This is a genomic window from Bordetella tumbae, from assembly GCF_965139195.1.
Taxonomy (GTDB): domain Bacteria; phylum Pseudomonadota; class Gammaproteobacteria; order Burkholderiales; family Burkholderiaceae_B; genus Bordetella_A; species Bordetella_A tumbae.
In genome coordinates, this window is record NZ_CBCSJH010000018.1 from 13715 (window position 1) to 61581 (window position 47867).

General features: G+C 60.0%; 38 protein-coding genes. 24 read left to right on the forward strand and 14 right to left on the reverse strand.

What is annotated here, in order from left to right; all coding sequences use genetic code 11:
- The first annotated feature begins 52 nt into the window (after positions 1–52).
- The 4 genes from ACNA0J_RS17935 (at position 53) to ACNA0J_RS17950 (ending at position 3660) form a co-directional block, all read left to right on the forward strand.
- Complete coding sequence (locus ACNA0J_RS17935; protein WP_415820291.1) at positions 53–595, forward strand: GspL/Epsl periplasmic domain-containing protein; 543 nt, start codon at positions 53–55, stop codon at positions 593–595.
- Positions 592–1239 (forward strand): type II secretion system protein GspM, encoded by a 648-nt coding sequence (gene gspM, locus ACNA0J_RS17940; protein WP_415820211.1) that lies wholly within the window; start codon positions 592–594, stop codon positions 1237–1239. Before ACNA0J_RS17935 ends, gspM begins: the two co-directional genes overlap by 4 nt.
- Positions 1240–1392: 153 nt before the next feature.
- Positions 1393–2142: a type II secretion system protein N gene (gene gspN, locus ACNA0J_RS17945; protein WP_415820212.1), complete on the forward strand. Its 750-nt coding sequence runs from the start codon at positions 1393–1395 to the stop codon at positions 2140–2142.
- Between the two features lie 363 nt (positions 2143–2505).
- Positions 2506–3660, forward strand: coding sequence for a glycosyltransferase (locus tag ACNA0J_RS17950; RefSeq protein WP_415820213.1), 1155 nt, complete (start codon positions 2506–2508; stop codon positions 3658–3660).
- Between the two features lie 81 nt (positions 3661–3741).
- Here the strand turns inward: ACNA0J_RS17950 and gspE are convergent, their stop codons facing one another.
- Complete coding sequence (gene gspE / locus ACNA0J_RS17955) at positions 3742–5172, reverse strand: type II secretion system ATPase GspE (protein WP_415820214.1); 1431 nt, start codon at positions 5170–5172, stop codon at positions 3742–3744.
- Entirely contained in the window at positions 5169–7769 is a 2601-nt protein-coding gene (gene gspD, locus ACNA0J_RS17960) for a type II secretion system secretin GspD (RefSeq protein WP_415820215.1), read from the reverse strand. The genes gspE and gspD overlap by 4 nt, the downstream gene beginning before the upstream one ends.
- A 336-nt stretch (positions 7770–8105) precedes the next feature.
- On the opposite strand from gspD, the gene gspF reads away from it, so the two are divergent.
- Positions 8106–9314, forward strand: a complete 1209-nt coding sequence (gene gspF, locus ACNA0J_RS17965) for a type II secretion system inner membrane protein GspF (protein ID WP_415820216.1) — start codon at positions 8106–8108, stop codon at positions 9312–9314.
- A gap of 64 nt (positions 9315–9378) precedes the next feature.
- Here the strand turns inward: gspF and ACNA0J_RS17970 are convergent, their stop codons facing one another.
- From ACNA0J_RS17970 to ACNA0J_RS17980, 3 genes are read right to left on the reverse strand one after another with little or no spacing between them, the layout of a single operon-like run.
- Positions 9379–9717, reverse strand: a complete 339-nt coding sequence (locus ACNA0J_RS17970) for a P-II family nitrogen regulator (protein ID WP_094838362.1) — start codon at positions 9715–9717, stop codon at positions 9379–9381.
- 25 nt (positions 9718–9742) lie between these two features.
- Positions 9743–11392, reverse strand: coding sequence for an NAD+ synthase (locus ACNA0J_RS17975; RefSeq protein WP_415820217.1), 1650 nt, complete (start codon positions 11390–11392; stop codon positions 9743–9745).
- A gap of 39 nt (positions 11393–11431) precedes the next feature.
- Positions 11432–12781, reverse strand: a complete 1350-nt coding sequence (locus ACNA0J_RS17980; protein WP_415820218.1) for a mechanosensitive ion channel family protein — start codon at positions 12779–12781, stop codon at positions 11432–11434.
- Positions 12782–12892: 111 nt separating this feature from the next.
- Here ACNA0J_RS17980 and argH point away from each other — a divergent pair, with 111 nt between their 5' ends.
- Positions 12893–14317 carry an argininosuccinate lyase gene (argH, locus tag ACNA0J_RS17985; RefSeq protein ID WP_415820219.1) on the forward strand — a complete coding sequence of 475 codons (1425 nt, stop codon included), beginning with the start codon at positions 12893–12895 and terminating at the stop codon, positions 14315–14317.
- 206 nt (positions 14318–14523) lie between these two features.
- Positions 14524–16524 carry a PEP/pyruvate-binding domain-containing protein gene (locus ACNA0J_RS17990; RefSeq protein WP_415820220.1) on the forward strand — a complete coding sequence of 667 codons (2001 nt, stop codon included), beginning with the start codon at positions 14524–14526 and terminating at the stop codon, positions 16522–16524.
- A 107-nt stretch (positions 16525–16631) separates the two neighbouring features.
- On the opposite strand, the gene ACNA0J_RS17995 is transcribed toward ACNA0J_RS17990, so the two are convergent.
- Both ACNA0J_RS17995 and cadR read right to left on the reverse strand, forming a co-directional pair.
- Positions 16632–17216: a nitroreductase family protein gene (locus tag ACNA0J_RS17995; protein WP_415820221.1), complete on the reverse strand. Its 585-nt coding sequence runs from the start codon at positions 17214–17216 to the stop codon at positions 16632–16634.
- A 193-nt stretch (positions 17217–17409) separates the two neighbouring features.
- Positions 17410–17844 (reverse strand): Cd(II)/Pb(II)-responsive transcriptional regulator, encoded by a 435-nt coding sequence (gene cadR / locus ACNA0J_RS18000; RefSeq protein ID WP_094820941.1) that lies wholly within the window; start codon positions 17842–17844, stop codon positions 17410–17412.
- Between the two features lie 137 nt (positions 17845–17981).
- Here cadR and ACNA0J_RS18005 point away from each other — a divergent pair, with 137 nt between their 5' ends.
- From ACNA0J_RS18005 to ACNA0J_RS18020, 4 genes are all read left to right on the forward strand, one after another.
- Positions 17982–20399 (forward strand): heavy metal translocating P-type ATPase, encoded by a 2418-nt coding sequence (locus ACNA0J_RS18005; RefSeq protein ID WP_415820222.1) that lies wholly within the window; start codon positions 17982–17984, stop codon positions 20397–20399.
- Between the two features lie 179 nt (positions 20400–20578).
- Positions 20579–21361 carry an amino acid ABC transporter substrate-binding protein gene (locus tag ACNA0J_RS18010; RefSeq protein ID WP_415820223.1) on the forward strand — a complete coding sequence of 261 codons (783 nt, stop codon included), beginning with the start codon at positions 20579–20581 and terminating at the stop codon, positions 21359–21361.
- 92 nt (positions 21362–21453) lie between these two features.
- On the forward strand, positions 21454–22134 hold the full coding sequence (locus ACNA0J_RS18015; RefSeq protein WP_415820224.1) for an amino acid ABC transporter permease: 681 nt from the start codon (positions 21454–21456) through the stop codon (positions 22132–22134).
- On the forward strand, positions 22131–22874 hold the full coding sequence (locus tag ACNA0J_RS18020; RefSeq protein ID WP_415820225.1) for an amino acid ABC transporter ATP-binding protein: 744 nt from the start codon (positions 22131–22133) through the stop codon (positions 22872–22874). Before ACNA0J_RS18015 ends, ACNA0J_RS18020 begins: the two co-directional genes overlap by 4 nt.
- Before the next feature lie 86 nt (positions 22875–22960).
- Here the strand turns inward: ACNA0J_RS18020 and ACNA0J_RS18025 are convergent, their stop codons facing one another.
- Complete coding sequence (locus ACNA0J_RS18025; protein WP_415820226.1) at positions 22961–23923, reverse strand: Bug family tripartite tricarboxylate transporter substrate binding protein; 963 nt, start codon at positions 23921–23923, stop codon at positions 22961–22963.
- Positions 23924–23985: 62 nt separating this feature from the next.
- Entirely contained in the window at positions 23986–24780 is a 795-nt protein-coding gene (locus tag ACNA0J_RS18030) for a GntR family transcriptional regulator (protein ID WP_415820227.1), read from the reverse strand.
- Between the two features lie 129 nt (positions 24781–24909).
- Here ACNA0J_RS18030 and ACNA0J_RS18035 point away from each other — a divergent pair, with 129 nt between their 5' ends.
- The 6 genes from ACNA0J_RS18035 to ACNA0J_RS18060 are packed head-to-tail and all read left to right on the forward strand — an operon-like array spanning position 24910 to position 32014.
- Positions 24910–26112 carry a CaiB/BaiF CoA transferase family protein gene (locus ACNA0J_RS18035; protein WP_415820228.1) on the forward strand — a complete coding sequence of 401 codons (1203 nt, stop codon included), beginning with the start codon at positions 24910–24912 and terminating at the stop codon, positions 26110–26112.
- On the forward strand, positions 26109–26912 hold the full coding sequence (locus ACNA0J_RS18040) for an enoyl-CoA hydratase/isomerase family protein (protein WP_415820229.1): 804 nt from the start codon (positions 26109–26111) through the stop codon (positions 26910–26912). The genes ACNA0J_RS18035 and ACNA0J_RS18040 overlap by 4 nt, the downstream gene beginning before the upstream one ends.
- Positions 26913–26935: 23 nt before the next feature.
- Positions 26936–27877, forward strand: a complete 942-nt coding sequence (locus ACNA0J_RS18045; RefSeq protein ID WP_415820230.1) for a hydroxymethylglutaryl-CoA lyase — start codon at positions 26936–26938, stop codon at positions 27875–27877.
- A gap of 33 nt (positions 27878–27910) precedes the next feature.
- On the forward strand, positions 27911–29104 hold the full coding sequence (locus tag ACNA0J_RS18050) for an acyl-CoA dehydrogenase family protein (RefSeq protein WP_415820231.1): 1194 nt from the start codon (positions 27911–27913) through the stop codon (positions 29102–29104).
- A 27-nt stretch (positions 29105–29131) separates the two neighbouring features.
- On the forward strand, positions 29132–30511 hold the full coding sequence (locus tag ACNA0J_RS18055) for an MmgE/PrpD family protein (protein WP_415820232.1): 1380 nt from the start codon (positions 29132–29134) through the stop codon (positions 30509–30511).
- Positions 30512–30514: 3 nt separating this feature from the next.
- Positions 30515–32014 carry a class I adenylate-forming enzyme family protein gene (locus ACNA0J_RS18060; protein WP_415820233.1) on the forward strand — a complete coding sequence of 500 codons (1500 nt, stop codon included), beginning with the start codon at positions 30515–30517 and terminating at the stop codon, positions 32012–32014.
- A gap of 7 nt (positions 32015–32021) precedes the next feature.
- Here the strand turns inward: ACNA0J_RS18060 and ACNA0J_RS18065 are convergent, their stop codons facing one another.
- Both ACNA0J_RS18065 and ACNA0J_RS18070 read right to left on the reverse strand, forming a co-directional pair.
- On the reverse strand, positions 32022–32990 hold the full coding sequence (locus ACNA0J_RS18065; protein ID WP_415820234.1) for a Bug family tripartite tricarboxylate transporter substrate binding protein: 969 nt from the start codon (positions 32988–32990) through the stop codon (positions 32022–32024).
- 208 nt (positions 32991–33198) lie between these two features.
- Entirely contained in the window at positions 33199–34164 is a 966-nt protein-coding gene (locus ACNA0J_RS18070; protein ID WP_415820235.1) for a Bug family tripartite tricarboxylate transporter substrate binding protein, read from the reverse strand.
- Positions 34165–34427: 263 nt separating this feature from the next.
- Between ACNA0J_RS18070 and ACNA0J_RS18075 the strand changes: the two genes are divergently transcribed.
- Positions 34428–35414, forward strand: a complete 987-nt coding sequence (locus ACNA0J_RS18075) for a Bug family tripartite tricarboxylate transporter substrate binding protein (protein ID WP_415820236.1) — start codon at positions 34428–34430, stop codon at positions 35412–35414.
- On the opposite strand, the gene ACNA0J_RS18080 is transcribed toward ACNA0J_RS18075, so the two are convergent.
- Complete coding sequence (locus ACNA0J_RS18080; protein WP_415820237.1) at positions 35401–36360, reverse strand: LysR family transcriptional regulator; 960 nt, start codon at positions 36358–36360, stop codon at positions 35401–35403. The genes ACNA0J_RS18075 and ACNA0J_RS18080 overlap by 14 nt on opposite strands.
- A 196-nt stretch (positions 36361–36556) precedes the next feature.
- Between ACNA0J_RS18080 and ACNA0J_RS18085 the strand changes: the two genes are divergently transcribed.
- The gene (locus ACNA0J_RS18085; protein WP_415820238.1) at positions 36557–37549 is read left to right on the forward strand and encodes a Bug family tripartite tricarboxylate transporter substrate binding protein; all 993 of its coding nucleotides are present in this window, start codon (positions 36557–36559) and stop codon (positions 37547–37549) included.
- Positions 37550–37626: 77 nt separating this feature from the next.
- Positions 37627–38286, forward strand: coding sequence for an isochorismatase family protein (locus ACNA0J_RS18090; RefSeq protein WP_415820239.1), 660 nt, complete (start codon positions 37627–37629; stop codon positions 38284–38286).
- An 84-nt stretch (positions 38287–38370) separates the two neighbouring features.
- Here ACNA0J_RS18090 and ACNA0J_RS18095 read toward each other — a convergent pair whose 3' ends face one another.
- Together ACNA0J_RS18095 and ACNA0J_RS18100 are read right to left on the reverse strand one after the other, a co-directional pair.
- A complete protein-coding gene (locus ACNA0J_RS18095) occupies positions 38371–39648 on the reverse strand; it encodes an amidase (RefSeq protein ID WP_415820240.1) in 1278 nt (425 codons plus the stop codon).
- A 147-nt stretch (positions 39649–39795) separates the two neighbouring features.
- A complete protein-coding gene (locus ACNA0J_RS18100; protein ID WP_415820241.1) occupies positions 39796–40791 on the reverse strand; it encodes a LysR substrate-binding domain-containing protein in 996 nt (331 codons plus the stop codon).
- Between the two features lie 165 nt (positions 40792–40956).
- On the opposite strand from ACNA0J_RS18100, the gene ACNA0J_RS18105 reads away from it, so the two are divergent.
- Genes ACNA0J_RS18105 through ACNA0J_RS18120 form a run of 4 tightly spaced genes read left to right on the forward strand, consistent with a single transcriptional unit; the run spans position 40957 to position 47587 of the window.
- Positions 40957–41967 carry a Bug family tripartite tricarboxylate transporter substrate binding protein gene (locus ACNA0J_RS18105; RefSeq protein ID WP_415820242.1) on the forward strand — a complete coding sequence of 337 codons (1011 nt, stop codon included), beginning with the start codon at positions 40957–40959 and terminating at the stop codon, positions 41965–41967.
- 40 nt (positions 41968–42007) lie between these two features.
- Positions 42008–42478 carry a (2Fe-2S)-binding protein gene (locus ACNA0J_RS18110; protein ID WP_415820243.1) on the forward strand — a complete coding sequence of 157 codons (471 nt, stop codon included), beginning with the start codon at positions 42008–42010 and terminating at the stop codon, positions 42476–42478.
- Position 42479: 1 nt separating this feature from the next.
- Positions 42480–45359, forward strand: coding sequence for a c-type cytochrome (locus ACNA0J_RS18115; RefSeq protein ID WP_415820244.1), 2880 nt, complete (start codon positions 42480–42482; stop codon positions 45357–45359).
- Complete coding sequence (locus ACNA0J_RS18120) at positions 45356–47587, forward strand: xanthine dehydrogenase family protein molybdopterin-binding subunit (RefSeq protein WP_415820245.1); 2232 nt, start codon at positions 45356–45358, stop codon at positions 47585–47587. The genes ACNA0J_RS18115 and ACNA0J_RS18120 overlap by 4 nt, the downstream gene beginning before the upstream one ends.
- Positions 47588–47867: the final 280 nt, after the last annotated feature.

A 47867-nucleotide genomic window follows, 5' to 3' on the forward strand; every position in this document is an offset into this window, starting at 1 on the left:
GATCNCCCCCGCGGCATGGATCGCAGGCGCGGCGCTGATCTGGATCGTCGGCTTGAACATTTACGCCGCTCAACTGGAGCACGAGACGCAGCAACTGCGGCAACACATGGAGCGCGACGTGCGCGACGCATTCCCCGACATCCCTGTTGTGCTCGACCCCGTTCGTCAAGCACAACAGGGCCGCGATGCCCTGCGTACAGGACAGGGAGACACCTCGGGCAAAGACCTGTTGTCGCTGGCCCGCATTGCCGCCCAGGTCTTGCCATTTGCCGCGGATGCGGTGGACCTGCTCGCCTACCAGAATGACGCACTGACCTTGACGTTGGACGACGGGTCGCAAGACAGCAGTCAGAGCGAGTCTGGATCGCCACCCGCGAACGAACTCGGCAATGCTCCGCCACCCGGCATCAAAGCAGCCGCGCGGGAATCCGGACGCCCGGCTTCGGCCTCGAATTCCCGGCCCGGCGACGTAAAAACCACTGCGGCAGACCGCGTGGCCGACACCGCTGCCATTTTGCAGCGCGCCTCTGCCTTGGGCGCGCGCGTCGAGCGCGACGACAAAGGCGCCTGGCGTATCACCCGAGCCGAACAATGAGTGTTTCCGATTCCCTCCGTAATTCCCTGGCCCCCTGGGTCCGTCGCGGTTCGACCTGGTATGGCCGAGCCGAATCCTGGTACCGCCAACGGCCGCGTCGAGAGCAACGTTTATTGGCCATAGCCGGTGGCGTGATAGGCGTTGCGCTGATTTTTCTGGTCCTGATCGAGCCGGCATGGACGACCATGACACGTGCCCAACAGCAACTGCCAGAGCTGCGCACACAAGCCGCCACCGTATCCGACCTGACGGCTCAAGTCCGTGCCCTGAGACGCCAAGGCAACCACGGCGCTAGCGAAGGCGCGCCTTCGATCGAGGAGCTCGGCACCAGCCTCAAACGCGAAGGGTTAAACGAGGAGAGCTGGTCCTTGTCCGAGGCACCTGCCGCTTCGGTGTTGAGCAGCAGCAATGGCCAGACCTCGCAAACCTACAGCAGCCAGGATCTGGCCACTCGCCAGGCCATCACACTGACGCTGAACGAAGCGTCCTCATCCGCCTTGTTCCGGTGGTTGGATACCTCCGCCCGCGATTGGCGCCTGTCCGTGGCCAAAGCCGAGCTCAGGCGTGCCCTGCACGTCACGGGCCGCCGCCTGCCAGGCCGCCTGAGCGGCACATTGATATTGCTGCCGGCCTCGCCATCGTGAGGCCTTCGGCCCCTGATCACCTCACCACGATGCGTCGAGCTGCATGCTTGACGTCATCGCTGTTGACTCTCGCAAACGTGTGCGAACCGCGCACGTGATTTGAACCCGCCTCCGTTGCCAGACCACGGACATTCCACGCCCAAGCCTTTCCTGATGCGCCTGTCACTTCCTTCATTCATCTCGGTGCCGCTGACCATCCTGGCGCTCTGCAGCGCCATCGTTGCCGCGCTATTCGTCCTGCCCGCACGCTGGCTGATGCTGGCCCTGCCTGACAACGCCATGGCTGCCATTGCTGACGCCAGCGGCACCGTCTGGCGCGGCAGCGCGCAAATCGCGCTCGGGCCCGATGGCGCACGATATCTGCTGCCCCAACCCGCGAACTGGCAATGGAATAACGGTGCGCTTGAGATTTCCCATCCCTGGCTGCGAGGCCCCGTCCGCGTCCAGCCCAGCTGGTCGGGCATGAAGGTGTCCGCTCAGAACCTACGCGCACCCGCCAGCGTCCTGACCGCGTTTGGCGCACCGCTGAACACGATTGCCCCCGCGGGCCAGATCAGTCTCGAATGGCAGAGCTTTATCATGGGTCACGTGCCGCAAAGCGGCAATCTCGCTACCGGTCGCTGGACACAAGCTGGGTCCGCGCTATCTCACGTACGCCCCCTGGGCGACTATCGCCTGCAAATCAATGCCAAAGACGGCAATGCCCAATTCACGCTAAGCACGGACTCTGGCGCTCTGCTCATCAACGGCCAAGGCCAGTGGCAAAAAGGCCGTATACGCCTGCAAGGCACAGCAGAGCCCGCCGACAGTGCTACCGACGCCCAACGCGCAGCGCTGACTGGTCTGCTCAGCGCGCTAGGCCCCGTTACCAAAGGCCAAAGCCGGTTTGGCACGCCGCGCTAGATCGCAGGCCGCTCAGGTGAACAGGAATCGCCTTGTTTACTTTTGATAACGATTCACCCCATTACCCGGTGATAAGAAGCACTTTTTCTGTCTAAAAAAAACGTGTGTTAGGACCTGTAAAACTCCGCATATGCCGCAACGCACAATGCTAGCCTGAGGTTTCTCGAATACGGTCAAGGAAAGCCCAATATCGTCCGGCGGGATGGCATCTCTGTCCGAACAATAAGTCACTGCTCGAATACGAGCATTCATACGTGACGATATGGCAAGCAGCTTGCCAACAGACGTCTTTATCGACGCAACCGTCGTCTCTACGATGCAGCTTCAAGATACCTCGCCGCCGGCGGCGTTTTGGCAATTTCCATGAATATCCTGTACACGAATTTCCACGCAGCGGCGACCATCGGTGGCCATTCGATCTATATCCTGTCGCTGCTGCGCGCCCTGGCCTCACACCACAATCTCGTCGTGGCTGTTCCTGATGGATGTGGCCTGGCGCGCATGGCGAGCGATATATCCAATGTGCGAGTCGTCGCACAAGAATATCCCAGCCGTTTTTTCAAGCGCCTGCGGGCCGCCTCTCAACTGCGACGCATTATTCGGGAACAGCAGATCGACGTTATTCACGTCAACGGCTCGGCTGATCATCGCACGGTGGTGCACGCTTGCGCGGGCCTGGGCCGCAAACGGCCTCGCATCGTTTTTACCAAACATAACGATCTGCCCATCTCGACGATCGGTGCCGCGCTGCGTGCCCGCCTCGGCACCGACCATGTGATCGGAGTGTGCCGCTACATCGAGCCCATGCTGCGCCAATCACCTTACACTCGCCTGCCTATCAGCATCATTGCCAATGGCGTATGTGGGCAGCGCTTCCAGCCCTACTCTACGAACCAGGCGCAGGCGGCCAGGCAGGCCTTGCTAGGGTCGCGCGCGGCCGATTGCCGGCTGCTGGTAGGCAGCAATGCCGGCACCAATGACTACAAAGGCTGGATGGATATGGTGCAAGGTCTCGCCGTGCTGGGAGAACAGGCCAAAGGCGTATACGTGGCACTGGCTGGCGCCTATCCAAACGCTGAGCAAATGCAGGCCTTGGACGCTACAGGATTGGCGGATCGCGTCATTTTCACTGGACCGTTGGATGATGTCAGGCCTTTCCTGGCGGCGCTGGATCTCGGCTTTGTCTTGTCGTACCGTGTCGAGACCATTTCGTTTGCGTGCCGCGAGATGATGGCGATGGGCTTGCCCGTCATCGTGTCCGATCAAGCTGGCCTGCCGGAAAACATTACGTCCGGCAGCGATGGTTGGATTGTTCCTCGCCGCGATCCACAGGCCGTGGCTGCAGTGATGAGAGACGTATTGCAAGGCCCTATCGACCTTAAAGCCATGGGCCACGCTGCACGGCGCAAAAGCATTGAGGAATTCAGTGTCGAAGCATTTTCCCGGCAGACCGAACAGGTTTATCTGAGCCTGGCGCGTGTGCGCGAGACGCCCAAACTTCAACCTCGCCTGAGCTGACAGCCCTGCCTCGGCGCCTGCCAGGAAAATCGGCACGCTGCATACGCATCAGTCGCAACGCGCACGCGTCATGACTCCCGGCTACGACTCGCGCGTCACGCGCAAGATTTCCTCAGGCGAGGTGGCGCCCGCATCCACCCAACGCTGCCCATCATCGCGCAGCGTCCGCATCCCATTGCATAAAGCCTGCTTGCGTATGGCCTGCTCATCACGCCCTTCGTGAATCAAATGGCGTACGTCGTCGTCCACGGTAAAGAGTTCGTGGATCCCCGACCGCCCACTGTACCCGGTGTGATTGCACGCCTCGCAACCGACCGGCCGATACACGACCTTTCCATCAGGTAGCGTTTCCGGTGCGCGGCACTCCGGGCACAGCTTGCGCACCAAACGCTGAGCCAGCACCCCTAGCAACGACGATGCCAGCAAGAACGGCTCGACACCCATATCGACCAGACGCGTCACCGCCGAGGTCGCATCGTTCGTATGCAGCGTCGCCAGCACCAAGTGCCCCGTCAATGACGCCTGCACTGCAATCTGCGCCGTTTCCAGATCCCGGATTTCACCGATCATGATCACATCCGGGTCTTGGCGCAAAATCGCACGCAGCGCCAGTGCAAATGTCATATCGATCTTGGCGTTGACTTGCGTCTGACTTATGCCGGGCAAGTCATATTCGATGGGATCCTCCACCGTCAGAATATTGCTCGTCGACGCATCCAAACGCGCCAGGGCCGCATACAAGGTCGTCGTTTTACCGCTACCCGTAGGCCCTGTCACCAACACAATACCGTGCGGCTGGCGGATCAGTTGATCCAACTGCGCCAGCACCGATGGGCTCATCCCCAGTTTTTCCAACTGCAGACGCCCGGCCTCTTTATCCAGCAGACGCAGCACCGCACGTTCGCCGTGACCAGTTGGCAAGGTCGATACCCGTACATCAATCGGGCGCCCGCCTACGCGCAACGCAATACGGCCATCCTGCGGCAAACGCTTTTCCGCGATATCGAGATGCGCCATGATCTTGATGCGCGAGATCAGCGCCGAATGCAGCGCCTTGCGCGGACTGACGACATCGCGCAAAACGCCATCTACGCGATAGCGCACCACCGAATGGGTCTCATAAGGCTCGATGTGCATATCGCTTGCACCATCGCGGGCCGCCTGCGCGAACAAGGCATTAATCATACGGATGACGGGCGCATCGTCCTGGGTTTCCAGCAGATCGGCGACCTCCGGAATATCCTGCATCAGACGATCCAGATCGATCTCGTTTTCAGCCACCCCCATCACAGAGGCGGCATCGGCCGTATCGCTGTAAGCCGCATTCAGCAACGTTTCCAGAGCATCGTCTGACACCTCGGTCACGGGCACGTCACCGTGACAACGCAGGATCTCGCGTATGGCCCACGATGGGGTACGCGCGCTCGTTGTCAATTTCGACGCTCCTGGACGCAATAGCAGCACCGCGCGTTGCGCGCGGGCCCAACTGTAAGGCAAGGGATATGCGTTCACAGATGCGTCACCAGCTCGGGCCGGAAACCCAGCTCCTTTAGCAGCGCAACAGCGGTATCGACCGTCGTCGCGTCGCGCGCCAATTCCGTGCGTACCACGTATCCCTGTCCGCCAGGGCCGACCTGGCTATAGGCATTCAAACCGCTCGTGCGTACACGCTGCACGATACGATTCGCTTCAGCCTCGTCCTGGACAGAGGCGAATTGCAGAACGGTGGTTTTCGACTCTTTTTCTGCATACAACGCCGAAGGATCCGTCGCAATACTGACGCCCAGCGGCAGACTCGCCCGAATAGGCAAGCTCGGATCCGAGCCGCCAAACGGCTGCGGCAGCTGACGCACCGCAAACGTCTGCACGGTTGTCGGCGGCTCACGGCGCATCGTAGTAGCCAACGCCTCTGGCCGCATGTCGTAATCGGCACCACCCACTGCCTGCACATTCGCCGGCGGCAGCAACGGCGCCTGCATATCGGGCAAAAGCCAATGTTTGCCGGGCTGCGCCTGACTTTGCAAACGGCGCATATAGTCATAGCGGTTGACCGTGACATTGGCACTGTCGCGCTTGTCACGCACCACATAGGGCCGCAAGAACACCATCAGATTCTTCTTCGTCCGCGAACGCGAGTCATAGCGGAACAATGCACCCAAGATGGGAATCTCGCTCAAGCCCGGCACGGCGCTGGTCGTCGTCGTGACGCTATCCTCCAGCAAGCCCCCCAGCACAATGATCTGGCCATCGTCGACAAGCACGCTGGTATCGATGGCACGCTTGTTCGTGACGATACCCGTGGTCTCGCTGGAGCTCGCTTGGTCAATGCTGCTGACCTCTTGATAAATGTCCAGCTTCACCGTGCCGCCTTCGGAAATCTGCGGACGGATATTGAGTTTCAGGCCGACATCTTCGCGCTCGATCGTTTGAAACGGATTGCTGCTGCCGTCGCTGCCAGAGGTCACGTATTGTCCCGTCACGAACGGCACAGTCTGCCCGACCAGAATGCTGGCAGACTCGTTGTCCAAGGTCAGCAGATTTGGCGTGGAGAGGATGTTGGCTTTACCCGTATCGTTCAACGCCCGCGCCAATACGCCCAGATTGATGAGTTCATTGCCCAACACATCCACAGTGCCCTTGACCACCCCCAGCGTGAGACCGCCTGCCAACTGGTCGATCGTAGTCGCGCCCGAGGACGATGTGCCGATACCGCTGCCGCCGAGATTGGTACCGCCGACAAAGCCGCTGCCGTCACTCAGATTGCCGCTGCCCGTCATCCACTGGATACCGAACTCTGCTGCCGCTTCGTCGTTGACTTCGACAATCAAGCTTTCCACCAACACCTGCGCGCGACGCTGATCCAGCTGATCGATCACTTCGCGCAGGCTGCGATACAGCGGCTCGGGCGCCGAAATAATGAGGGTATTGGTTGACGGGTCTGCCTGAATCGTAGCGCCTCCGCCAGAATATGATACGGCCTGAGATGAGCTCGTATCGCGTTCAATCTGATCCATGCTCAGCGAGTTGCCCGACGAGCTGCTGGAGCCGCTGCTTGTCGAAGTGCGGCTGGCCGTATTGCGCGATGAGCTATTGCGATTGCTATTGGCGCTCGTGTTGCTGCCCGCCGCCGCAGTCGTTTGCCCGGTCATCGCATTAGCGGCATTCGCCGCATTCAAAGACTGACTGTTAAGCAACCCGCCCAGGACTTCAGCCAGACGCGCTGCTTGCGCGTTGCGCAGATACACCACATGCAGATTGCCGGGCCGGGACTGCTCGGAATCCAGCTTATTGATCAAATCGCGTGCCAATTTAGTACGCGCCGGACTGCCAGAGCGAATCAACACGCTATTCGTACGCGGATCTGCCACCATGGATATACGCTGCGTCTGATCGCTGTTCTGCGCGTCCAGCAACTGTGTCGCCAGCGATGCCAGATCGCTCGCCACGCCATATCGCACGGCCACGACGTCGGTATCGATCGCACTGGGTACATCCACCCGCGCGATCACCTGGGCGATGCGGTCCAGATTGTCCGCGTAATCCGTCACGACCAGCGTATTGTTGCCGGGATAAGCATTGATGGGGTTGTTGGGCGGCACCAAGGGACGCAGCACCGGCAATAGATTCGCAGCGTTCTCGTACTTCAACGAAAACACGCGTGTCACGATCTCACTGCGTTGCGCCCCGCGCGCAAACTCCGCCACGGACACGGGCGCAAGCGAACCCGTGCGACGCAGTGCATCGGTGACGACCGGGCTGCCCTGCAGTTTGGCATCGGACTCCGGCACCACACGCGTCACGCCGTCGACCTCCACGATGGCATAGCCCTGCATACGCAAGGAACCCGCCAACATATTCAGCGCGGTCGTACGATCAACGGGACGGTCCGACACCAGCGTCAACTTGCCCTTGACGCGCGGATCCACCAGATAGTTGCGCTGCGTGAACAACGACAAGGCACGCAATACGGCAGGGATATCCGTATCGACAAAATTCAAACTCACCTTGTCACTGGTGGCCTGCGCCTGAGCGTAGACGACCGGCAAAGGCATCGCGAGTTGAGCGATGGCAAGCAGACAGGCCAGAGTAGTTTTTCGAACGCGACGCATGAACTCTCGGTGACTAAAAACGTAAAAGACAACGATCAGCAGCAACAAACATGCAACAAATCAACGGGTGAAACCCACCTGAAAACAATGAACGAACCACCTGTCCACTGCTATCCGACCGCGAGACAAAACGCCCGACATTGCGCCTTCGACATGACATTTTCATGACAGGCAATGTGATTACTTCGATTACGGCAACGCTTCCTGAAGGCAAAAAACTGACTCGCAACAATGAATTTCGCGGCCGAGTATACGGGGTACCTCTGCAACACCATTGTCATAATTCGGCGTCAATCTGGCGGCCTATAAATTCAAGAAATTCCAGGCTCTTTTTGCATGCCCTCATTTCGCTATGAAGCCACCGATCTGGTGGGAAAGATTGTCCACGGCACCCTCGATGCTGAAACCGAACGCGGTGCACGCAACCAGCTGCGTGCTCGCGGATTACTGCCCTTGTCCACGACCCTGGCGGCCTCGAGCCATGCTGCGGGAGCCAGTGTCCTGCAACGCCGCCTGTCCGATGGCGAACTGGCCTGGTTGACTCGACAGTTGTCCAGTCTGCTGGCAGCCCGCCTGCCGCTGGACGCTGCACTCAGCGCGACATTGGAACAAGCCGAAAGCCGGCACGTTGCCGGCGCGCTGACCGGCGTGCGCGACGAGGTTCGCGCGGGATTCCGCTTGGCCGATGCGCTGGCCACTCGTCCACGCGACTTTCCCGAAATTTATCGGGCGCTGGTTGCCGCCGGCGAAGAGTCCGGTGATCTGGCGCAGGTCATGGAAAAACTCGCCGACTACATCGAAGAACGCAATGCCCTGCGCAGCAAGGTGATGACGGCTTTCATCTACCCCGTCGTCGTGGCCTGTGTATCTGTCGTGATCGTGGCATTCCTATTGGGCTATGTCGTACCACAAGTGATCACCGCGTTTGATCATGCACACCAGCAACTTCCGTTGTTGACACGGGTCATGCTCACGCTCAGTGATTTTGTGCGCGATTGGGGCTTGGTCACCGGCGTGGCATGTGCCGCCCTGTTTGCGTTATGGCGCCTGACATTGCGCTCGCCCGCGCGCCGCATAGCGTGGCACGCCCGCTTGCTGCGCATGCCCTTGGCTGGCAAATTCGTGTTGGGCGTGGATGTCGCACGTTTCGCCTCGACGCTGGCGATCTTGAGCGGCAGCGGCGTCAGCCTGCTGGGTGCGTTAAATGCCGCGCGCCGTACATTGGGCAATGATCGCCTGCGCAGCGCCGTAGACGAGGCCACAGAACGCGTACGCGAAGGCGCGCCGCTGGCTGCCGCGCTGGCCGCGCAAAAAGTCTTTCCGTCTTTGTTGATTCACCTGATTGCCAGCGGCGAGAAAACCGGCCGTCTGCCGGAACTGCTGGAACGTGGTGCGCAGAACTTGTCGCGCGACCTGGAACGCCGCGCCATGGCCATGACCGCCCTGTTGGAACCCATGTTGATTCTGATCATGGGCGGCTTTGTGCTGCTGATCGTGCTGGCTGTGATGATGCCGATCCTGGATATGAATCAGCTCGTGCGTTGAAAGAGAGACCTCATCCCCCGCATCGACACTGCACCGGACTCACTCAAGCCCCGGCGCCTATCATTTACAGGGCTTGTTCACCGTTTTCACCCGTACGGATACGAATAGCCTGTTCGACCGGCGAGACGAAAATCTTGCCGTCGCCGATCTTGCCGGTGCGGGCGGCCTTGATGATGGCCTCGATCGCGGGCTCGACCATCTCGTCGCCCAACACCACCTCGACACGGATCTTGGGCAGGAAGTCGACCACATATTCGGCACCCCGGTACAACTCGGTATGTCCTTTCTGGCGGCCAAACCCCTTGACCTCGGTAACCGTCAGGCCGCTGACGCCGACCTCGGCGAGGGCCTCGCGCACCTCGTCGAGCTTAAAGGGCTTGATGATGGCAGTGACTTGTTTCACGTTATTCTGATCCTGAAGAAAAAACTTAAACGGTTTCCCGAAACCCATTAGTGACAGGATAGCGCCAATCCCGGCCAAACGCCCGCGGCGTAATACGCGGCCCCGGAGGTGCCTGGCGGCGCTTGTATTCGTTGATGCGAATCAAACGCACGATCTGCTCGACAGCCGGCTGCGGAAAACCCGCCGCGGCAATCTCGGCTGCGGACTCATTGCGCTCCATATAGCGCTCCATGATGCCGTCCAGGATGTCATACGGCGGCAAACTGTCCTGGTCGGTCTGATCCGGCCGCAGTTCGGCCGAAGGCGGACGCGTGATGATGCGCCGCGGGATGACCTCGGTTTCACGGTTGCGCCACTCAGCCAGTCGATAGACCAGGGTTTTCGGCACGTCCTTGATCACCGCGAAACCGCCAGCCATGTCGCCGTACAACGTGCAATAGCCCGTCGTCAGCTCAGACTTGTTGCCGGTAGTCAGCACCAGACGGCCAGTCTTGTTCGACAGGGCCATCAACAGGGTTCCCCGCACACGGGCCTGGATGTTTTCCTCAGTCGCATCGATGGGCAAGCCGGCAAACTGCGGCGCCAGCATGCTCTCGAATGCCTCAAAGGCCGGGGCAATGGCAATATCGTCGTGTTGCACACCCAGCCGCTGCGCCATATCGGTCGCATCCGTCTGGGAAATATCTGCGGTATAGCGCGACGGCATCATCACTGTACGCACGTTTTCGGCGCCCAGCGCATCCACCGCCACGGCCAGCACCACGGCCGAGTCGATCCCGCCCGAAAGCCCGATGATGGCGCCCGGAAAACCATTTTTGCCCAGATAATCCCGCACGCCCAGCACCAGCGCGTTCCAGACTTGTTCTTCGAGGCAATAGGGCTTGACGTCGGCATGGGCGGACACCGGCCGCACCGCGCCCGCTGCGTCCACCTCGACCACGTTCACGCCTTCGGTGTAGTCCGGCAGGCGGGCGGCCGATTGTCCCTGGGCATCCAGGGCGAACGAGGCGCCGTCAAATACCAGCTCGTCCTGCCCGCCCACCATATTCGCGTAGATCACCGCACAACCCGTGTCCTGCACACAACGGCGCGCGACCTGCAGACGCTCGTCCTGCTTGCCCGTGTTGTAAGGCGAGGCATTAGGCACCAGCAGCACCTGCGCCCCCGCCTGCGCTGCGGCCCGGGGAGCCCCCTCGAACCAGATGTCTTCGCAGATATTGACGCCAAAACGCACGCCTTTGACCTCAAAGACCAGCGCGTCATCGGCGGCGGTGAAATAGCGTTGCTCGTCGAAAACCGAGTAATTCGGCAATTCGCGCTTGCGATATACCCCAACCACTCGCCCCTCGCACAGCACCGTGGCCGCGTTATAGAGGTTTTCACCCTCAGCCAGCACATGGCCGACCACCAGATGCAGTCCGGTCAGACCGGCAGCATCCTGGCGCAACTGATCCAGCGCTGCCTCCTGGCTATCGACAAAATGCGGCCGCAGCAGCAAATCCTCGGGCGGATAGCCCGTCAGTACCAACTCGGGCGTGACCAGAATATCGGCGCCCTGCTCATGCGCCGAGCGGGCGGCCTTGAGCACACGGGCGGCATTACCGGCAACATCACCCACATAAGCGTTGATTTGCGCGATTCCTACGCGGGCAACGCGGTTTGACGACGGTTCCAAAATGGGGATTCCCAATCGGTTGAAGACAAAAGGAAAAAATTATCGCATGCCTGCGCCGCCGCCTGGCTCCCAACCCGCCTCGGCCGACCCCGGATGCCCCTGCAAGGCACGCTCTCGCATCAATTCGTGCTGGATTGCCCGTCCCAGTCCGTCGCCCATGGCACCCACGTCGGCCCCCGAGGGCTGCTGGTACAGGCGCAGGCCCAGTTCAGGCAGAATCGCCAGCATATGATCAAAGATATCGCCCTGAATCCGCTCAAACTCGACCCAGGCCGTCAGCGCCGTAAAGCAATACACCTCAACCGGAATCCCATCTGACTGGGGCTCCATCATGCGCACCATCTGGGCCATATCGTGGCGAATTTCGGCATGCTGCTTGATAAACGCCAGCGCGTACGCCCGAAAGGTGCCGATATTCGTCAATCGGCGGCGATTGGCGGGGACCAGGGCCAGTTCGCCGCCCAGTTGGCTATTGGCTTGCTGCAGATCCGTTTGTTTGGCCGTCAGGTAATCCCGCAACAGGCGGAATCGCATCAGCCCCTGGGCTTCGTCATCGGTCAGAAAGCGCACCGAGGTCGCATCGACGCGCAGCGTACGCTTGATCCGCCGCCCGCCCGACTCGAACATCTGCCGGTAATTGCGGTAGCTTTCCGAAAACAGCTTATACGTGGGGACGGTCGTCACGGTGTTGTCCCAGTTTTGCACCTTGACCGTATGCAAAGCGATATCACGCACAAACCCGTCGGCATTGGCCTGCGGCATCTCGATCCAGTCACCGATGCGCAGCATATCGTTAGAGGTCAGCTGGGTACTGGCGACAAAAGACAGCAAGGTGTCCTTGAACACCAACAGCAACACCGCAGAAAGCGCTCCCAGGCCGGAAATCATCCACAGGGGGGAACGATCCAGCCCAATCGACAGCACCAATACGGTGCAAATGGCCACCAGCATCAGCTTGCCGATCTGGATATAACCCTTGATAGAGCGAGTTTGCGCCTTCGTCGTCGCCGAATAGGTATCCTGCAACGCGCTGAGCACGCCGCCGATGGCCATAAAGACACAGATCCATGCCGCCGCATGCGCCAGCCGGCCGACCACACTGACAGCCCGTTCCATGTGCGGCACGAGGCCCACACCCAATGACACCACCGCAAATGGGACGGCATACCAGGCATTGTGATACGCCCGCCGCCGATGCAGCGCCTTGTCCCAGTTGTCGCGCCCGGTCAGAATCAGCAACCGGTGAGCGCAGAACAGCACGATCCGCGCCACGACCCACTGCGCGATCAACGCCGTCACGACCAATGCGCCGATGCCTACCAGCGTCTGTGCCCAAGCCTCGTGGGGTACGTACTCTCCCAGTCTGACCACCAAGCGATCCCAATCCAAAGCCTAGACTCCCTCGTCATTGCAGATGGCGAAATTATCCAACAAGTCCCCCTCATTCGGGGCATTCCCGCCAGCCGCTGTCCCCGGCCTGGCTCTATAATCCCGCCCATCATGGCAAAAACACCCAACTCCGACCAAAACCAGTTCGCCAACAAGGCGCAAGCCTGGTCCGCCCGGTTCTCTGAGCCGGTTTCCGATCTCGTCAAACGCTACACCGCGTCCGTGGATTTCGACAAGCGCCTGGCGCGCTTTGACATCCAGGGTTCGCTGGCGCACGCCGACATGCTGGCCGCCCAGGGCATCATCAACGCCCAGGACCTGGCCGATATCCAGCGCGGCATGACCCAGATCCTGTCCGAAATCGACGCCGGCAGCTTCCAATGGCTGCTCGATCTCGAAGACGTCCACCTGAACATCGAAAAACGCCTGGTCGAGTTGGTGGGCGATGCCGGCAAGCGCCTGCATACCGGCCGTTCGCGTAACGACCAGGTCGCGACCGACATCCGCCTGTGGTTGCGCGCCGAAATCGACACCCTGATCGACTTGCTGCGCCAACTGCGCCATGCGCTGGCCACCGTCGCCCTGGAACACGCCGGCACCATCATGCCCGGCTTTACCCATCTGCAAGTCGCCCAGCCCGTCACATTCGGCCACCATCTGCTCGCCTACGCCGAGATGTTCGGCCGCGACACCGAGCGCCTGGCCGACTGCCGCCGCCGCGTCAATCGCCTGCCGCTGGGCGCAGCGGCCCTCGCCGGCACCTCGTTCCCGATCGATCGCGAGCGCGTGGCCAAGACGCTCGGCTTTGACGGCGTCTGCCGCAACTCGCTGGACGCCGTATCCGACCGCGACTTTGCCATCGAATTCTGCGCCGCGGGCGCGCTGATCATGACGCACGTCTCGCGCCTGTCCGAGGAACTGGTCCTCTGGATGAGCCCGCGCGTGGGCTTCATCGACCTGGCCGACCGTTTCTGCACCGGCAGCTCGATCATGCCGCAAAAGAAAAACCCCGACGTCCCCGAGCTGGCACGTGGCAAGACCGGACGCGTCAACGGCCATCTGGTCGCCCTGCTGACCCTGATGAAAGGCCAGCCCCTGGCCTACAACAAAGACAACCAGGAAGACAAAGAAGGCCTGTTCGACACCGCAGACACCCTGCGCGACACGCTGACCATCTTTGCCGACATGGCTGGCGGCATCAAGGTCAAATCGGACAACATGCGCGCTGCCGCATTGCAGGGCTTTGCCACGGCGACCGATCTGGCCGACTACCTGGTCAAGCGCGGCGTGCCTTTCCGCGATGCGCACGAAGTCGTGGCCCATGCCGTGCGTGATTGCGAACAACGCGGCTGTGACCTGGCCGACCTGTCCACCGCCGACCTCAAGGCCTACCATGCCAGCATCGACGAGGACGTCCACCAGGTGCTGACCCTGGAAGGCTCGGTAGCGGCACGCAAACACGTCGGCGGCACCGCCCCCGAACGCGTCGCCGAAGAAGCCCAACGCGTCCTGACGGAAACGGCACAGCAAGGCTGATTTCCTGCAAACCTGCCTTATCCCGAGGCCCCTTTATATCGCTCTTTACCGGGGCGGCATTCAGGGGCTTCGTCGTATTCGACACTCGTCTTTTTTTCTCAATAAACCGTCCCCAATCACGGTAATATCTCGTCCCGCGGCCCAAGCACCGTCCATCGCTCGGCCCATCGCTAGCCGGCCTTCTCCGCTCAATTCGCACCACGACCATGATTCGCTACGTTCAAGCCGCCGCGGCTGGCCTGGCCCTGCTGGCGGTGATCGCCAGCCCCGTTACCCTCGCGCAGACCGCACGCAAACCCTCTTCATATGAAGAAAGCAAGCGGCAGTTCCTGCCACCCGAGTCTGACGCAGCTTCAGCCGAGTCAAATAAGGGCGGAGCCGCGGCAGCAACACCTAACCACGCCCCGGCCTTTCTCAATCAGATCCGTACCGAGGCCGATTTTCAACGGCTCGCCCGCGTCTACAACGCCGGCACGCCATTGGAAATCCCTCATGTGATCTTCGTCATCGACCGCAAACGCGACAATCGGCTTTATTACATCAATACCCCGCGATTCGATCTGCATGAAAACTTCGTGCGCCAGCATGGCCTGCAACGCAACCTCGACAAGGCCACGCTGAACGCCCAATACCGCTCTCCCAACCGCCGGTTCCTGTTCGGCACAGTCAGTTGGCAACGCGATCTGCCGGGCTATACGTACGAATTCTGGGAAGGCGATCGCCTCACGCTCGACCTTCTGCAGTTGACCGACACCACGTTGCGCGCGGCCTTTTACGCGCCTATCCGCTTCAAGACCAATTCGACAGAACACGAACATGCCGCGCAATTGGCCGGCCTGCCGTTCGTGACCCAAGAGACCCTGATCCGCGAGCAACCCTTCCTGCCGCTGAACGAAGGACGCGCACAAGGCAAGCTACGCATCATCCAGTCCGTAGAAAACACACCCGACATCGCCCCCACCGATATTGTGGTCTTGGACGAAGTCCCGATCGCGTTATCACCCGTCGCTGGCCTGATCACTCAGCGTCCATCGACCGTGTTGTCGCACGTCAATCTGCTGGCCAAGGGATGGCGCATTCCCAACGCCTATGTCCGTGATGCCGTGAACACATTGCGCGACTATGACGGCCAATGGGTCGAACTCAACGTCACCCATAACGGCTATCAGCTGCAACGTATCGCCCAACCTCAGGCCCCCGCGCCCAAGCCTATCAACGCAACGCTGCCAAAACCCGATCTCACGGTCAAAACAATCAAACCACTGGCCGGCATGAAAACGCGAGACAGCCGGTTTTGCGGTGCGAAAGCGGCCAACCTGGGCGCACTCTCCTCAGCCTTGCCTCCCGCAGCCGGCGTGCCGGACGGATTCTGCATCCCTTTCGCGCAATACGCGGCGTTCATGCACCAGTTGCGTGTTCCCGAACGCGTGGCAGCGCTGGAGCAACGCGCCGACTTTATCAACGACGCCAGCGTACGCCGCACCGAACTGGCTTCCCTGCGCCAAGACATCGCTCAGGCCCGTCCCGACCCGGCGCTCATCGCCACATGGCAGCAACGCTGGCAAACCCAACTACAAGGGCGCGGCGTCTTTGTGCGCAGTTCTTCGAACTCCGAGGACCTGCCTGGTTTCAGCGGTGCAGGCCTATACACCACCGTCCCCAACGTCACCCAGGCCGACGCGTTTACGCAGGCCGTGCTGACTGTGTGGGCCTCGGTTTATAACTTCGAGGCCTACGAAGCGCGGCGCGCCGCCGGCATGCCCCATGACAGCGTCGTGATGGCCGTCCTGGTACAACTGGCCGCCGCATCGGACAGCTCGGGCGTCATGATCACGCGCGACCCCTTTGATGCCTCGCGACGCTACATCACTTATCTCTCAGCCAAACGCGGCTTGGGGATCAAAGTCGTCGAAGGCAAGCGCCAGGCCGAACAAATCATGTATTCGAGCTGGTCCAAAGCCGTGCAGGTGCTGAGCCGTTCCGCAGAGGACACACAACTCGTCGCAAACGCCTCAGGCGGTGTCCGCGAGGTCCCCATCCACGGCGAACGCCAGGTCCTGAACGATGCCCTGATCGTGCGATTGGCAGCAGTGGGCAAACAGATCAAACAGCGGTTGGGCAACGTGGACCAGGATATAGAATGGGCCGTACAAGGCGACAAGATCCTGATCCTGCAAGCCCGGCCGTATATCGACGGCCGCCGTTAGCGCCTGGGCCTGCCACGAAAAACCGTGACCGGCCGTGCTTTCGGGTCTGATGAGGCATGGCCGGCGCGATCCTGACGGTTCGCGTTGGCCACAACACTAAATGACGATCAGACCGACCCGGTCCATTCGGTCACGAATTCCCGGAAATCCGGCCGCTCCACGCTCGGCACTGCGCACCCCGGTGTCCCGATCGCCAAAAATCCCAGGAAACGGTAGTCCAGCGCATCCAGGCCCAGGGCGTTCTGAACCTCCTCGAGATAGGTCCCCATCCCGGTGCTCCAGAACGCGCCGTAGCCCAGCGCATGGACGCCGTTCAGGATATTCATCACCGCCGCCCCCGTGGCCAGCAGTTGTTCCTGCTCGGGCACCTTGGGGTTGTCGTGGTCGATTTTGTGCGCCAGACCGATGAATAGCGGCACCTCGCTCATCCATTGCCGCACGGATTTTTCTTTCTCGGGCGTCATACGGGGATCGCCGCTGCGCTTGACCGCGTCCAGCGCCAAATCGGCCAGGCGGCCAATTGCCTCGCCGCGGATCAGCACAAAACGCCAGGGACGCAGCTTGCCATGGTCAGGCGCGCTCATGGCCGCCTGCAAAATCTGATCCAGTTCTTCCTGCTTGGGCGCAGGCGCACGCAGAAACTTCATCGAACGGCGCGAAGCCAACGCATGCAAAGGAGAAACAACAGTCATGGTCCAACCCATCAAATAAAAAAAGCTATCCCGAGCCGTTTGCCAGCGAGTCACCGACAAAAACTCAGTCGAGAAACATTCTCATCATACCCTCAGGTAAGCGCCGCCCCCTGAATTCCCAGGTCCGCATTGCTGACAAGCTGCCCCCCTGCGTCCCTCGCGTCCCGCGGGCTATCAATCAGGGCAAAACCACTCACCCCAAATGGGTATGCCGCGCCGGCCGCTCTTCCACCTGCATCTCCGACAAGCCGTGCAAAATCCCGCAGTCCTCAGCATCCGGATGAGCCGACAGACAGCGCTGCCGTATCTCGGTCAACTGCGTCTTGAGCTGCATCAACTCGGTAATCCGGGCATCGACGTGGGCAATATGGGCGTCAAACAGCTCATTGATCGGGCCGCAGCCTGCTTGATGATTGTCCGCCAACTGCAGAATCGTCCGAATTTCTTCCTGCGTCATATCCAACGCCCGGCAATTGCGGATCAATAGCAGCCGCTCCAGGTGTGGCGCGCCATAGCTGCGGTAATTATTCATACCGCGCTCTGGCTCGGGCAATAGCCCCTCTTTCTCGTAATAACGCACGGTTTCGACCGTCGTGCCGGCGGCTTTGGCGAGTTCACCGATTTTCATCTGGACCTCCTTCAGGCTCCCCTGCCGCGCAGCCTGCGCACCACATGAGAGCAAACACGAATTCAAACGCTTGACCCTATAGTAACTCCAGGGTGTGAAATAGGCTCTACTCTCCTGACATAGACGGAATTTGACCTATGCCTAATTCGTCCGCCTCTCACCGCAACTGCTGCGGCGACAGCCACGAACACAATGCCACAACGGCCCACGAGCACGGTTCCGCAACCGCCCACGAGCATGCCTCCTGCGGCGGCCATGATCATGCACACAGCCACGGCAATGACAAGGCACCCGCCCACGCCGGCCACGCCCATGAGAGCAGCGAGCTCAGTTGCTGTGCCGCCGGCGCGCCGGCCGCCAGCGTATCGACCCTGACGGCAGGCCCTGGTCAGCAACTGACACGGCTGCGCATCGGTCAGATGGACTGCCCCACCGAAGAAACGCTGATTCGCAAAAAACTGGACAGGCTATCGGGCGTGCATGACGTTCACTTCAACCTGATGCAGCGCATTTTGACTGTCGTTCACGCCGATGGGCTGCTCGATCCTATCGTGAGCGCCATCAAATCGCTGGACATGACCCCCGAAGTCCTCGCCCAAGACGATGCGGGCGGCTCAGCGCCACCGGAAAAGCCCTCCTCGCGTACCGGCTATATGCTGGCCGCGGGCGGTGTACTGGCGCTCCTGTCCGAGGCTGCGCATTTTGCCTCCCTGCCCACGGCGGTCAGCGCCGTCCTGGCCGTGGCTGCCATTCTGACTTGCGGTCTGGGCACCTATCGCAAAGGCTGGATCGCACTACGTAACGGCAACCTCAACATCAACGCCTTGATGAGTATTGCCGTCACTGGCGCCGTCCTCATCGGCCAATGGCCCGAAGCCGCCATGGTGATGGTGCTGTTCAACATCGCCGAGCTCATCGAGGCCCGCGCGCTCGACCGTGCCCGCAACGCCGTACGAGACCTGTTGGCCTTGACCCCGCAGGTAGCCACGGCACGCCAGCCTGATGGATCGTGGAAGGAAGTCCCGGTGGCCGAGCTCAATCTGGAGGACTGGGTACGCGTGCGTCCAGGCGAGCGAATCGCCGCCGATGGCATCATTGCCGAAGGCGCCTCCGCCATCGACCAAGCCGCGATCACCGGCGAGAGCCTGCCGGTCGACAAAACCGTCGGCGATACAGTGTTCGCCGGCACAGTCAACACGACAGGCGCATTCGACTATCGGGTCACCGCCGCCGCAGGCAACACGACATTGGCGCGCATCATTCATGCCGTCGAGCAAGCCCAGGGCGCGCGCGCTCCCACCCAGCGATTCATCGACCGATTCTCTCGCGTCTACACGCCGATCGTGGTCGTGCTCGCGATCCTAATTGCCGTTGTCCCCCCTCTATTCATGAATCAACCGTGGATGGAGGCGATCTACCGCGCGCTCGCCCTGCTGATCATTGCCTGCCCCTGCGCCCTGGTGATTTCCACCCCAGTCAGCGTCGTCAGCGGCCTGACCGCCGCCGCACGGCGCGGCATCCTGATCAAAGGCGGCGTTTACCTCGAACAAGGCCGCAAACTGACCTGGCTGGCGTTGGACAAGACCGGCACGCTGACACATGGCAAGCCGGTTTGCACGGACTTTGTGGTCCCAACCGATGCGGCCCCCCAGCCCGCCCTCCTGGCCGACACCGGGCTCGCCGTTGCACTCGAATCGCCCGCAGCTCGCCTGGCGGCCAGCCTGGCCGCGCGCTCCGATCACCCGGTCTCGCGCGCCATCGCCCAGGCCTACGCCGCGACCTACCCCGATGCCACCCTGCCCGAGGTACAGGATTTTGCCGCCCTGCTGGGACGTGGCGTACGTGGCCGTATTGGCGATCAAACCCTGCACTTGGGCAACCTGCGCTTGATGCGTGAATTGAACGTCGCAACGCAAGACATCCAGGCACAAATCGAAACCTACGAGGCCCAAGGCAAAACCGCTATTGCCCTGACCGACGGTACCCGGATACTGGCCCTGGCCGCCGTTGCCGACACCCTGAAGCCCACCAGCAAAGCCGCCATTGCGAATTTGCACGAGCTCGGCGTGCGCACCCTGATGCTGACGGGGGACAACAGCCTCACCGCGCGTGCCATCGCCGAACAAGCCGGCATCGACGAGGCCCACGGCGACCTCCTGCCCGAAGACAAACAACGTGCCATCGAAGCCAAGCTCAGCGACAGCGGCCAGGTCGGCATGGTCGGCGACGGCATCAACGATGCCCCTGCGCTCGCCCGCGCCAACATCGGTTTTGCCATGGGCGCCGCAGGCACCGGCACTGCCATCGAGACGGCCGACGTGGCCCTGATGGACGACGATCTGCGCAAAATCTCGCAGTTCGTACGCTTGTCGCGCGCCACACACCGTATCCTCATGCAGAACATCATCCTGGCCCTCGGTATCAAGGCCGTATTCCTGGTGCTGGCCGCCACCGGCCACGCCACGCTGTGGATGGCCGTATTCGCCGACGTGGGCGCCAGCCTCTTGGTTGTCGCCAATGGATTAAGGCTGCTGCACACCAGCTCAAGCAGATAACCGTTTAGGCCTCAGGGGTGGCGCCAGCACACGCGCTTTTATAACCATAAGAAATATTTTCAACATTTTTTATGTGTTGTGGAAGAATAGGCAGCTTGTTAGAGTCGTCGTTTATGCTCAGTGAGTGGCTCACAAGGCCGCCACTGCGCCCATAACAACATCACTCGGAGCGTGACCCTATGAAACTCCTACGTTCGATTCTGTTAGCCGGCCTGCTACCCCTGACTCTCGCCGTTTCCGCTCACGCCCAGGACGATCTGGCCAGCATCAAATCTGCAGGCGCGATCAAGATCGGCACCGAGGGCACTTACGCCCCATTCAGCTATCACGACGCATCGGGCAAGCTCACAGGTTTCGACGTAGACATCGGCCGCGCCATTGCGGAGCGCCTGGGCGTCAAAGCCGAATTTGTCGAAGGCAAATGGGACGGCCTGATCGCCGGCCTGGACGTCAAACGCTACGATGCCGTCATCAACCAGGTCGGCATCACTGACGCCCGCAAGGCCAAATACGACTTCTCCGATCCTTACATCGCCTCCGAGGCGGTGCTGATCGTGCGCGACGACAACACCGAGATCAAGAGTTTTGACGACATCAAAGGCAAGCGCTCGGCCAACACCTTGACCAGCAACTTCGGCAAACTGGCGCAGAAATACGGTGCCCAGGTCGTCGCCGTACAGGGCTTTAACGAGGCCATCGACCTGCTGCTTTCCGGCCGTGTCGATGCCACCATCAACGATAACCTGTCGTTCCTGGACTTCAAGAAACAAAAGCCCAACGCCAAAGCCAAAATCGTCGACAGCGATAAAACCGCTGAATTCAGCGAATCCGGCGTGCTAATCCGCAAAGACAACCCTGAGCTGCGCACTGCTATCAACAAGGCATTGACCGACATCAAGGCCGACGGCACGTATAAAGCCATCTCGGAAAAATACTTCGGCACGGACCTGTCCGCGAAGTAAACCCACCATGACGGAAGACAGCACATACATGATGCTGTCTTCCTCTGCACTCAACGACGCGCTCGGATCTCATTCACACGGACCCATCTATCGTGCCTGCCTGGTTGCAGTTGATGATCGATTCATTCTGGCCCCTGTTGCATGCGGGGCTGGTGTTTACTGTGCCGCTGACGCTGTTGTCGTTCGCAGGCGGATTGGTCCTGGCATTCATCGTGGCGCTCATCCGGTTATTCGGGCCAGCCCCACTCGTGGCCATCGTACGTTTTTATGTCTGGCTGATCCGCGGCACGCCGCTGCTGGTGCAGCTATTCATTATTTTCTACGGCCTGCCCAACGCAGGCATCGTGCTCGACCCCCTGCCTGCCGCGTTGATCGGCTTTATCCTGAACGTCGGCGCGTATAACTCCGAGGTCATCCGCGGCGCCATCGAGTCTATCCCCAAAGGCCAGTGGGAGGCAGCCTATTCCCTCAGCATGACCCGCGGCCAAGCCATGCGCCGCACGGTCTTGCCGCAAGCCGCGCGCGTAGCCGTACCGCCGTTGGCCAACTCCTTCATCTCGCTGGTCAAAGACACCTCGCTGGCAGCCGTACTCACCGTGCCCGAAATTTTCCAGGCCGCTCAACGCATAGCCGCTGTCACCTATGAACCGTTGATTCTCTATACAGAGGCAGCCCTGATCTATCTGATATTCAGCTCGGTATTGTCCGCTGCGCAAACCCGCCTCGAACGCCGTTTCGGCCAGCATGCCGTTTTTAGCGAGGGCAAACGATGATCTCGCTCACGCAGATCGACAAACACTTTGGTGATAACCAGGTCCTGCACCAGGTCGATGTCGCGCTCGCCGAAGGCAGCGTCACCGCGCTGATCGGCCCGTCGGGCAGCGGCAAAAGCACGTTGCTGCGTTGTGTGAACCTGCTGGAAATACCGGACAGCGGCACGCTATGCGTAGGCGACGAGGTCCTGCAGTTCGAGCCGGGACACAGACCCTCTCGCGACGCCGTACAACGCATCCGTCTGCAAACGGGCATGGTGTTTCAGAATTTTCAGCTATTCCCGCACCAGACCGTCATCGATAACGTGATGGAGGGATTGATCACCGTACAGAAATGGCCGAAAGCTCGTGCCCGTGAGCGGGCCGAAGCGCTGCTGGCGAAAGTCGGCATGCAAGACAAAGCCAACGCCTGGCCATTGAATTTATCGGGCGGACAACAACAACGCGTCGCCATTGCCCGTGCGCTGGCCCCCTCGCCTCGCGTGCTGTTATGCGACGAGCCAACGTCAGCGCTGGACCCGGGCCTGGCCGCCGAGGTGGTCGACGTGCTCAAGCAACTCGCCAGCGAAGGCATGACAATGCTGATGGCCACGCATGACCTGCGCTTGGCTGCAGCGATTTCACGCGAGGCGGTGTTCTTGCAGGACGGCCGCGTGGTCGAATCAGGTGCATCGGCCGAGTTGTTTACCCGGCCGACAGATCCTCGTACGGTGGCGTTTATTTCTACCTTGACGCAGTGATCACGACCACCCGAGCATCATTGCGCCCTCGAACGTGCATGCGTGAGTGATACGCGCACGTATCCTGGGCAGGGGCACCACCGCCGTTACTCCAGCTTCACATTCGCGGTCTTTATCGTATCGCCCCAACGAACGATCTCATCCTGAATATAGATCCCGGTCTGATCCGGAGAGCTCAGCATCACTTCGGCCCCTAGTGCCGCAAACTGTGCCTGCAGCGCTTTATTCTTTAACGCCTGCTGCATGGTCGTGTTGAGCTTCTCAACGATGGGTGCCGGTGTGCCTTTGGGCACCAGCAGTGCGGCCCACGTCTGTGCGTCAAAACCGGGTACGCCGGCACGATCCATCGTCGGGATGTCGGGCAGAGCCTTGGAGCCGTTTCGGCTGCCTACGGCAAACACCTTGAGCGTACCCTTTTGCACATGAGGCATGATGGCGGGGCCCGACTCGAACATCATCGCCACATCCCCCGCCATCAGCCCCGTCAGTGCAGCCGATGCGCCGCGATACGGCACGTGCATGACGTTCAGGCCGGCTTGATGTTTGAACATCTCCATTGTCAGATGGTTCGTCAACCCCGTACCGCCCGAACCATAATTCAATTGCCCCGGATGCTTTTTCACATAATCGATAAGCTCTTTGAGATTATTCGCCGGAAAATCCGCGCGCGTGACCAAGAACTGCGGTACCACCACCACCATCGACACAGGCGTGAAGTCTTTCAGCGTGTCATACGGCAGCGTGGTGTATAGCCCCGGATTAATCGCCAGCGGGCCACTGGAGGCCATCACGAGCGTGTAGCCATCGGCCTCTGACCGTTTGGCTCCCTCCATCCCGATGATGCCGCCCGCTCCCCCTCGATTGTCAACAAAGAACGCCTGCCCCAGCGCATCAGTCAACTGCTGGCCGATCGCCCTGGCCAGCACATCTGTCGTCTGACCGGCCGGGAACGGCACGATGATTTTTACGCCTCGATCCGGATAATCCGCTCGCGCGGGTGCGTGGACCAAAGCGCCTAGGCATAACAGTGCTGCGAGTACTCGTTTCATGGATGGTCTCCTCCGTCCGTTTTTTTCCGAGCACGCGGCAAGCCCGCCGAAAGGAAATCAATTCATGGTTCGTCTCCGCGTTCCCAGTCGGACTGCAGCTTGAAGCGATCGGCAATGTAAAAGTTTTCCGATACCGTCAGCAGACGGTCTTGCGGGTCAAAATAAGCGCGCAGCATGCGCAAGGCAGGACTGCCGCTTTCCAAGCCGAGCTGGAACAATGCGTTCTCAGGCATCAGCGTGGCCTCGATCTGCTGGCGGATCCGGTGGATCTCCTGACCATAATCGTCCTGCAGCATCTTGTAGATGCTGGGATGATTGCCATGCAGTTTTTGTTTAATCCCCTCGAACTCCGGGCGGATGAACACGCGCGTGTACGAGATCACACGGCCGCTTTCGACCAGGCAGCGGTTTGTGTGAAAAACCAGCCATTTCGAGCCTGGCTCGCAACGCAATGACTCCGCCATGGCGTCATCAGCCACAGCCAATGTTTCGCCAAAGACTTCCAGGCGAGTCTGGTCGGTATAGGCCAGCAGGTCTTTCATCGTGCCCAGGCCGGCGATATAGCTCGGTTGTGCTACCTCCGGCTGGGCCGAGGTGACTACCGTGCCGATGCTCGGGTACCGCACGATCATTCCCGTATCCACGAGCCGGCGCGTCGCCTCACGCACCGTATGCCGGCTCACGCCGAACGTGGCGCTCAGTTGAGCCTCGGTGGGCAGGAGCGATCCCACAGGATATTTCCCCGCCACGATGTCATTGAGCAGACTCTGATGCAGCCACGCGTATCGCGGCTGTGTCTTGCTGCGTGGCGTAGCGCGTGTCGGCTTGGCCGGAGGATTGTTGTTCTTCGATGGCATGCAATTCCCTTTCGGAAAATTTATGAAGTTAATGTACGTACATTCAAATTAGATGTAAAGTAATCAATGTACGTACATTAAATAAAACGCTTAACCCTCATACGAGGGAATAGTACGGAGACCTCATCCATGCAACAAACGAGTGCTGCCACCCATAGTGTGCCAGCCACGTCTCCCTTCAAGGGACTGGTCGTGGTTGAACTGGGCCATAGCGTGGCCGCGCCGTTTGCCGGGCAGATTTTCGGCGAATTGGGCGCGACAGTCATCAAAGTAGAAAAACACGATGGCGATGCCGCCCGATCATGGGGCCCACCCTTTCAAGACGGTGCGGCCACCATGTTCCAGGCGCTCAATCGCAACAAGCAATCCGTCGTGTGCGACTTGCGCGACGCGGAACAGACCGACGCGCTCAAGCGCCTGATCGCCGAACGCGCGGACGTCGTGCTGCAGAACCTGCGCCCCGGGCAAGTCGACACGCTGGGCCTGGATGGCGCTGCATTGCTCGCGCTCAAGCCATCTTTGATTTATTGCAACATGGGCGCCTTCGGGCACACCGGGCCGTTACGCCATCGTCCCGGATACGACCCGTTGATGCAGGCGTTCGGTGGCATCATGAGCACCACCGGCGAGGCAGGCCGCCCCTCCGTACGGGTCGGCGCGTCCATCGTCGACATGGGCACAGGCATGTGGGCCGTCATTGGTATCCTGGCTGCGCTCTGGCAGCGCCAGGCCACCGGCCAAGGCCGTATCGTCGATGTGTCGCTATTCGAAACCGCCACCTCCTGGGTGTCGCTGATCGCCTCGCAGGTATTGGTCTCGGGCGAAGCGCCCTCGCGCTATGGCTCGGGCACAGCCAGCATCGTTCCCTACAAAGGCTATACCACCGCAGATGGTGAAATCGTCGTGGCAGCGGGCAGCGAAAGCCTGTTTCGCAGTCTGGCACGTACTGTGGGTCATCCCGAATGGATCACAGACCCGCGCTTTGCCGACAACCCCAGCCGCGTGCACCATCAGGACGCACTGTACGGCATGCTCGACGAGATATTCGAAAAGCATCCTACGCATTACTGGCTCGAAAAACTGGAGGCGGCCGGCCTGCCCTGCTCTCCCGTTCACGACATGAATCAAATGCTGGCACACCCCCAGACCCAGGCGCTGGGCCTGGTACAGCGCGTGCCAGACAGCGAGATGAACTTCATTGGCCTGCCGCTGAGCTTTGATGGAGAGCGGCCACAGCCGCGTTTTCGTCCGCCCACGCTGGGGCAGCATACCGATCAACTATTGGGGCAGACTTCGTCACACGAGACTGCCCGCACGGAGACACATTCATGAACCAGGCTTTTCCTCATTACGACACTCTGACACTGCACATGGAAAACGAGCACGTCTTGCTCGTCACGCTCAATCGTCCGCAGGTAGGTAACGCCCTCAATACTCAAATGGGCCATGACCTGCTGGATGTATGGAATAGGCTGACGGAGGACGCGGGCCCTGTACGCTGCGTGGTGCTGACTGGCGCCGGGGAACGCATTTTCTGCGGCGGCGGCGATCTGAAAGAGCGCAATGGCATGAGCCGCGAAGTCTGGCAGCGTCAGCACGAGCTGTTCGAACGCATGTACTGGACCCTGGTGGACCTGCCGCTGCCCGTCATCGCCGCTGTCAATGGACACGCCTATGCCGGCGGTCTGGAAATGGCGCTGTCTTGCGACTTTGTCTATGCCAGTCATCAAGCCCGCTTTGCGCTCACCGAAGTGACATTGGGCATCATGCCGGGCGCTGGCGGCACACAGAATCTGCCACGTGCCATCGGCGAACGCCGCGCCAAAGAAATCCTGATGACGGGCCGCCCATTCGACGCACAACAAGGCCTGGATTGGGGATTGATCAACGCGTTGCACGAGCCCGCCCAGGTATTGCCCGCCGCCCTGGACACAGCCAATGTCATTGCGGGCAATGCGCCGCTGTCCGTTCGTCAGATCAAGAAATCCGTGCGCTATGGCGGTCAAATGGAATTACGCACTGCGTTCCGATTCGAGATCGAGGCCTATAACCACCTGATTGACACCGACGACCGTCGTGAAGGCGTGCTGGCCTTCAATGAAAAACGCAAACCGGTCTTTACGGGCCGCTGATCCCACTGCCAAAGGAACACATCATGTCCAGAGAAGTCATCCTGCGCGAAGTCGGCCTGCGAGATGGTCTGCAAAGCGTCTCGACTTTCGTCGACACCGCCGACAAGATGGAATGGATACGGCGCGAGGCGGCCGCCGGTGTCAGCGAAATCGAGGTCACGTCCTATGTGCCGCCAAAGCTCTTGCCGCAATTCGTCGATGCCGAGGCAGTCACCACGGAATCGCTGCGCATCCCGGGCCTGACGGTGGCCTCGCTAGTGCCGAACTCACGAGGAGCGCAACGTGGCATCGAATTAGGCGTGCACAAAATCAATTTCGTCATGTCGGTGAGCGAAACGCACAACATGAAAAACGTCCGCCGTAGCCGGGAAGAATCCTTGGCCGACTTCCGCAATATGGTAGAGCTTGCGCGCGCCCAACCACAGACGCAGCGACCGATACTCTGCGGTGGATTGGCGACTGCGCTGGGTTGCTCGTATGAGGGTCAAGTCCCTGTGAAGGATGTGGTGCACTACGCCGTCGCGTTAGTAGAGGCCGGCGCCGACGAGTTGATCATTCCCGACACCGTGGGCTATGCCAACCCGGCGCTCGTGCGCCAGGTGTTTAAAGCCGTTCTGGCCGAAGTCGGCGGCTTGCCTGTGGCCGCTCATTTCCATGACACACGCGGCACCGGCTTGGCCAATCTATTGGCGGCCTTGGACTGTGGCGTACGGGCTTTCGATGCATCCCTCGGAGGATTGGGCGGATGTCCTTTTGCGCCAGGCGCTACGGGCAACATCGTCATGGAGGACGCCGCCTACATGCTGGAATCCATGGGCATAGACACGGGCATCGACCTCTCGGCACTATTAGAGGTCCGCAGTGTCCTGCAGCGCGCGCTGCCCGATGTGCCTTTGTATGGCGGCCTGCCGCGCGCGGGGTTGCCGCGAGGCTTTGTCCCTGCCCGTCAAGCCCTCGCCGCCTGAATCCCTCGCCACGAACTCATTCGACCACACGCTATGGACAACATCTCATCCTCTTCAGAAGGCCTCACCCTGCCTTTGGGCGAAGACTTTCCCGATGTGCGCGACAGCGTACAACGCATTTGCGAGCAGTTCCCAGGGGAATACTGGCGCCGCCTGGAAGAAGACAACTGCTATCCAGACGAATTTGTCGCTGCATTGACGGAATCCGGATTTCTGGCAGCGCTCATCCCCGAAGAATACGAAGGCAGTGGCATGCCATTACGCGCCGCCGCCGTCATCCTCGAAGAAATCCATGCAGCCGGCTGCAATGCGGGCGCCTGCCATGCACAGATGTATACGATGGGCACGCTGCTGCGCCACGGCAGCGCCGAACAAAAGGCGCGCTATCTGCCCGCCATCGCACGCGGCGAACTGCGGCTGCAGGCCTTCGGCGTCACGGAACCCACCAGCGGCACCGACACAACCCGCCTGAAAACCCGGGCCGTACGAGACGGTGACAGCTATGTCATCAATGGGCAAAAAGTCTGGACCTCTCGCGCCCTGCAATCCGATCTGATGCTGCTGCTGGCTCGTACCACCCCCTATGACGACGTGGCAAAGAAAGTCGATGGTCTTTCCGTCTTTCTCGTCGACATACGTGCTGCCTTGGGTAACGGGATGGAAATCCGCCCGCTCAAAGCCATGATCAATCACAACACCACCGAGGTGTTTTTCGACAACCTGCGCATCCCGGCCGACAGCTTGATCGGCCAGGAAGGCCGTGGATTTCGCTACATCCTGGACGGCATGAACGCCGAACGTATCCTGGTTGCTTCGGAAGCCATCGGCGATGCGCGCTGGTTCACCCGTACCTCAGTGGCCTACGCCAACGATCGACGTGTCTTTGACCGCCCCATTGGCCAAAACCAGGGCATCCAATTTCCCATCGCACGTGCGTATGCAGAAACACAGGCCGCCGACCTGATGCTGCGCAAGGCTGCCGCCTTGTTCCAGGCGGGCATCCCCTGCGGCGACGAAGCCAATATCGGAAAAATGCTGGCGTCCGAGGCCTCCTGGCATGCCGCCGAGGCGTGCCTGCAAACGCATGGCGGTTTCGGTTTCGCACGCGAATACGACGTCGAACGCAAATGGCGCGAAACCCGCTTGCTGCAGATTGCGCCTATCTCGACGAATTTGATCCTGTCATACATCGGCCAGCACATTCTCGGCATGCCCCGCTCGTTCTGAGCGTGCATGGACCGCAAGGAGCTTCTCATGAACGCACTCACCCAAGCGTTGGCCACGTACATCGCACAGCCTGATTTCGGCGCCCGCGAAAGCGAGGCCATCACCATCGCCCGCCAGGGCATGACCGACACCATCGCCGTCGCCCTCGCCGGACACCAGGAGCCAGTCGCGCGTATTGCGCTGGAGTATGCGCGATCTACGCTACAGTCCGGCGCACAGAGCGCTCCGCTATGGTTTGGCGGCGCGACGCTGCCATCGCCGCAAGCCGCATTCGTCAACGGCGTCGCGGGTCACGCACTGGATTACGACGACGTCGCGCTTTCCGGCCACCCCAGCACCGTGCTCACGCCGGCCATTCTCGCAGAAGGTTACGCACGAGGCATCTCAGGAGCCGAATGTTTGCGCGCCTATGTCGTGGGCTATGAAGTCTGGGCGGAATTGGCCTCGCGCGAATCGGACCCGTATCACATCAAAGGATGGCATCCGACGGCGGTATTCGGCACGGTCGCCGCGACGGCAGCCCTCGCCTATCTGCGCAAACTGCCGGCCTCTGACATCGTCCGCGCACTGGCCATCAGCGCCAGCCTGGCCAGCGGCCTCGTCGCGAACTTCGGCACCATGACCAAACCGCTGCACGCAGGCCGTGCCGGCGCCCTCGCTTTTGAAGCAGTCACGCTGGCCGGCCTGGGATTGAGTGCGGCAACCGACGCACTGGAGCATCATGCGGGGTTCCTGGCAGCCCTATCTCCGCACGGCCATGTCGATCGCGAACGCCCCTATCGGCCTGGCGCCCCCCATATTCTGGCCACGCGCCTGTCCATCAAGAAATACCCCCTCTGCTATTCCGGCCATCGCGTCATCGATGCCGTTCTCGATATCGCGAACGCAGAAAACCTGGATGCCGCCAACGTCGCGCGCATCACGCTGGGCATCGGCGCAGCCCAGGCCTCCATGCTGCGCAACGCGGCCCCCGTCACCGCACTGGAAGCCAAATTCAGCGCACAGTTTGCCGTAGCCGCCGCGTTGCTGCGGCGAAAAGTGGGACTGGCAGAATTGAACGACGAGTTTGTCAATGAGCCCACCATGCACGAGCTCTATCGAAAGGTCGTCATCGACATCGTCAAGGCACCGGATCCCGAAGACGCTGCATTCGCCCTGTACGACACGGTAACCATCGAAATGCAGGACGGCCGCATTTTCCGCTCAGGTGAAATCCGCTATCCGCGCGGACATGCTCATTTGCCGTTGAGCGAAGCCGACCTGCGTACCAAATTCGATGACTGCCTGGCGATATGGCGAGCTCAGGCGGGCACGAATACCGCGGCAATCCCGTCGGCCGGCACGCTCTATGACCGCTTGACCAGTCTCGCGCAGATCGACAACATTCGCACCCTATTTGGAAACTGATCAATGACGCGTACCGACGATATCCCCTGGTCGCTCGAACTCCATACGCTGGCCCAACGCTATCCTGAACAGGTGGCCGTCGACGACGGCCACGCCACACTGAGTTACGCCGCGCTCAACGCCCGCGCCCATGCGCTGGCGAACGCCTTGTCAAACGACGGCGCGCAGCCAGGGGGTTGTGTCGGCATCTACTTGCCCAACGGTATCAATGCAGTCTGGGCAGACTATGGCGCCACCATCAGCGGCGTCTGTCTGGTGCATCTGAATGCCGCCTACACGCGCCAGGAAATTCAATGGGGACTGCAGTTGGCCCCCATGAGCCACATCATCACCGACCGCGCCCACGCCGACACGGTACGGGACCTGGGGGCCCGGCTGATCCTGTGCGAAGACATCGCGCCACTCCCCCATCCCGATGTGTTGCCCGCAGTCCGCGCCGATTCTTGGGGCCGAATCATTTTCTCCTCGGGCACCACCGGCAAGCCCAAAGCACTGGTGTATGACCAAGGGCGCCGCTGGCTGGCGGCAGTGTTGCTGCGTGCCGTGTTGCCCTTTACACCTAGCCCTGGATCCCGAGTATTGCTGATGACGCCCTATGTGCATGGGGCCTCCATGCAGGCGCGCGCATGGCTGGACTACGGCGGGACAGCGGTATTGCTCAATGGCGTCGACCTCGAGGCCGTGGGCCGCGAATTGCGCAGCGGCAAACTCGAGGCGATATTCGCCCCTCCTACCGTGCTCGCAAAACTCGCTGCGGCCTTTGAGGGCGAACACCTCCCCAACGTACGCTGTGTTTTCACCGGCACCCAGACGCTCACGCCCAGCCTCTATGCGCGGGCACGTGCGCTCTTTGGCCCCTGCGTACGCGTCACCTATGGCAAGAGCGAAAACGTCAACCCCATCACCGTGCTGGATCCTGCCGCCACCGAAGCCTGCTTTGCATCGGATAGCGGCGAAGGCGCTTGCCTGGGCTGGCCCGCCCCTGGCGTGCAGTTGCGCATCAACTCGCACGACGAGATCGAATTACGCTCGTCGCATATGTATATCGGCCATATCGATCAAGACGGTTTTCACACACCGGACGCCGATGGCTGGCACCGCACCGGCGACCTGGGCCGCATCGACGAACGAGGACGGCTCTGGCTGCTAGGCCGCATGGCCGACGTCATCAAGACGGGGGGCTATAAAGTCTATCCCGATGAAATCGAAGCCGCCCTCGCCGGCACACCAGGATGCGGCGACATCTGTGTCGTCGCATTGCCCTCCGACTACTGGGGCGAGATCATCGTCGCCGTCGCAGAGCGTGCCGAAGACATCTGGGCAGATCATGCGCGGCAACAGATCGAGAGCCTCGCGCGCTACAAACACCCCCGCGCGCATATCGCCGTCGCGGCCCTGCCGCGCAACCCTCAAGGCAAGATCAGCCGACGTGCCGTACGAGACCAGATACTGTCCGAATACGCGCTGCACGACGGCCCCTATCCCACCTTGCAAAAACGTTAACAGGTACTCAATCGACTTTGGCGTTAGAGGTCTTGACCGCTTTACCCCATACTGAGATCTCTCGCGCAATAAACTCGCGCGTATCCTCGGGGCTGACTGAAACCGTATCCGCGCCCAAGCCGGCGAGTTTATTCTGGATAGCCGGACGGCTCACCACATCGCGCGTCACCGCGTTGAGCTTGTCGATGACGGGTTTAGGTGTCCCTGCAGGCGCCATCAAGACAATCCACGCTTGCGCTTCATAGCCTGCTACCCCTTCGACGGACACAGGCTTCACGTCGGGAAACGCCCGGGCCGGCTCTCGACCACCCACGGCCAGTACCTTTAGCGCACCGGACTCGACATGCGGCTTGATAGCAGGGCCGGCCTCAAACATCAGCGCCACATCGCCGCTCAACAGTCCCGTCAACGCCGCCGATGCCCCACGATACGGCACATGCGTCATATTCAGTCCGGCTTGGCTCTTGAACATTTCCATCGCCAAATGGTTCGTCAACCCGCTGCCGCCCGAGCCGTAGTTCAGTTGGCCAGGATGCTGCTTGATATAGTCCACGAGCTCACGCACGTTGTCGGCTGGGAAATCCTTGCGCACCACCAGAAACAACGGCACCATCGCGACCAGCGCGACAGGTTCGTAGTCTTTCTGGACATCGTATGGCAGCTTGCTATAGAGCCCCGGGTTGATCGCCACTGGTCCACTGGCAGTCATCAACAGCGTATAGCCATCCGCCTCCGAGCGCTTGGCAGCCTCCATGCCGATGATGCCGCCCGCGCCGCCTCGGTTATCGACAAAAAAAGCCTGTCCCAAGGCGTCACTCAGTTCCTGTCCAACAGTACGGGCAATGACATCCGTCGTCTGTCCAGCCGGGTATGGCACGATCATCTTGACGCCGCGCTCGGGATACGCCGCATGCGCCGTCAGCATGCCTGTTCCCAATCCCATACCCAGCAATAACGCCGCTATTGCTCCACGCATCCTCTGCCTCCTTATTGGTGGTTTCGGGCGCTGATCTACGCCAACGTCCGTACATAAACATATCACTTATTAGCGATTATGTACGTACATTGTTATGACGCAGTGCGGCATTACTTAAAACGAGGGCTTACACAGGCTTTGACTCCATGATGGTCGGGGCAGCACTGGACACGGCCGATCCGTTCCTGGAACAACTGATCTGCAAGAATCAATCCACCGTCGCACCCGTGAACTTCACGATTTCTGCGTATCGTGCAATATCTTTGCGCACGAATTCGCCAAGCTCCTCGGGCGTACTGCTCACGGCAGTTGCCGCCTCGCCCTCAAGCAGCTTACGAAAATCCGGTGTATCCACGGCCTTGCGCGCGGCGCTGTTCAGCTCGGCGACGACCTTGGGTGACAACCCCGCCGGGCCGAACATTGCGAACCAGGCATTGGATTCGAATCCCTTGATCGTGTCGCCAATCGGCGGCACGCTCGGGAATTGCGGCAGTTCCGCAGTACTCGTCACGCCGAGTGCTTTCAACGTTCCGCTCTTGACCGGCGACAAGGCATTCATCGAACTCGCAAACATCATATCCACCTGGCCGCCCAGCACATCCGTGAGCGCAGGCGCGGTCCCCTTGTAGGGCACGTTCAAGATATCCAGCCCGGACATCATTTTCATCCGCTCGCCCGCCATGTGCAGCGACGAACCGGTCGCACCCAGCGCCATGGTGTATTTGCCCGGATGCGATTTCACTTCTTTAACAAACTCGGCCATGTTCTGCGCCGGGAAATCCTTGCGCGTGATCAAGACACTGGGCACATTCGCCAGCATGCTGATCGGCGTGAAATCCTTGACCGTGTCGAACGGCAGTTTGCGATACAGCGAAGCGTTGATGGAAAAGCTGGTGAACGTGACCAACAGCGTATTGCCATCGGCCATGCTCTTGGCCACGTAGTCCGCCGCAATGTTGCCCCCAGCGCCGGGTTTGTTCTCGACCAACACAGTGCGCTTTAAATCCTGGCCCATATGCTGTGCAATGCTGCGCGCCACGGTATCCGTCGTACCCCCCGGAGGCGCTCCCACGACGAGTTTGATCGTGTTGCTCTGCGCCAAAGCGGCTAGGGGTAAAGCGCAGGTCGCAATCAAGGCACAGCGGCTCAGCCCATGGAAAACGGAATGCAGCATGGAGGTCTCCTCGTTTGATGTTGGTGTGTGCCGCAAGCATAAAGGCAAGCCGCCTCCCCAGAAATAGAACATTCGTCGGGAGACATAGAACAATATGCCCGAGGCCCGGAAAGTACGGCATATGTTCCAAAATTGGAATTTATTGCAAAATTAGCTGATCTGATTAAAAATTAGCGCACTGCTCCATAAATGGAACGAGTGCGAGCAGCAGAGAAACATCGCTTGGCCTTCTCCCGAACCACTTTTTCGGCGATCTCACACCCATGCTGCCCAAGGTCTTTCTGCTTGCTTCCCGTGCAATCGCGCTTTGTCTTGTAGCGGTACTAGCCTGTGGTTGGACCGCTCAATCCCGTGCTGAGTATCCGGATCGACCGATCGTCATCATGGTCGGTTTCGCACCCGGAGGCGGGACTGACACCGTGGCGCGGGTATTAGCGCGCGAGCTCGGGAATCAACTCAAACAGTCGGTCGTCGTCGAGAACAAGCCAGGCGCCGCCGGAGCAATAGCGGCGGCACAAGTCTCGCGAGCGCCGGCCGACGGCTATACGCTATTGCTTTCCGATCCTGCGTTCGTCGTCAATACAGCCCTGACCGACAATATCGGTTATGACTTGAAGAATGGCTTTGCGCCTGTGTCGACGGTGACCATGTCTCCTCTCGTACTCGTGGTTCCGCCATCATCCAAAGCCAACAACGTCGCTGATTTACCAACGATTGCCAATCAGCAACCAGGCGGTCTGAATTTCGCCTCGTCGGGTGTCGGCACCACGCCGCATCTGGCTGCCGAGATGCTGCGATTTGCCACGAATGCGCCGTTTACTCACGTGCCCTATAAAAGCACGGCCCTGGCCATGACCGATCTGGCTGCGGGCCAGCTGGATTTCTCGTTCGCCACCATCGCCTCCGCAAATCCCTTCATTCAGAAAAACTCGGTACGCGTGATTGCTACGACAGGATTGAAACGCAGCAGCCTATTCCCGGATATACCGACTGTCGCGGAACGCTTTCCGGACTTTGAGGTGCAGTTCTGGACCGGCTTGTTTGCCCCGGCAGGCACTCCCCCCGACATCGTCGACCGTTTAAACAACGCGGTGAAAGCGGCTCTGTCCAATCCAGAGGTCATTAAATCGCTGGAACAAACGGGCGGAATCGCCACGCATTTGTCTGTCGAGAAGTCGACTCAATTCGTTGATTCGGAACTTCAGCGATGGACTGCGCTTATTCAGAAAGCAAAGATCAAGCCTGAATAACAGATGGAAGAAAATCTGTTCCGATCCTCGTCGTCAGAGATGGCTGCCGAGTCGCCGCCATAACGATGGCACGTTCGATCAGCCACACAAACAAAGGGTCCATCCTAGGTTGACGCCCATCTCCCGTCGCGCGGGTCACGACGTTGAGTGTGCTCTTTAACACCCCTCCTTCGATGCGACGCCCCGCCAACCGTCCCGCCTTGATCTCGTGAGCGATACTGCCGTAAGGCAACACACTGCATGCCGTGCCGCGCAGCAGCAGATCCCGAATGCCGGCGATAGACTGCAACTCATAGCGCACGGTGAGATCCTCTGGTGTACGTCCAGCCGCATGTGCCAGCACCCTTCGCCCGATATCCTGGGCCGACCCCAACGCCAAATCGCGGCTCAGAATGTATGCGAGCTCCACGGTGGCGGCATCGGGCGCGATATCTGGGCGGCATGCGAAGAGCATTTCTTCTTCCATGACGGCGGTCAGTGACAGCGCCGAACGCGGCGCGATGTCGTATGCCAACGCGACATCGAGCTCGCTCGCCTCCACCGCCGTTGCCAATCTGAAACTAGGCTCTTCCCATAAGCGCAGATGGCTGCCGGCAGCGTACTCACCGAATGCTAGCTGCAGATCCGTACCCATCAATAACGTCAGACTAGGCGTGAGCCCCAACGTCAATGTCTGCGATGCGCTCTTGCCCAACGCAGCAACCTCGCGCTGGGTACGCTCGACCAGATCAATGATCTCCAGGCTGCGAGCATATAGCCGCTCACCTGCCCGCGTGGGATTGACGCCCCGGGAATGACGATCCAGCAACGAAACGTCCAGCTCGGCTTCCAGCGCGCGAATATGTTGGCCCAACGCAGGCTGCGCCATATGCAGGCGTTCCGCCGCGCGCGTGACGTTGCGCTGTTCAACGGCGGCAACAAAACAACGAAGCTGTCGGAGATTCATAGCCTCAGCAGAATCAATGTAGCTGGTTCAAGAATGAAGCATCCATACGATGGTGGAAACGTCGAGCCCGACAAGGAAGAAATGGCAGCCGGCATATCGAAGTCTTCTCGCTCTCAAATGAAAACAGTCTTGGACAGTGTTGCCACCCTCATTTCAAATAGCGTTAGTCAATCGTGATCATCAATGGGAGAGTCCTGTGTATTGGAACCGAATCCTCAATGTTTGTGTAGCGGTATTAGCACTAATGGGAAGCCAGGCCACATCACCGGTCCAGGCAGAGCCCAAAGCCTACCCTAGCCACGCGGTCCGTATCGTCGACGCCTTTCCCGCCGGCGGCAGCACCGATTACCTGGCACGTCAAATCGCCACACGCACGGGCAATGAATGGAATATCCCTGTCGTGGTAGAAAACCGTAGCGGCGCCGCGGGCCAGATCGGGACTGGCAGCGTAGCCCGCTCCGAACCTGATGGATATACGCTGCTCGTCATACCGAACGAATTATGGTCGGTCGCCCCTGTGCTCTACGGCAAACGGCTACCCTATGATACGCATAAACAGCTCATGCCGGTCGCGCCGGTTGCCCAGGTCCCCATCGTGGTCGCGGTCAACCCGTCCCTACCGGTGTCGAACATCAAAGAGTTTATCGCCTATGCCAAAGCACATCCCGGTCAGGTGACGTTTGGGTCGGCGGGCATTGGCAGTATTCATCACCTGGCGGCCGAATACTTTGCGGCGAAATCAGGAGTTCCTCTGATGCACGTGCCCTATCAGGGCACAGCGCCCGCAGTCAACGATTTGCTGGGCGGCCAAATTTCAGTCGTGTTCTCACCGATCAGCTCTGTCCTGTCTCATATCCAGGCAGGAAAGCTCAAAGCAATAGCGGTAACGGGCGAAAAACGAGCGCTGGCGTTGCCGGACGTTCCCACCGTGGCTGAATCCGGCGTGCCCGACTACACGACCACATTCCGCGTCAGCCTGTTGGCCCCACGCGGCATTCCCGACGACGTACGCCAAAAATGGTTCGATCAAGTACGCAAAGTAACGACCTCAGATGACGTACGTCAGGCGTTGGCTGTGCAGGGAATCGAACCCGATGTCATCGACTATGCCGCCTGGCTAAAACGCTTTGAGCAGGACGCCGAACAATGGAAAGCAGTGATCGAGCAAGCAAATATTCGGGTGGAATAGTTCACGCCGGCGAGGCGATAACTGGAACCCCTATGGCGATTAGCTCCCCCATGAGCTGTTAAAGGAGATGAAACACAATGAATGACTTGGCTAATAGCCTGGATGCTCATGATGCAGAGTTCTTTCAAAAGCGGGGCTTTGGAGGCCGTCTGGGATTTGGAACAAAACCAGCATTGATTGTCATCGACCTGAGCAATGGATTCACCGATCCATCCCAACCCCTGGGATCGGACCTGAGCAAGCAGATCGACGTCACGAACAAACTGACTAGAGTCGCACGCCAAAAGAATATCCCAGTCATTCTCAGCATGGTGCGATACGAAGACGCGAAACTGCGCGACGCGGGGATCTGGCATCAGAAAATGCGTGGACAATCTACCCTGCACATCGATGGCGAAGGCTATCAACTCGACCGCCGCCTGGAACGCGCGGATGACGACGTGCTGCTTTACAAAAAATACGCGTCCTGCTTTTTTGGTTCGGACCTCATGTCACGCCTGGTCAATCGAGGTATCGATACGCTGATCATGACCGGCACCGCAACGAGCGGCTGCGTACGCGCAACGGCTGTAGATGCCGTTCAATTGGGGTTCAGACCCATCGTGGTGGCAGAAGGCGTAGGCGACCGCTCTGCCGCATCACATCAACAAAGCCTGTTCGACATTGATACCAAGTATGGGGATGTCGTGAGCGTAGAGGAAACGATCAAGTATCTCGAAACGATTGGTATGCAGTAAGTGTTTTAGGAAGGGTATGCGACCACAGTGGTCGCATACCCTTCCATGTGAGCAAGCAAATTCAGTTGCGGGGCACTATTCGAATTATTCTCCTGCCAGCAAAATACCGTGCAGCGCGGCAGCCCACGACAATAACTGGTGATCAGACTCATACCGCCCGACCAGCTGCACGCCTATCGGCAAGCCGGCACCACCAGCATCCATAGGCAGATGCAGACAAGGCCAACCCAGTGCGGACCAGATCCGATTGAATGCCGACGCCCCCGTGCTGGCCAGCCCATGAGGGGCAACCCCAGGCGTACTGGGCGTCACAATCAGATCGGCATCGCCGATCAGTTCAGCCCATCGATCACGCCAATAAAGTTGAGCGTGGCGCTGGGCGAGATAGTCTTGCGCGGCAATGTCGAACCCTTTGCGTACCGTATCCAGCAGGCTGGCACTGACCTGATCAGGGCAACGCTGCACAACGGGACTCAAGCTGCGCGCAAATTCATAATGCATGATCGTCGTGTGGATCTCCGCGATTTCCGCGGCTCGATCAAAGGGCACATCGACGCAACGGATGCCGTGGCGTTCGAAGGCATCGCGAGCGGCCGCTAATGCGCGCTCACTCGCCGTCTCGAGTAGATTGTCCGGATCGCCGCGCACAATGGCTACGGTGCGCGGCGGTGCGGTCAACCCAGCATCGGGCTGGGGATACGGCAGCAAGACCTCGGCCAACAGACGCGTATCCGCCACCGATCGTGTATGCCAGCCGATCACGTCCAGCGACTCACACGTCTGACGCAGACCGTCTCGGAACACGGCGCCAAACGACGGTTTGAACCCCACTACCCCGCAATAGGCGGCGGGCCGGATGATGGACCCGCCGGTTTGCGTACCCAAAGCAAAAGGAATCATGCCCGCCGCCACGGCAGCGGCCGACCCACTGGAAGAGCCACCCGGGGTGTGCCCCGGGGCTCGAGGATTCTGTGTAGGCCCTGGCCGGCGAAAAGCGTATTCCGCGGTCACTACCTTGCCCACCGGCACGGCGCCCGCCCGCCTCAGCAACGCGACGCAACTGGCATCGAAAGCACGCGGCACATCCGGTTCGGCAGGAGACCCGCAACAAGTAGGCATGCCCGCCACGTCGATGACATCTTTAACGGCGAAAGGCACGCCTGCCAGCGGCACGTCGGCAGGCACGGCTGACGCTGCCTCACGCAGCGTCTCGGCGTTCTCGATATACGTCCAGGCCTGTACTTGGGCATCGCGCTCACCAATGCGGGCTAATGCCTGGTTCACTGCCGCCTCGCGACCCTCAGCGGTCCGCGAGACAATCTCGTGCAACGTCGATGCCAGTTCCAGGCCAGGTTTTTCCATAGCAGCAAATGTCCGCAGCGTAGTGCCGGTGCCGGCATTGCGGTGCCTGGCCTAGGGTGAGAGCACACCACCGACCGATTGTTAGGGTGATCTGGAAATATACCAAATTTGGAACATATCCTATAAACAGGGTAAACCCTGGTATTTTCAATCGGCACTTGGCATGAAAAATTTTCTATTCACTTTCTCGATGGCCGGCCCGGCCTCGTCTATGAACGCTTTGCTGAGCCAATCTGTAAATGCACGGATGCGTGGCGTATTCCCCCTGCGTGTCAGCAAGTAATACGAGGCATCGAACGGCACCGTGACGGCAAACGGCATGACCAACGCTCCTCTGGCGAGTTCGGCGCGGCAAAGCTCGGGAGTACTGACCAGCAGCCCCTCACCACGGACCGCCGCCTCAATGGCCAAGGCCGCATGAGTGAACCGGTGCCCGCCCTCAGGCGTGGACGGCTCCAGATCCGCAGCGCGCAGCCATTGTTCCCAGAATGACATCGTGCCGTATTTCACGCCGCGCTCGTCATGCAACCAGGGAAAGCTGAACACATCGGCTGGCGACCGCAATGTACGCCCCCGCCCCAACAACTCTGGACTGCACATCAGCGCCAGCGACAGCGGCACGATTTCACAGACCTCTACATCCAGTTCGGGCCTGTCTCCATAGACAATCACGACATCGGCATTCTCTACCCAGTCCTGCAATGTGGCGGCTTCGTCCCGTGCCGACCGCAACGACAAACCGGGCTCGCGCATACGGGTGGTGACGTTTAAATCGACCTCGGGATGCAGCGCCAGAAACTGATGAGTAATAGGCATCAAGAGCCTGAGCGTAAAGGACGGCGGCGCACTCAGCGACAGAACCCCCACCTCGCGAAACTCCGCCAACACATCCATGGCCTCGCTCAACCCTTCGAATCCCCGCCGCAGAGGCGGCAGACAGCTTTTCCCGGCTGCGGTCAGGACCAGGCTACGATGCCCTCTGTCGAACAGCTTGACGCCGAGCACCGCCTCGAGTTGCTGGATCTGATGGCTGACAGCGGTAGGCGTGACATGCAGTTCGGCTGCGGCGGCCTTGAAGCTCATGTGACGAGCGGCCATCTCGAAGGCACGCAGAGCCGTGAGCGGAAGCTGGGAGATATGCATGATTGAGATGAAAAAAATTTAGTCAAAGCAAAGAATAAATCGTTTGACCCATTTTTGGTACATCCGTATCGTTGCGGTACTGATTTACACCGGAAATTTTCGTCTTGACTCGCCACAGAAGACCGCGAGCGTTGAGGGGACGATAACTGTCTATCGGAGTGACGAATGTCCAAATTTCTATCTTGCTATATCAGCCGCCGTACCTTTTTTTCGGCATCGCTGGCTGTCGCATTCGCGGCAACTGCCGTCCTACCCGCCACCGCTGTCAGTGCGGAAAATAACTATCCAAAAGATCGGCCCCTCACATTGGTCGTCGGATACCCCCCTGGCGGAGGCGTCGATTCCGTCACCCGTCTGTTGGCCCGGCAACTCGAGCAATCGCTGGGTCAAACCGTGGTCGTGGAAAATCGGCCCGGCGCGGGCAGCATCATCGGAACCAACACCGTCACGCGCGCCAAACCCGACGGCTACACACTACTGGTGGCAGACCCTGCGCTGATTATCAATCCGAGCCTGATGACCTCGGTCTCATATGTATATGAGCGCGATTTAGTGCCCGTATCAATGATCACCAAATCACCGTTGGCATTAGCCGTGCCTGTATCGTCGCCCATAAAAACGCTGGCGGATCTGATCAAGGCCGGTAAAGACGGTAGTAAGTCGTTGAATTTCGCGTCCGCTGGACTAGGCACCACGCCGCACATGGCTGGGGAGTTACTGAAATTGCAGACGTCGAGCAATTTCACGCATATCCCCTATAAGGGCAGTGGCCCCGCCATGACGGATCTGATTTCTGGCCAGGTCGATTTCGCTTTTGCGACGTTGCCCGCCACGACCCAGTATCTGTCGCAGGAACGTCTGCGCGGCTTGGCGGTGACATCCGCGGAACGCAGCAAATTTTTACCCAAGATCCCGACCGTCGCTGAGACGCTGCCCGGATTTGAAGTGTATTTCTGGACGGGATTGTTCGCTCCCGCAGGAACACCTGCTCCCATTCTGGAAACGCTCAACGCTGCAGTGAAAAAGGCCCTGGAAAGCGACACGATGAAATCCAGTTTGGACCGGACGGGTGAAACTGGCTCTTATATGTCTCTCGCCGACACTAAACAGTTTGTCAATGATGAGTCTTTCATGTGGGCCAAGGTCATCAAAGACGGCAAGATCAAAGTGGATTGAGCGGGACAAGCAACCAACAGACAGCCTCCCGAAAAATGCTATGCAGTTTGATTTGAATGTGAATAACACGGCAGTGCGCGTCGAGGTGGAGGCCGACACGCCGCTGCTCTATGTATTGCGCAACGACCTGGAGCTGAATGGCCCCAAGTATGGCTGTGGTCTGGGGGAATGCGGCACGTGCACCGTTCTCATCGATGGCACCCCCGCGCGGTCCTGTGTGGTGCCGGTCAAAGCGGCATCGGGCCGCACCGTCACGACACTTGAAGGCCTGTCTACCCCAGATGCACTCAGCGTCGTACAACAGGCTTTCATTGATGCACAGGCTGCGCAATGCGGCTACTGCATCAATGGCATGATCATGTCCGCGCATGCACTGCTCAGTCGCAATCCCGATCCTAGCCGATCAGAGATAGAGGACGCATTACGCTACAACCTCTGCCGCTGCGGCACTCATCGGGAAATCATTGAAGCCGTGCAGTTGGCGGCGCGCCGTCTGGCGGGAGGCAACTGACATGAGCGCCGATCTGCCAGACACCTTGGACGCCAATGATCACAGCCGAACCTGGACGGCGGTTGTACTGCGTGCGCCTGATGCCAGTTGGGATGGCCTGAGCTATCGCGGTTCTATCGTCACTGCGGTAGACACACACGCTGCTAAACAAGCAGATCACCCGGTCAGGGTGCTGCAAGAAAAGACGTTTGTCGCCGTCGTATCGCCCAATGAACTGACCGCGAAAACGGTTGCCGCGGGCTTGCGTATCACGTGGCAAAATGCCGCGCTGCCGTCGGGTACACAGCGGCAACGGCCGCAGCAGTCCAACGGCGTGATGTACACCTGGACGACGATGCCAGGCGAGATCGCCGATGCATCGCGGGTATGGGCACAGTGGACGGATGACGGGACACTGGAGATTTTGGCGGAACACGCCGCCTCCAACCGCCTTTGTGCCGAGCTATCCAAGCTATTCAGCATCGACCGCTCTCACATCCGCCTGCTGCAACCCAACTCGATATCGTCTAACGAATACACGTCCGCAGCCCACGATGCGGCGATTGACGCAGCGCTGATCGCGCGCATGATAGGACGGCGCGTGACGGTCCGCGCACGGCCCACTCGGTATGTGGACGATTTGAACGTCACCATAGAACCGAACCGCAGCCGCGCAGGTGCATCAGGCTGGACGTTGACATCGTCGCTGCCGCTCGCCGAGCACTCCGCGTGGACCATGCTGGCGGCCCTGCCCTCTACATCCACGCCACCAGCGCTCGGCGGCAACGTGGTCATGCCGTACGACTTGACGCTGGCGATTTCGCCTGCGCAAACCGCCCTGACGCCAAACGACACTGTACCGCAGGCAGCGGCTGGACTAGCCAGCGTTTTTGCGCTGGAAAGTTTTGCCGACGAGACCGCGTACGCGCTGGCGCAGGATCCTGTCCAGTGGCGCCTGGAACACCTGAAGGACACCCAAGGCCGCGCCCTGATCGAGGCCGTCGCGCAGCGTGCAGGATGGGGCATATCACCTGAAGACAGACCCGGGAAAACAGCAACGTCACAGCATGGACGCGGTTTCGCCTACGCTGTCACGCAAGACGAAGACATCGCCAAGCGCGCCTGGTCCGCCTGGGTCGTGGATCTGGAGGTCGACCTCGCCTCAGGGCAAATCGATCTGACAGGCCTGACAGTGGGTCACCACATCGAGGGCATGACCCAAGCCCCCGCACTCAGCGCCGAGCTGCAAGAGCGCATCTCGCATGCGACGGCGCAGTTGCTCGGGTCAGTACGATCGCCCGATGACTGGGGTACCGCGACGACGGTTCCCGCCATCCAGGTGGCCGACGTAGCGCCTCGCACGAACATGGTCACGCCCACGGAACTATCGCGCAGCGCCGCACTGACGCTGCCGCTGGCGGCGGCCATTTCCAATGCCATCCACGATGCGACGGGATTGCGGTTGCGCCGCGCGCCATTTGATGGCATCGCGCTGCAGCGTGCGGCATTAGAAGCGGGGCAAGCACCCGACGGGCAGGCCGAGCCAGGCAGCAGGAGGCGTCCCACCTGGCGTCGATTTGCTGCCTGGGCAACACCACTGGCTGCAGCAGCGGCAGGGCTGGCCGCTACGGCATTGCCTTGGCGAGCGGCGATCCCTCCTGTCACGCCCGACATCAGCCTATATTCCGATGCGGCGATCGAGCGGGGACGGCTCATCGCCTCGGCCAGCGATTGCGTGGTATGCCATACCGCACCGGGCGGCCAGGAAAACGCCGGCGGTCTCGCCATGGACACGCCATTCGGTACCATCTATTCCACTAATATCACGCCCGATCCAGCCAACGGCATAGGCACATGGAGCTACGAAGCCTTTGATCGCGCCATGCGGCATGGCATCAGCCGTGATGGACGGCATTTGTACCCGGCATTTCCCTACACGTCCTTTGCCAAATTCTCGGACTCGGACATGCAGGCGCTCTATGCCTATTTGATGTCTCAGCCTGCGGTACCGGCCCGGCCTCCCAAGACAGATCTAGCCTTTCCGTACAGCGTACGCCCCTTGATGGCCGGCTGGAACCTCCTTTTCCACGATGCAAAGCCCTTTGAACCGAGCCCCGATCAGTCAATGCTGTGGAACCGCGGCGCTTACCTGGTCAATGGAGCCGGACATTGTGGCGCCTGTCATACACCGCGCAATGCGTTCGGCGCCGAACAGCAGAGCCCGACACAGTTTCTATCGGGAGCCACGATAGAGGGCTGGGACGCCCCCGCACTCAATGCCTTGACCAGCGGCACACAGCCTTGGTCGAAAGCAGAGCTTTATACCTATCTTCGTACGGGCCATTCCGCTCAACACGGTGTAGCGGCCGGCCCTATGGCGCCTGTCATTGCGGGACTCGCCGAATTGCCTGATCGGGACATACTGGCAATGGCGACGTACTTGACGGATTTACAGGGGGCTGTTGATCAGCGTACGCACTCGCCCGCCTCCCGTTCTGACCTTGCGAACGCGACCGCAAACGCAGCGCAAGAGTTAACGCTGTCGGACATAACCGGACAACGCATTTATGAGGGCTCGTGTGCAGCCTGTCATGATCAGGGACGCGGTCTGCCGCTATTCGGCGTACGACCCGATCTGGCGACCAACACCAACCTCACTGCCGCCAGGCCCGACAATCTGATTCATATCATCCTGCGGGGCATTACCGAGCCTGCGAACGACAATCTAGGCTACATGCCTGGATTCGCCCACTCGCTGGACGATAAACAGATCACCGACCTCGTGCACTATCTGCGAGGACGCTATGGTGCAGATGAGCCCCAGTGGAGCAACGTCGAATCGACTGTTGCCCGATTGCGCGAACACGGACATGACGCCGCCGTGCAGGAGGTTAAACCATGACACTCATGCAAGATCAGCAACCCTTATCGCGCGAACGGCTTGACTCGCAAGGAGAGCCTCCAGCCCGCCACGCGGTGAACCGCGTCTCCAAATCTCGCGTCAATACCTTCATCGAGATCACACCTGAAGGCGATATCATCGCGTGCAATGGCCACGTAGACCTGGGCACGGGAGTACGTACCGCGTTCGCCCAGATCGTGGCCGAAGAGATGGACGTCCCCATGCACCGCGTACGCATGGTACTAGGCGATACGGACCGCACACCGGACCAGGGCCCCACCACGGCCAGCGCATCGATTCAGAGCGCTGCCGTACCTTTGCGCCGAGCTGCCGCGCAGGTACGAAAAACCCTCTTGCAACGCGCCGCGCAGCAATGGTCTTGCGATGCCGACACGCTCACCGTGACAGACGGAGTCATCACGGGCCCGGGCGGACAAACGACAGACTACGGCAGTCTTGCGCGCGGCGAACACTTTGATATCGACATCGACGCGAAAGTCGATCTCAAACCCGCCGACCAATATCGCATCGTAGGACGTAGCGTCGCACGCGTGGACATTCCCGCCAAAATCAAAGGCGAATTGATCTTCGTCCATGACTTGCGGTTACCCGGCATGCTGCATGCACGCATGGTCCGCCCTCCTTATCCCGGGCGTGATAGCGGCGAGATGATTGGACATTCACTGATTGCCGTCGATCGCGAGTCGGTATCGGATATACCGGGCATGGTAGCGGTCGTGGTCAAGGGCGATTTCGTCGCTGTTGTCACACGCCGGGAGGAGCATGCCATCCGTGCCGCCCGGCAATTGAAAGTGCAATGGGAAATGCCGCCAGCCTTGCCCGATCTGAATGATCCTGAGGCAGCGGTGCGCGCCAACCCGAGCAAAGAACGGGTATTGCGTGAAGACGGAAACCCCACCAACGCACTATCCGCTCGTACGGACACACATATCGCAACGTACGTGTGGCCCTACCAGATGCACGCATCCATCGGTCCATCCTGTGCGGTAGCGGATTATCGAGACGGCGCCATTACCGTATGGAGCGGATCGCAAAATCCGCATTTTCTGCACGCCGACATCATGGCATTGCTGGATCTGCCCGACTCGGCAGTGCGCATTGTGCGAATGGAAGCCTCGGGCTGCTATGGCCGCAACTGCGCTGACGACGCCGCCGCCGAAGCCGCCCTGATCTCGCGCGAAGTAGGCGCCCCCGTCCGTCTGCAGCTCATGCGAGAGGAAGAGCATAGCTGGGAACCCAAGGGCACCACTCAGATCATGGATGTACGAGGCGCGGTCACCGGCCCGGACACACTGGCGTATGAATTCGTCAATCGCTACCCGTCGAATAACGCGCCCGTTCTCGCATTGATGCAAACGGGCACGATTGCCCCTGACCCCATCGTCGAACACAAAGGCGATCGCACTGCCGTACCGCAGTACCGATGCAGCGATGTACGCATTGCTGTACAGGATATGGCGCCCATCGTACGGGCCGCCTGGATGCGTGGCGTATCCGCATTGCCAAACGTCTTTAGCCATGAATCGTTCATTGACGAACTAGCGCATCAGCATGGCGAGGACCCCGTCGCATTCCGCCTGCGCTTCATGGAGGACCCGCGGGCTCGCACGCTGAGTATTGCGCTAGCCGAGCGCGCGGGCTGGCAGACAGGGCCGTCCCCCCGCTTGCATGCAGATCCGCAACGACCACACATACGCAGAGGACGCGGATTTGCCCAGCATCAATACGTACATGGCACCTTTCCTGGCGTAGGGTCGGCTTACTGCGCCTGGATTTGCGATGTCGAAGTAGACCTAGACCGCGCCACCGTGCGCGTACTGAAGGTATGGATAGGCTACGACTGTGGTTTAGTGATCAACCCGGCAGGTGTTCGGCATCAGATCCACGGCAATGTGATCCAGTCGGTCAGCCGAGCACTCATGGAGCGCGTGGCGTTTGACGATACAGGCGTCGTATCACGTGAATGGGGTGGGTATCCCATTATCAGGTTCGGGGACATTCCAGATATCGATATCTTGATCATGCCGACCCAGGATCAACCTCCATTGGGAGCAGGCGAATCCGGCTCGGTCCCCAGTGCCGCGGCAATCGCCAACGCCGTCTTCGATGCTACCGGCCTGCGATTGCGTCGAGTGCCGTTCGACTCAGCGGAGGTCAGGCGAGGGTTAAATTTAATTGAACGTCAAACCGAGGCAATCGGACCGTAAGGACGTCACGACACCGTCACTCGAGAGATCTTCCGTTTGCCACCAACGCCAAAGCCCTCGCATACAGATCACGAACGCCATTCATGGGCGCGCCCGTAGGCGCCCACGAATGGCAGCCCTGCAAGATCTTCATCCTTGCAAAAAGCAGTTCCTACGAAGCCTACGAAAACCACCCGTCCCAGCGACGAGGGAATTGGAGATTCTGCGAGTCGACGCGGGGCAGTGACCGNGTTGGCGCGCCTCGGAGTCGAGCGAGGGAAACCGAAGGAGCGTAGCGACG

Excerpts from the sequence above, each read along its gene's own strand:
- gspM (WP_415820211.1), top strand. The coding sequence starts at position 592 with ATGAGTGTTTCCGATTCCCTCCGTAATTCCCTGGCCCCCTGGGTCCGT.
- gspN (WP_415820212.1), top strand. The coding sequence starts at position 1,393 with ATGCGCCTGTCACTTCCTTCATTCATCTCGGTGCCGCTGACCATCCTG.
- ACNA0J_RS17950 (WP_415820213.1), top strand. The coding sequence starts at position 2,506 with ATGAATATCCTGTACACGAATTTCCACGCAGCGGCGACCATCGGTGGC.
- gspD (WP_415820215.1), bottom strand. The coding sequence starts at position 7,769 with ATGCGTCGCGTTCGAAAAACTACTCTGGCCTGTCTGCTTGCCATCGCT.
- gspF (WP_415820216.1), top strand. The coding sequence starts at position 8,106 with ATGCCCTCATTTCGCTATGAAGCCACCGATCTGGTGGGAAAGATTGTC.
- argH (WP_415820219.1), top strand. The coding sequence starts at position 12,893 with ATGGCAAAAACACCCAACTCCGACCAAAACCAGTTCGCCAACAAGGCG.
- ACNA0J_RS17990 (WP_415820220.1), top strand. The coding sequence starts at position 14,524 with ATGATTCGCTACGTTCAAGCCGCCGCGGCTGGCCTGGCCCTGCTGGCG.
- ACNA0J_RS17995 (WP_415820221.1), bottom strand. The coding sequence starts at position 17,216 with ATGACTGTTGTTTCTCCTTTGCATGCGTTGGCTTCGCGCCGTTCGATG.
- cadR (WP_094820941.1), bottom strand. The coding sequence starts at position 17,844 with ATGAAAATCGGTGAACTCGCCAAAGCCGCCGGCACGACGGTCGAAACC.
- ACNA0J_RS18005 (WP_415820222.1), top strand. The coding sequence starts at position 17,982 with ATGCCTAATTCGTCCGCCTCTCACCGCAACTGCTGCGGCGACAGCCAC.
- ACNA0J_RS18010 (WP_415820223.1), top strand. The coding sequence starts at position 20,579 with ATGAAACTCCTACGTTCGATTCTGTTAGCCGGCCTGCTACCCCTGACT.
- ACNA0J_RS18020 (WP_415820225.1), top strand. The coding sequence starts at position 22,131 with ATGATCTCGCTCACGCAGATCGACAAACACTTTGGTGATAACCAGGTC.
- ACNA0J_RS18025 (WP_415820226.1), bottom strand. The coding sequence starts at position 23,923 with ATGAAACGAGTACTCGCAGCACTGTTATGCCTAGGCGCTTTGGTCCAC.
- ACNA0J_RS18030 (WP_415820227.1), bottom strand. The coding sequence starts at position 24,780 with ATGCCATCGAAGAACAACAATCCTCCGGCCAAGCCGACACGCGCTACG.
- ACNA0J_RS18035 (WP_415820228.1), top strand. The coding sequence starts at position 24,910 with ATGCAACAAACGAGTGCTGCCACCCATAGTGTGCCAGCCACGTCTCCC.
- ACNA0J_RS18040 (WP_415820229.1), top strand. The coding sequence starts at position 26,109 with ATGAACCAGGCTTTTCCTCATTACGACACTCTGACACTGCACATGGAA.
- ACNA0J_RS18045 (WP_415820230.1), top strand. The coding sequence starts at position 26,936 with ATGTCCAGAGAAGTCATCCTGCGCGAAGTCGGCCTGCGAGATGGTCTG.
- ACNA0J_RS18050 (WP_415820231.1), top strand. The coding sequence starts at position 27,911 with ATGGACAACATCTCATCCTCTTCAGAAGGCCTCACCCTGCCTTTGGGC.
- ACNA0J_RS18055 (WP_415820232.1), top strand. The coding sequence starts at position 29,132 with ATGAACGCACTCACCCAAGCGTTGGCCACGTACATCGCACAGCCTGAT.
- ACNA0J_RS18060 (WP_415820233.1), top strand. The coding sequence starts at position 30,515 with ATGACGCGTACCGACGATATCCCCTGGTCGCTCGAACTCCATACGCTG.
- ACNA0J_RS18065 (WP_415820234.1), bottom strand. The coding sequence starts at position 32,990 with ATGCGTGGAGCAATAGCGGCGTTATTGCTGGGTATGGGATTGGGAACA.
- ACNA0J_RS18070 (WP_415820235.1), bottom strand. The coding sequence starts at position 34,164 with ATGCTGCATTCCGTTTTCCATGGGCTGAGCCGCTGTGCCTTGATTGCG.
- ACNA0J_RS18075 (WP_415820236.1), top strand. The coding sequence starts at position 34,428 with ATGCTGCCCAAGGTCTTTCTGCTTGCTTCCCGTGCAATCGCGCTTTGT.
- ACNA0J_RS18080 (WP_415820237.1), bottom strand. The coding sequence starts at position 36,360 with ATGAATCTCCGACAGCTTCGTTGTTTTGTTGCCGCCGTTGAACAGCGC.
- ACNA0J_RS18090 (WP_415820239.1), top strand. The coding sequence starts at position 37,627 with ATGAATGACTTGGCTAATAGCCTGGATGCTCATGATGCAGAGTTCTTT.
- ACNA0J_RS18095 (WP_415820240.1), bottom strand. The coding sequence starts at position 39,648 with ATGGAAAAACCTGGCCTGGAACTGGCATCGACGTTGCACGAGATTGTC.
- ACNA0J_RS18100 (WP_415820241.1), bottom strand. The coding sequence starts at position 40,791 with ATGCATATCTCCCAGCTTCCGCTCACGGCTCTGCGTGCCTTCGAGATG.
- ACNA0J_RS18105 (WP_415820242.1), top strand. The coding sequence starts at position 40,957 with ATGTCCAAATTTCTATCTTGCTATATCAGCCGCCGTACCTTTTTTTCG.
- ACNA0J_RS18110 (WP_415820243.1), top strand. The coding sequence starts at position 42,008 with ATGCAGTTTGATTTGAATGTGAATAACACGGCAGTGCGCGTCGAGGTG.
- ACNA0J_RS18115 (WP_415820244.1), top strand. The coding sequence starts at position 42,480 with ATGAGCGCCGATCTGCCAGACACCTTGGACGCCAATGATCACAGCCGA.
- ACNA0J_RS18120 (WP_415820245.1), top strand. The coding sequence starts at position 45,356 with ATGACACTCATGCAAGATCAGCAACCCTTATCGCGCGAACGGCTTGAC.